Below are 40564 nucleotides of genomic sequence, written 5' to 3' on the forward strand. Positions count from 1 at the left end.
GACTCGTCAATCTCCGCTGGCAACGCCGACTCTACCTATCCACACACTAAATTTAGGGCTAAGCCAGCGGGGCGACGGTTCCCGTCGCCCCGCTCCCCCTTCGGCTACTGCGCAACAGGTCTTCAATCCTCAGCCCACCCGAAGGCGGGCTGTGACCCTGGCCTGGACCCCTTTTTCGCGCCACCCGGGAGTTTCAATCCTCAGCCCACCCGAAGGCGGGCTGTGACGAAGCCAAAACCGCCGCCGAGGCCGGGAATTTCAAGGTTTCAATCCTCAGCCCACCCGAAGGCGGGCTGTGACGGGCGCGGCGCGTTCCAGATGGGGCGGATCCGGATGTTTCAATCCTCAGCCCACCCGAAGGCGGGCTGTGACCAGAGGGGACGACCTGAAAGCCGCGCTGGTTGCTGTTTCAATCCTCAGCCCACCCGAAGGCGGGCTGTGACCACCGTGGGGGGCGAAGCCAGATCCTGAATCTGAGTTTCAATCCTCAGCCCACCCGAAGGCGGGCTGTGACGTCAACCTGGGCCAGGGCCACGTTGCCCAGCAGCAGTTTCAATCCTCAGCCCACCCGAAGGCGGGCTGTGACCCCCCGTGGCCCAGAGCCTGGCCGACGTGGATGCCGTTTCAATCCTCAGCCCACCCGAAGGCGGGCTGTGACGATGATGCCCGGGGTCAGCCCCCAGCCCACCGCAGAGTTTCAATCCTCAGCCCACCCGAAGGCGGGCTGTGACCTGCCGTTCAAGCCGGGGGTGACCCCCAGCAATCCAGTTTCAATCCTCAGCCCACCCGAAGGCGGGCTGTGACGGGATGTTGTCGCTGTCACGGGCCACCGTCCAGCTGTTTCAATCCTCAGCCCACCCGAAGGCGGGCTGTGACAGCACCGTCAGCAGACCGCTGGCGAGCAGGTGTTTCAATCCTCAGCCCACCCGAAGGCGGGCTGTGACCCGGAGACACCGGACGGACCCCGAGCCCAGGAGTTTCAATCCTCAGCCCACCCGAAGGCGGGCTGTGACGGCGGCCATGGGGTCTATGCCCTGGCCCTTGAGTTTCAATCCTCAGCCCACCCGAAGGCGGGCTGTGACGAAGCACGTCCGGGCCGTGTGGCTGAACCCCACTGTTTCAATCCTCAGCCCACCCGAAGGCGGGCTGTGACCCCAATTTGCCTTGAGCGGTGAGCGCAATAAAGAGTTTCAATCCTCAGCCCACCCGAAGGCGGGCTGTGACTGACGCGGCCAGTCAGGCCGTGCAGAAGTGGACGTTTCAATCCTCAGCCCACCCGAAGGCGGGCTGTGACCAGGTGGTCCCGTCAGCAGCCCCTCTTTGGTGACGTTTCAATCCTCAGCCCACCCGAAGGCGGGCTGTGACCTCCTGCACATACAGCCGCTCAGGCACCACCAGAGGTTTCAATCCTCAGCCCACCCGAAGGCGGGCTGTGACGCGTTTGAGCTGCTGGAAGGCGCACTCGGCCACCGGTTTCAATCCTCAGCCCACCCGAAGGCGGGCTGTGACCCCGATACGCCGTACATCACCGTGTATGCCGCAAGTTTCAATCCTCAGCCCACCCGAAGGCGGGCTGTGACTCTCGCCGGTGCAGGCCCTGGACGCGGGTGAGATGTTTCAATCCTCAGCCCACCCGAAGGCGGGCTGTGACCGCGGCGGCCAGTTGCCTGGTCCGGGCCTGCACCTGTTTCAATCCTCAGCCCACCCGAAGGCGGGCTGTGACCGTTCAGTCAGGTTGCTCATGTGGTCATCCTTTGAGTTTCAATCCTCAGCCCACCCGAAGGCGGGCTGTGACGTAGAGGTCGGGTTTTTCATCTTTGTGCAGCATGGGTTTCAATCCTCAGCCCACCCGAAGGCGGGCTGTGACCACCGTCACCGCCCAGATCGACGGGCAGACCGCCGTTTCAATCCTCAGCCCACCCGAAGGCGGGCTGTGACCGCACCCGGGGTCAGCGCCCCCATGCCCCACGTCCAGTTTCAATCCTCAGCCCACCCGAAGGCGGGCTGTGACCCGGGCCACCACGCGCCGCCTCAAAACCTTCCAAGTTTCAATCCTCAGCCCACCCGAAGGCGGGCTGTGACGTCTGCTGCCCTGAGATTGCCCAGCCGCACCGTGGTTTCAATCCTCAGCCCACCCGAAGGCGGGCTGTGACCAGGGCATTAAATTTCGCCTAAAACGAATTTTAGTTTCAATCCTCAGCCCACCCGAAGGCGGGCTGTGACCGCAGCTCTGCGCCCAGGTGCGGGCGCTGGGGGGTGTTTCAATCCTCAGCCCACCCGAAGGCGGGCTGTGACCTGCGCCGCGTGCCCGGCTGCAGCCTGCGCCCAGATGTTTCAATCCTCAGCCCACCCGAAGGCGGGCTGTGACTGGGGCGGGTCACGTCCAGCACCCCCCGCCCGTGGTTTCAATCCTCAGCCCACCCGAAGGCGGGCTGTGACCAGCGTGCAGGGCGGGCCCACGGCCGCTGACATGTTTCAATCCTCAGCCCACCCGAAGGCGGGCTGTGACTGCGCGCCCATCGTGGCCGCCCTGGTGGACCTGAGTTTCAATCCTCAGCCCACCCGAAGGCGGGCTGTGACGGCGGGGGGGGCACGCGCCCCCCATTTTCCACTAGTTTCAATCCTCAGCCCACCCGAAGGCGGGCTGTGACCCAGCAGGCCACGGGCCGCATCGACCACCGTCATGGGGTTTCAATCCTCAGCCCACCCGAAGGCGGGCTGTGACCGGGGGGGACAGTCACGCACTCGACACCGCCACCCGGTTTCAATCCTCAGCCCACCCGAAGGCGGGCTGTGACATAGTGCAACGTCCAAACTCCGCACCATCCGCCGCGTTTCAATCCTCAGCCCACCCGAAGGCGGGCTGTGACTTTGCTGACGGTACCCGCCGCCGCACCAAAAACCTGTTTCAATCCTCAGCCCACCCGAAGGCGGGCTGTGACCCCCCCCGCCGTCAGCGCCCGCAGGAACTCCGGCAGTTTCAATCCTCAGCCCACCCGAAGGCGGGCTGTGACGCTGCTGGCCGAATTTTCCCGGGTTATGGCCGATGTTTCAATCCTCAGCCCACCCGAAGGCGGGCTGTGACATCAACGAGCTGAGTATTGGCTATAGCCCCGTGTTTCAATCCTCAGCCCACCCGAAGGCGGGCTGTGACGTGCTGGCATCGACGCGCCACTCATACCCGCCGATGTTTCAATCCTCAGCCCACCCGAAGGCGGGCTGTGACCCGGTGCTGGGCGAGGTGGACGTGACAGCCACGCAGTTTCAATCCTCAGCCCACCCGAAGGCGGGCTGTGACCCATCACACAAGACGTGGCCCTGGTGTTGCTGGAGTTTCAATCCTCAGCCCACCCGAAGGCGGGCTGTGACTCGATACGGGCCGGCTGCGCCAGTCGATCGGCGTGTTTCAATCCTCAGCCCACCCGAAGGCGGGCTGTGACCACCGCTGCCCCCGCCACCACCTACACCCTGAACGTTTCAATCCTCAGCCCACCCGAAGGCGGGCTGTGACTGGCAGACAGCAACCTGCCCGGCGCCACCCGAGAGGTTTCAATCCTCAGCCCACCCGAAGGCGGGCTGTGACGCGGTGCTCGACCTGCAAACCAAGGCCATGACCGAGTTTCAATCCTCAGCCCACCCGAAGGCGGGCTGTGACCTGCTGGGCATCGAGCTGGGCGCCCAGATCCGGCAGTTTCAATCCTCAGCCCACCCGAAGGCGGGCTGTGACAGGGCTTGAGGACCGCAGGCAGCTCTGCGGGGGTGTTTCAATCCTCAGCCCACCCGAAGGCGGGCTGTGACCCCGCCCCGGGGGTGCAGTGGCTGCGCCTGAGTGTTTCAATCCTCAGCCCACCCGAAGGCGGGCTGTGACCCGATGGGGACTACTGATGCACCGCAGACAACAGTTTCAATCCTCAGCCCACCCGAAGGCGGGCTGTGACCCAACGGGCAGGTAATCGGTGCCTATCGTCCATCCGTTTCAATCCTCAGCCCACCCGAAGGCGGGCTGTGACGTGGGCGACGCGCAGGCCCGCGTGTTCGAGAAAGTTTCAATCCTCAGCCCACCCGAAGGCGGGCTGTGACGCCGGCCGGAAAAACGGGGGCGTGTACTACGCGGCGTTTCAATCCTCAGCCCACCCGAAGGCGGGCTGTGACCGGGGCATCGTGCTGGCTGCGCCACTCTTGAGGGGAAACAGTTTCAATCCTCAGCCCACCCGAAGGCGGGCTGTGACGCTGGAACAGAGGGTGCTGAACGATCTGCGCGAAGTTTCAATCCTCAGCCCACCCGAAGGCGGGCTGTGACTGGCCGCCAGCCTGCGCGCGGAGGGCCAGATCGAGTTTCAATCCTCAGCCCACCCGAAGGCGGGCTGTGACGCGCGGTCTTGTCCGCGTTCAGGGGGCTGTACGTGTTTCAATCCTCAGCCCACCCGAAGGCGGGCTGTGACGACGCCGCCCTTTTCGGTGACCGGAAAGCATGCGTTTCAATCCTCAGCCCACCCGAAGGCGGGCTGTGACGGACCACCTTACCCACCACGGCGTCAAAACGCTTGCTGTTTCAATCCTCAGCCCACCCGAAGGCGGGCTGTGACCGGCGGCCCGGGCAGCACCGCCACGGGCCCCACTGTTTCAATCCTCAGCCCACCCGAAGGCGGGCTGTGACCCCACAAGGCCCTTGGCTTCCAGGGCCTGCGCGTTGTTTCAATCCTCAGCCCACCCGAAGGCGGGCTGTGACGCCCAGGGCGCCCAGGATCACGTACACCTCTTCGGGTTTCAATCCTCAGCCCACCCGAAGGCGGGCTGTGACGCGTTTGAATCCGGCGACATGAGCGAGTTTGCCGAGTTTCAATCCTCAGCCCACCCGAAGGCGGGCTGTGACGACGGTGGGGCTGAGCACCTCGCGCTCGACCACCAGTTTCAATCCTCAGCCCACCCGAAGGCGGGCTGTGACCGCGCCGCACCCTGTACGGGCTTACCGAGACAGGGTTTCAATCCTCAGCCCACCCGAAGGCGGGCTGTGACCGCCCGGGGTGGACGCTGCCGCTTATAAGGAACTGTTTCAATCCTCAGCCCACCCGAAGGCGGGCTGTGACCCGGAGCTTACCCGGCACAATGCCCTGATTGTGGTGGTTTCAATCCTCAGCCCACCCGAAGGCGGGCTGTGACCAGATCAACCGCGACGTGGTGCGCTGCTTCGAGGTTTCAATCCTCAGCCCACCCGAAGGCGGGCTGTGACTGGCGGCCAGGGTGATGACCATCACGTTAAAGTTTCAATCCTCAGCCCACCCGAAGGCGGGCTGTGACAAGCGGTCTGTGAGGGTTTGGGCGTAGTCATCGCTGTTTCAATCCTCAGCCCACCCGAAGGCGGGCTGTGACAGTAGTTTGCCTTTTACACGTCCAGAAGGCAACTTTCCAGGCGATTTGCGCGAACCGTGCGCACAAGGAGCACAGGCCGCCGCTTCCTTCCGCGCATTTTTCTGAACCCTGCTCGCCCGGGCGACTTTTTTGGGGTCGCGCGAACCCCCCAGGGGTGAAGCCGCCGCACCAGGTTCGCGCGGCCAGCGTGGTACGCCACGGGCACCTCAAACGTCACTCGACATGACGTGTCGGGCCAGAGTTTCAAGCTCCTGCACACGAATCCAGACGGATTCGTACACGCGGACGACGGCGAAGGCCGTTGCCGCCACGGGAGTGAACCATGAACGCAATTGTCTTGATGCTGGCTCTGGTCTGGGGTGTTGGTGCTCATGCGGTGAAGGTTCCGCCTCCCACGGTGCCGGGCGAGACCCAGCCGTTACCGCGGCCGCAGGATGAAGGCACCTATCCTGTGGGCGGCTAAGCAGCGGGGAGCACGGGGCGAGGGCATACCACCCTCGCCTCTACACTGGGGTGGTGCCGGTCTTTGACGAAGTGACAGAGCAGCTTGGCCATCTGGTCCAGCAGGGCGACTGGGAACGGGTCAGACTCCACGCCGATTGGGCGCTGCGCCACCTGCAAACTCGCGCGGATGGACTGGCCCTGGCCGAAGCCCTTCACGGTGTTCCCGCCCACTTTCACCAGGACCGTGGATGGGCCGAGGTTCTGGGCAGCGTGGCGTACCGCACTGGAAACCTGCAGGCCCTGAAGGAGGTCCTGGCCAGCTGGCCGCCTGCCACCTTTCCGGCCCTGGAAGCCTACGCCGCACTGCTGGGCGGCCATGTCCAGCAGGCCCTGACCCTGAGCGCGGCCTGCCCTCCAGACGACGCCATTGCCGCGCGCGTCTGGCCCCGGGCGACCTATGAAGCCAGGGGCGACTGGCGCGCGGCGTACGGCGCCGTGCTGGGCCGCCTGAGGGGGCGGGACCGGGCGCTGGTCCGCACCGAGTACGCCCTCTCGCTGGCAAACTCGGGCGACGACCTCGCGGCCCGCACGGCATACACCACCGCCGCCGCCGAATACGGAGCCGACGCCTGGGGCCGCGCCTCTGCCCTGGCCAACCGGGGCATGACCTGTGTGCGGCTGGACGACCTGCGGACAGCCGAGCGGGCCCTCACCGAGGCGCTGCGCCTGACACGCCGGCCCGAAGCCGCTGAACACCGCGCCCTGGTCTGGCGCGGACTGGGGGCCGTCTGGCGGCGCCACGGCGAGTACGCACGCGCCCTGGTGGCCTTTCAGCAGGCGGGGCAACAGCTCAAGGACCTGCGCGCCGAATTACCGCTGGCTGTCCGAGGGGCGGCCCTGTGCCTGATGCTGCGCGCTGAGGTGGACGCCGCCCTGGACGCCCTGTCCACCGCCCTGGTGGACCTGGGGGTGGACAGCGGCGCCCCCCACCGCCTGCACCTGGATCTGGCAATGGGCATGGCCCTGAACGGGGACATAACGGGCGCGGCGCAGGCCCTGAGCCTGGCCCAGCTGACCACGGCCGATGACCGGCTGGCCGCCGCCGTGGTGACCGCCGACCTGCAGCGTCAGCGTGGGAAGGCGGTGCCCCCTGGACCCCCACCTGGCCGCGCCGCCTGGACCGAGGAACTCGCCTGTCTGTTTCCCGAGCTGTTCATGGCGTGGGGAAGGTCCGTTCGGCGGCCTGAATGGCGGGTGCAGGTTCAGGCCGCTGGCCCGGTTGAGGTGCGGATGCACGGCGAGAAGCTGCCGCTGCGGCCCGACAGTGACGCGGCGGCCCTGCTGGTGTTGCTGCTGCTGCACGGCGGCACCCTTAACCGTGAGCGGGTGACAGAGGAGCTGTTTGGGGGGGCTTCCCTGGACCGTCAACGGCGGCGGCTGGCCGAGGCCGTGCGGCAGCTGCGCCTGGCCTTCGGGTGGCCAGAGGCCGTGTGCGCTGACGGCCATGTGCTGGCCCTCTCGACAGAGCCGACCTGGCTGCCCCTGACCGTGCCGCCCCCGGCCCAGGCCAGCCTGTTCTGTGCCGGCCGGTACGACAACTGGGTTCAGGAGTGGCGCGAAGTCCAGGATGGGGCGCATGTTATTTGAGTAAGTGGAGCTCACTTTATTTAAGTCCATTTTTGGCCTTTAATCTTTCCCGCCACCCCTGACATGGCCACTTGTCATGCTGCTGGCATGGACCTCGAAACGCTTGGACAGGCGCAGCGGCTGTTCCTGCTGGCCGGCTTGCTCCGGGCCCGGCCGATGACCATCAAGCAACTGGTCCTGCACTTTGCCCCTGACCTGTGCCTGGACAGCCAAGAATGGCGGCGCGCTGAACGCATGATGCAGCGTGACGTGCAGACGCTCGCCGAGTTGGGCGAGCAGGTCGTTTCGACCAAAACCCGTCCACCCCGGCACCACATCAAACACGCGCAGCAATCGCTCACAGCCACCGAACTGCTGATTTTTCACGCGGCCCTGCGCCTCACCTACCACCGGGCGACGGGCGAAGGCGAGGCCCACAAACGCGCCATGCAGCGCATTATCGGCTGGCTGCCCGAGCATCTGCGGGAGGTGACCACCCGCAGCCTGGGCGATATGGGCAAGCGCCGGCGCACCCCCGAAGACCTGAACCTGCGCCACGCCGCTGACGCCTGGACCGGCGGGCATCCGCTGCGGTTTCTGTACAAGAAGCCCGGGGGCAGCGGTCAGCTTCGCCCCAACATCATTGAGCCGTACTTGATCGAGCCTCACCCGCAGAACCTCGACCTGTACGTGATTGGCCGGGAGACCACGTTTCACAACGCCGTTCGCACCTTCAAGCTGGCGCGCATGCAGCAGCCAGAGGTGCTGAGGGGCGAGCAGTACCGCATCCCTGCCGATTTTCAGCCGCGCGAGTTTCTCGAATCGGCCTGGGGCATTGTGGGGGCGCAGGGCGGCCGGAAAGACACCATTCACCTGCGGTTTCGCGCCGATGCCCGCTACCGCATCGAGGAGGGCGGTTACCCGCACCTGAAACACGCCCGCGACCCCAACCCCGACGGTTCACTGAATGCCACCCTGCAGGCCCCACCCGACAGCAGCGGTCTGCCGCGTGAAGCCCTGGCCTGGATTTTCAGTTTTGGGCCACGGGTGGAGGTGTTGGGCCCGGCCCATCTCCGCGCCCACTGGCTGAACGAGCTGCGGGAGGCCGCTGCACAAGGAGACCACGCATGAGCACCTACATGGGCCACAGCCCCAGCCAGGAAAACCCGGAGTGGCAGACCATCAAGGACGTTTCGGCATGACCTGGGCCGGTAACTACTGGGCGCACACGCCAAGTGAAGGGAGTGGCGGGAAGCCCCACGACCTGAAAACGCATCTGCTTGACACTGCTCAACGTGCCAGAAACTACGCAGAAGTGTTTGGGGCGGGCAATCTGGCGTATCTGCTGGGGATTTGGCACGACCTGGGCAAATACAACCCAGAGTTTCAGCAGTATTTGCGCGACGCCCAGGCTGCTGAGGCGAAAGGAGAAGATTTGGGCCGCAAAGGGCCTTCCCATGCTATATGGGGCGCGACCTTACTTTTGTCCAGATTGGCTGAGCATCCGCAACGCACGACGTTCATGCTGCCCGTGCTTGGCCACCATGCCGGGCTGGAGAATGCGGGGGAAGGCGAGGAAAAAATTGCCGCCGAGCCTGATTTTGACGAGCGGATGGACGCCATGGCGCAGGCCATCAAAACCTTCGGCCTCTACCCAGCAGGCGCGCCGGAAAAGGTGCCAGAAGCGCCATTGAAACAGGAACTGTTCACGCGCATGGTGACTTCAGCCCTCGTAGACGCCGACTTTCTCGACACGGAATTTCACTTTGGAGAGGAGCGGCCGAAGGCCAGACAGCATGACCTCGACATCCATGCTCTCTGGGAACGCTTCGAGGTGGGACGGAAGCGACTGCTAGAGAAGCAGCGCATTTCGGGGAAAGAGACCGCTGCCGAAGTGCAGGCAGTGAGAGACGAGGTGTACGCCGAGTGTTTGAAGGCGGCGACAGGTAAGCCGGGGATCTACCGACTGACTGTCCCGACAGGCGGTGGCAAGACGCTCAGTGGGCTGGCTTTCGCACTGAAGCACGCCCTGCGCAATGAATTACGGCGCGTTATCGTCGCCATTCCCTTTACGAGCATCATTGACCAGAACGCGGAGGTCTACCGCGATGTGCTGGGCGCGGATGCCGTGCTGGAGCACCACAGCGCCGTGCAACCGGCTGACAACAAGGCTGAGAAGCAAGATGCCCACACGCTACGCCTGCAACTGGCTGCAGAAAACTGGGACGTACCCCTTGTTTGCACGACTTTTGTGCAACTGTTCGAGTCGCTGTTTGCCCGTAAGACCAGCAAGCTCCGCAAGTTGCACCGCGTCGCCCGCAGTGTGCTGGTGCTGGATGAGGTGCAGACCCTCCCGCCGGAACTGCGCGGGCCAACCCTGGACGTGCTGCGAACGCTGGTGGACGACTATGGCGTGAGCGTGGTGCTCTGCACCGCGACGCAGCCGGCGTTTGAGGCCGACGCGCTAACCGATGCTTTCAGTGACTTGCCGCAGACAGAGATTGTGCCGCAGTACGCTGAGCATTTCGAAGAGCTGAAGCGGGTGCAGTACAGCCTTCACCGGCAGTATCCGCAGCCCGTTCCTTGGAAAGCCCTAGCCCTGGAACTGAAGGCTGAGCCGCAAATCCTGACCATCCTGAACACCCGGCGGGACGCCTTGAGCCTGCTGCACTCTCTTCAGGAGGAAAAGGCCAAACACCTCTTTCACCTCAGCACGCTGATGTGCGGTGCACACCGCAAGGACGTCCTTAATACCATCAATGAACGCCTGAAGCGGAAGGCTGAAGTTCGGCTGGTAAGCACGCAGGTGGTCGAGGCCGGCGTAGACCTCGATTTTCCTGTGGTCTACCGCGCCCTCGCGCCACTTGACCGCATTATCCAGGCGGCGGGCCGCTGCAATCGCAACGGCAACGGCCCGCGCAAGGGCCGCGTCGTCATCTTCCAGACGGTAAGCGGCAAGGCCCCGCGCGGTCCCTACCAGCAGGGCATCGAGAAAGCCCGAACCATCTTGGAAACCGTGAAGGACATAGACCACGATCTGAACGGCACGGATATTCTCCGGCGTTACTTCAGCGATCTCTATGCGGACGTTCTGCCTGACAAACCGGGGGTGCAATCACTCCGCAGACAGCAGGAGTTCAGGAAAGTGGCCCAGGCTTACCGCCTGATTGAGAACGACACTGTGAGCATCATCGTCCCGTATCGCGATTTCCAGCGCGCGCTGGAACAGTGGCAGCGTTTCCCCAGCCGCAAGAGCTGGCGTGCCCTGCAACCGTATGTGGTCAGTATTTACACCCACGAGGCCCGTCAATTGGAAAAGGCGCACGCCATTCGTGAACTGGAGGAAAACATCTACCTGCTTGAGGCGATAGGAGGATACGACTCCCTGGTGGGGCTGCCCATAGATCGTGACCCCGCCGACCTGATTTACATGACGGGCGGAAGCAATGTGCTCTGACAGAGGAGGTCAATATGCATGATCTGTCGGTTTGCCTGCGCGTGCGGGGCGATTACGCCCTGTTCAGCAGGCCGGAATTCAAGGTGGAGCGCGTTTCTTACCCGGTGATCACCCCCAGCGCAGCGCGGGGGGCGCTAGAGGCGGTGTACTGGAAACCGGAGTTCAAGTACCGTATCCGGCGCATCGGTGTGGTGAAGATCGGTTCCACGGCTACTGTCCTGCGAAATGAACTGGGCACGCGCCAGGGCAAGACGCCTGTGTTCATTGAGGATGACCGGCAGCAGCGTTCTAGCCTGCTGCTCAAGGACGTGGAGTACCTGATTCACGCGGACATCGTATTGCAGCCACACGCCTATGCGCAGGCGAACGGCGTCAATCTGCTGATGAAGCACACAGAATGTTTCAAACGTCGGGCGCAGAGCGGTCAATGCCGCCATCAGCCCTACCTGGGCACCCGCGAGTTCAGCGCCGAGTTCGAGGCCGCCACCTCGGATGAACAGCCGGACAGAGGCCTCAATCAGCGCTTGGGGAATATGCTGCTGGACATCGCCTTTGTGCCGAGCAAGACCCGCAAGGAAATGCAGTTCAAGCGCCATGACGGCAAAAAGTGGGACGTGGCCGACGGGTATATGGAGGCCGTTTACTTCAACGCGGACCTCAAGGACGGCTGGGTGGACGTCGTGACAAATACGGCAAATCCCTACGCTCGCTTGGACGCCCTGGAGGGCCGCCATGCTTGATGCCCTGGTGAAGCACGCCCGAGACGAGGAGTTCAGTAAATCGTTGCCCCCGACGGGCTTCTATAACTACTCCCAGCCGATTCGCTGGGTGGTACAGATCAGCGAGAGCGGCGCGCGCCTGGAGGAGGCTGACCTGTCAGGCCTTCTATTCGCGCGGCCCTACACGGGACGAACGAGTGGCATAGACCCGCATCCACTGGCCGATGAGGCGTGTTACGCGCTGGGCGTCAGCGTGGATGACAAAGGCAAGGTGGATGATCGCGCCGCTGAGAAGCACACCAAGTTTTTGACCCTCCTCGACAAGATGGAGGATGCCCCACAACTGGACGCCGACATCAGGCAAGCCATTGCCCAGGTGAAGAAGGCAGTGGCAGGCGAATGGCTGGCGGACGACGCCCGCTGGGCCGAGGTGAAATCGAAGGACTGGGTGGCCTTCCAGGTGCAGAGCGGCCCACTGGCCGGAAAGAAGCTCTTTCAGTTGCCTGCCGTACAAGCTTTCTGGGTGGCAGAGGCACAGGAGCGTATCGCTGTCAGAGACGACAAGAAAGAAATGATCACGGGTGAATGCGCTGTTTGTGGCGAGGTCAAACCACTTATCAGCCGCATTCCGGTTGGCGTGAAGCTTATCAGCAAGCCAGGGCCACTGCACTCGCTGAATAGCAATGCCTTTGTATCGGGCCGCACTGATACGGGCGGGCACAACAACCTTTGCTACGAGTGCGCCGATACAGCTTCGCGCGTCTTCAATGCCCTGGCAAGCGACAAGCAACACCGCCGCATCATCGTCATGGACAAGGTGGGCAAGCAGGTCAAATTGGATACCCTGCGCAATCAGGTTGCGCTTTTCTGGGTGGAGAAGGGAAGGCCCCTGCACTCAGCAGAGGACTTCAGTTTTCAAGGCGCTCTCGGCAGTTCATACGGCGAAGGCGCAACAGAAACCAAGGCGTCAGAATCATTTGATTTTGAGAGCGCGCTGGGCGACCTGATGCGTCCGCCTGTGGCCGATGACAGCGACTCGGACAGCGACAATGACGAACAGCCCAAGCCGAAGGTCAAGAAAGGCACGAAAGCAGCAGCCAGCGCCCCTGCGCCACCTAAACCGGAGGCGCGGCTCAGTCAGCTCTCCAGTCTCTTGAACATCCAGAACGCCGCTGGGCAGCACCTCACCTTCCTGGATGGCAGCAAATTCGCCCTGGCAATTTTCAGTCCGAATGTGGGGCGCACAGCCCTACGGGAATGGCTCTACCTCGACCTGGGCCGAATGCTGCCGCATGTGCGGGCCTATCTGAACGCCACCACGATCAACGACGCATGGGGGAAGCCCGGCGACCCACATCACATCAACGCGCTGATGGAGGCGCTGGGCAGCAAGAACGCCAACCTGACCCGCGACCTGATCCGCACAGCTTATGAGGGGGTAAAGCCGCCGCTAGAGATGCTGGCGCAGGCGGTACAACGGTTCAGAACACTGACGGTGAAGGGGGCGCAGGACAGGAAGAAGGACGAATGGGAGCGTCAGCGGCACCTGAAGACGCTGGCAGCAGCCCTGAAATTTTCGCTGTATTACGCCAAGACGGCGGCAGAAGGAGGAGCGAAGTTCATGACCGGACTGGAAAGACTGGAATCTGACCCCGCATATCTGTGCGGGCGGCTGCTGGCCGTGCTGGAGGAAGCCCAGCAGGTGTACAGCTACCGCCAGAACAGGAAGCGCCTCAAAACCACGGGCGTACAACGGAGCTTCGGCGCGGCGTCGGCATCCCCGGCGGGGATCTTCCCAAAACTGGTGAAGCTGGCGACTGTGGCACACCTGCCCAAAGCGGGCCGTTACCTGAATGAGGAAATGGAGGGGCTGGTGCGGACGCTGGTGGAGCGGGGGGGCTACCCCATGTCCCTGAATGTGGAGGGTCAGGGCCGCTTTGGGCTGGGTTACTGGCACCAGCGCGGCGATATCCGTGCCAATTGGACGCCCGAACAGAAGACCGCCGACGAGCAGGCCGAGAACGCTCCCGAAGGAGATGAAGCATGACGACCGAAGTGAAGACCGCTGCCATCAGTGACCCCACCGTCCGCCACGAATTTGTCCTGCTGTTCGACGTGACCAACGGCAACCCCAACGGCGATCCGGACGCCGCAAATGCACCGCGCACCGATCCGGAAACGCAACTGGGCTTCGTGACGGATGTGGCCCTTAAGCGCAAAGTCCGTGATTACCTGCTGCTCTCAAACTCACAGCGCAGCAACCCTATTGAGGTCTTCATCCAGAGTAAAACGGCATTGAACTCGGCCATTGAGGCGACATCCAAAACGCTCACCCCGGAATTGTCCAGCGATGAGAAGAGCGGCAAAAAGTCCATCCCGCGCCTGCGCGACGCCATGTGCGCGCAGTTCTACGACATCCGCATGTTCGGCGCGGTACTGTCCACCGGCAAGCTGAATGCCGGGCAGGTGCGCGGCCCCGTGCAGATCACCTTCGCCCGCAGTATTGACCGCGTCCTGCCCATTGACGTCACCATCACCCGGCAGGCCCGCACCACCGAGGAACGCATGGAGACGGGCAGCACCGAGATAGGTCGGAAAAGTGTGCTGCCGTACGGGCTTTACCGGGCGCATGGGTTTTTCAACCCTCTTTTGGGCCGCGCCGTGACCGAAGGTGGCACAGGCGTAACGACAGACGATCTCAACCTGTTCTGGGAAGCGCTGACCAACCTGTTTAATCTGGACCGCAGCGCCAGCCGGGGCGAAATGGCTGTACGGGGTTTATACGTTTTCAGCCACGAAAACGCTCTGGGCAAGGCACCGGCGCACAAGCTGTTCAAGCTCATTGAAGTGCCCTCGTTGGGGGACGGTGCAGCACCGCGCCGCTTTGAGGAATACAGCGTTGCTCGGCCAGCCGAAGGACCTCTGGACGCTTACCCCGGTGTCATGCTGACTGTCTTGGCGGAAGGCTAACTCTTGAGGCCGGGCGATCAACCCGGCCTGCTTCCCTTGCCGGAGGGGCCTATGGAAGAGGTGATGCTCTCGGCGCTGCAGCATTTCGTGTTCTGCCCGCGCCAGTGCGCCCTGATTCATGTCGAGCAGGTGTGGGCCGAAAACGAGTTCACGGCGCGCGGCCAGCAGCACCACGACCGGGCGCACGGCGGCGGCACCGAGGAACGCGGCGGCGTGCGCACCCTGCGCGCCCTGCCGCTCGTCTCGCGCCAGCACGGTCTGGCGGGCGTGGGTGATGTGGTCGAACTCTTACCCGACGGCTCGCCGCGTCCAGTCGAATACAAATCAGGCCGTGCCAGGCCCCGCCTGGCCGATGAGGTGCAGCTGTGCGCCCAGGCCCTGTGCCTGGAAGAGATGTTCGGCGTGTCCATTCCCGAGGGCTTCATCTACCACGCCGCCAGTCACAAACGCCGGGTGGTGGCGTTCACGCCTGCCCTGCGTCAGGCGGTGCTGGACGCCCGCGACGGGGTGCGCGACCTGCTGCGCCGTCAGACCCTGCCCCCGCCCGCCGCTGATGACCGCTGCCTGCACTGCAGCCTGCTGGAGAGCTGCGAACCCTTTGCCGCCCGCGAGTTCCCGCGCGGCTTTGACCCGTTCAGCACCACCCTGGAGGACCCATGAGGCAGCTACTCAACACCCTCTACATCCAGACCCAGGGCACCTACCTGCACCTGGACACCGACAACATCCGCGTAGAGGTGGAGCGCGAGCGCAAGGCCATGATTCCGCTGCACCACGTGGAGAGCGTGGTGGTCTTTGGCAACGTCCTGCTCTCGCCCTTCCTGATTCACCGCTTGGCACGCGAGCACAAACCAGTGACGTGGCTAACCGAACATGGTCGCTTCATGGCCCGCACCGAAACGCCGGTCAGCGGCAATGTGCTGCTGCGGGTGGCCCAGCACGGCTGCGCGTGCGACAGGGCACGCACGCTGGCGGTGGCGCGCTTTATCGCGGCGGGTAAGCTGCAGAACCAGAAGACCACCCTGCTGCGCTCGGCCCGCGAGGCGCTGGGCAACGACCCCGAACTGCTGCGGCAGGCCGCCCGCGACATTAACGGCCAGATTGGCTGCCTGCCGCTGGCAGAGACAGTGGACGAGGTGCGCGGCATTGAGGGTACGGCGGCGCGCGCCTACTGGGAGGTCTTCCCACTGATGCTGCGCGCCAATCGCGACTTCTTCTGGCTGACCGAGCGCACCCGCCGCCCGGCCCGCGACGCCATCAACGCCACCCTCAACTTCGTGTACACCGTGCTGGCCAACGACTGCGCCAGCGCCTGCCAGGCAGTGGGCCTGGACCCGCAGGTGGGCTTTCTGCACGCCCTGCGCCCGGGGCGCAGCAGCCTCGCGCTGGATCTGATGGAAGAACTGCGGGCGGTGGTGGCGGACCGGGCCATCATCACCCTGATCAACCGCCAGCAGCTCACGCCGCGCGACTTCGTTCTCCACGAGGGCAACACTGTGACGATTAAAGATGAGGCCCGCAAACTCATCCTGGCCCACCTGACCGAACGGCGCAAGGAGGAGGTGACGCATCCGCTGACGGCCCGCAAAACGCCGCTGGGCCTGGTGCCGCATGTGCAGGCGCGTCTGCTGGCCCAGCACCTGCGCGGCGACCGGGCCCACTATCCGCCCTACCTGCACCGCTGATGCTGGACTTTCTGGTGTGCTACGACGTGAATACGGAAACGTCCGCCGGGCGCCGCCGCTTGCGCCGGGTGGGGAAAGTCTGCACCTCGCACGGGCAGCGGGTGCAGAACAGCGTCTTTGAGGTCAGCGTGACCGATGTGCAGTTGCTGACCCTGCGTGAGCGCCTGCTGGCTGAGATGGACCCCACCGAGGACAGCATTCGCCTGTACCGCCTGCGCCAGCCGCGCGACAAATTTGTCGAGGCATACGGACGGGACCGGTACGTGAACTTCTCTGACTCCCTGATTCTGTAACTTTGCCCTGCGCGAACCCCCCGCGACGGAAAACCGCCGGGGGGTTCGCGTTGTTCCTGACTCGCGTCTGGGACGGGTTGCATGACAACTTGGAAAGGCATTAAAACCTGAGGCTGGAAGCGTAAAAGAGGGTTCGCGCAGGAGAGCCGTTTTGTGATGTCCTGGCGCGGGCCGAGGATTGAAACGCGGGGGTCATGTACATCCTGCTGGGCCTGCGCCAGTCACGGCCCGCCTTCGGGTGGGCCGAGGATTGAAACTCTTCGGGAACGGCTGGACGCTGCCAGGTACTCAGTCACGGCCCGCCTTCGGGTGGGCCGAGGATTGAAACTGGCCACCCTCGGTGTAGAACACCACGTCACCCGGGTCACGGCCCGCCTTCGGGTGGGCCGAGGATTGAAACGATGGTCAGGCCGGCATTCACGGCCACCGGACCCGTCACGGCCCGCCTTCGGGTGGGCCGAGGATTGAAACGAGCGGTACGGCATCCGAACGCCCCTGCAGCAGGGTCACGGCCCGCCTTCGGGTGGGCCGAGGATTGAAACTGGCCGCACTGGCTGTCGGGCGCGTGCCGCCCTGTCACGGCCCGCCTTCGGGTGGGCCGAGGATTGAAACCGGCGGCCTTTTGCCTATGAGCGTAGCCGCAGGTCACGGCCCGCCTTCGGGTGGGCCGAGGATTGAAACCCAGGCGCCCTGGTCCACGTCGCGGCTGCCGATCGTCACGGCCCGCCTTCGGGTGGGCCGAGGATTGAAACCGGGCAGCTTTGGGTGATCTGATGGGCCCCCAGTGTCACGGCCCGCCTTCGGGTGGGCCGAGGATTGAAACCAAGGGTTGCCAGCCGAACGCCTGCGAGTTGGGTCACGGCCCGCCTTCGGGTGGGCCGAGGATTGAAACACCCCCCAGCGCCCGCACCTGGGCGCAGAGCTGCGGTCACGGCCCGCCTTCGGGTGGGCCGAGGATTGAAACATTTGATGCTCACGCGCCAGCTGGTCTATTCGGGTCACGGCCCGCCTTCGGGTGGGCCGAGGATTGAAACTGGTGGTGCTGATCGCGCTGCGCTTTTTCGCCGGGTCACGGCCCGCCTTCGGGTGGGCCGAGGATTGAAACTACATGCGCGACACGCTCGTCGAAACCGACCAGGTCACGGCCCGCCTTCGGGTGGGCCGAGGATTGAAACTACGAGGTGCCCGACCTCACGCAGTACCAGATGCCGTCACGGCCCGCCTTCGGGTGGGCCGAGGATTGAAACCCGCCGAGGGGGCCGCCCCGGCTGAAAAACCGGGTCACGGCCCGCCTTCGGGTGGGCCGAGGATTGAAACTGGTGGGCCCCCAGGTGCAGAAACAGCCCCAGGTCACGGCCCGCCTTCGGGTGGGCCGAGGATTGAAACCTTCACAGACACCTCAGCAGCCCGCACGGGGCGAGTCACGGCCCGCCTTCGGGTGGGCCGAGGATTGAAACGCCGGGGGGGTCGGCGCCGTGTCCAGCACAGCGTGTCACGGCCCGCCTTCGGGTGGGCCGAGGATTGAAACGTGGAACGCTACGGCATCGGCATCGAGCCGCCTTGTCACGGCCCGCCTTCGGGTGGGCCGAGGATTGAAACTCGTACATGGGGCCGCTGACGAAGAGGCCCACATGTCACGGCCCGCCTTCGGGTGGGCCGAGGATTGAAACCGGGGCAGCCTGTATGACACGGCCGCGCCCCTGGGTCACGGCCCGCCTTCGGGTGGGCCGAGGATTGAAACACCCGGCACGCCCCAGACTTCGGTGCCGACCTCCGGTGTCACGGCCCGCCTTCGGGTGGGCCGAGGATTGAAACCGCACCAGGGCGACGGGCTTCATCGTGGGGTGCAGGTCACGGCCCGCCTTCGGGTGGGCCGAGGATTGAAACAGGCTGATGTGCGTGGTGGTGTTGCCCCCGAGTCACGGCCCGCCTTCGGGTGGGCCGAGGATTGAAACAGCCGCTTGACCTGCAGCGGCGCTTGCGCCCCGTCACGGCCCGCCTTCGGGTGGGCCGAGGATTGAAACGGGAGGCGGGCAACTGCCCCCTGACAATCAGCTGGTCACGGCCCGCCTTCGGGTGGGCCGAGGATTGAAACCTGCACCATGAGGACAAACTCCCCGGCTCTATCGTCACGGCCCGCCTTCGGGTGGGCCGAGGATTGAAACCTCGCCCTGGAAGCCATGTTCCGGCAGGTGGAGTGTCACGGCCCGCCTTCGGGTGGGCCGAGGATTGAAACCCGAACTGACGCAGGCCGTGCACCGTCATCAGCCCGTCACGGCCCGCCTTCGGGTGGGCCGAGGATTGAAACCAGGTACTGCAGCCGGTGCTCACGCACCATCAGCGTCACGGCCCGCCTTCGGGTGGGCCGAGGATTGAAACGCTAGAGTGAGCTGGGCAGTGGCCGTTTCGGTGGCGTCACGGCCCGCCTTCGGGTGGGCCGAGGATTGAAACCCGGAGGTGAAAGGTATGGCAGAGGAAGGCAGAGGTCACGGCCCGCCTTCGGGTGGGCCGAGGATTGAAACATCCGGGCCGTCTTGAGCAGTTCGTTGTAGCTGGCGTCACGGCCCGCCTTCGGGTGGGCCGAGGATTGAAACACTGCCCCTCGCCTCCCAGCAGGGCCTGTGCCTGGTCACGGCCCGCCTTCGGGTGGGCCGAGGATTGAAACCGCAGTGAGTACGGCCCAGACGGCGTAAAAGCCCTGGTCACGGCCCGCCTTCGGGTGGGCCGAGGATTGAAACGTAGGGCGCTGCTGGTAGAGCGCGGCAAACTCAAAGTCACGGCCCGCCTTCGGGTGGGCCGAGGATTGAAACATGGACGACATAAACGCGCCGTTGGCATCGGTGTGTCACGGCCCGCCTTCGGGTGGGCCGAGGATTGAAACCAGCGACACGAACTGCTTGCCCTGGCCCTTGGCGTCACGGCCCGCCTTCGGGTGGGCCGAGGATTGAAACAGGGGGCTGCCAGCCGGCAGGGCGGCCAGCTGCACGTCACGGCCCGCCTTCGGGTGGGCCGAGGATTGAAACTGCAGCGTGGTCAACGCAGACCCCACAGCGCCGGCGTCACGGCCCGCCTTCGGGTGGGCCGAGGATTGAAACATGAGCAATCCCGTGATGCTCCTGAACCACGACGTCACGGCCCGCCTTCGGGTGGGCTGAGAATTGAAACTGTCAACGGTTGAGCCGCTTGCCGATGTCCACGTCTGTTACAGCCCGCCCTCGGATGCGCTGAGGGAAACGTGGCTATGCCGCAGGCAGAGATTCAGGTTCTGGGTCTCAGCCCGCTTCCGAGTAGGTCTCACCTCATCGAGTTTCACCAGCAACGGTTAGAATCTCCCGTCTCTCATCTGGTCGTCACGTGACGAGCGACATCCTGCTGAATGAAAAAGCCCTGCGCAACGCCATTCAGCGCTCTTCGCTGGCGAAGGCCAAGTAAAGCCGGGCGAGCAGCGCTGGTTGATTCAGGGATTCACCCAGCACCTCCTCTGCCCGCCGCAAGCGGGCGCGGACCGTGTTAAGGTGGACACCTTCGGCCTGTGCCAGTTTCGCCAGGTGGCCGGGCTGCTGGACGTAGCGGCGCAGCGTTTGTTCCACCCGGCCCCCATCATTCAGGGCGGCCAGCTGAGTCATCACCTGCTCGCGCAGGGTCTTGAGGGCGCCGCTGTCCAGCAGGGCATGAAAAGGATCACTGGTGTGGAACAGGGCGGCGCCGCCCTCCACCGCGGCTGCCCGGAGGGCCTGCCGGGCCTGCCCAAAGGCATGCGTTACGGCCTCACTATGCGGTGGCTGGTGACTGCGGGCGCTCACGCCCAGCCTCACCCCACGACTGGTGGACGCCGCCAGGGCACGGTGAAGTTCGTGGGCTTCTCGTCCCAGATCCAGGCTGCGCCACAGCCAGACGGCGCGGCCCCCCTGCACTGTGGAATGCCCCAGGAGCCGACGCTGCTGAAAATAGCCCTCGCCGGCACCGGCCAGTATGTCCAGCGCCTGTTCGTCCGTCTCCAGCGTATCGGTGAAGGTGCCCACTGCCAGGGCGAAGGGCCCGTCCAGCCCCGGCAGTTGGGCGTCCCGGCTGGCCAGCAGGGCGTCCAGCGCCCGCTCGCCCACCCGGCGCCGCGCGGCGCCCGCTGCGGCGGCCTGCAGCCGGGCCAGCACAGCGTAGGCCCGCAGCACCGGCAGGAGCGGCGCCCAGGCGGGGTCAACCGCGGTGACCAGCAGGCCCACGTGCCGCCCACCATGGTCCAGCCGCAGGGTCACAGGCGGTCCAGCGGCGCGGCCAGCACTGGCAATGACATCGCCCCAGCTGGCACGTAGCTCGGCGTGGCCGCCTGTGGTCCGGGCAGCCAGTTGCACCAGGGCTTCTTCTGGGTGGGGCTCGGCCAGGGCTGCCTGCAAGCTGTCCATCAGGGTCGCTACCTGGGGAAGGTCGGTCAGCGGCGCGGCCGCTGCCTGCCGGGCACGTGTGGTCATTGTCCTAACGTACACCGCCCCAGCTGCATGCTGTCATTCTGAACAATGGTTCGGTCCATCGGTCCCCCTATGCTGATGGGAAGCCCATTTTCGCCGCCTGCCCCACGCAGCGGCCACAGGAGTCTGCCCGTGAAATACGCCCGTTTTATCGCCGGGGGCCGCGCCCTCAATGGCCATCTTCAGGAAGGTCAGCTGATTGACGCCGCCGGCGTGGCCCATGATCCCGCCCGCGTGCAATTCCGCCTGCCCGTGGACCCGCCCAAGGTCATTGCCCTGGCCCTGAACTACAACGACCACGCCGGGGAACTGGGGCTGACCCAGCCCAAGGAACCCGCGCTGTTCTGGAAGCCCAACACCACCCTACTGCCCCACGGCGGCACCGTGATTTACCCGCGCGGCGCCCAGTTCATGCACTACGAGGTGGAACTGGGCGTGATTATCGGGCGCGACGCCCGGCGGGTAAAGGCCAGAGACGCGCTGGATTACGTGGGCGGCTACACCATCGGCAACGATCTGGTGGTGCGCGACTACGTGACGAACACCTTCCGGCCCCCCATGCGTGGCAAGGGCTGGGACACTTTCGGACCGCTGGGCCCCTACTACGTGACCGCCGATGAAATTGCCGATCCCCACAACCTGCGCCTGACCGCCCACGTGAACGGCGAACTGCGCCAGGAAGGCAGCACGGCCGACATGATCTTCTCGATTCCCGAACTGATCGAGCACATCAGCCGTTTCATGACCCTGCAAAAAGACGATGTCATCCTGACAGGCACCCCCAAGGGCATCTCGCACGTGCGCCCCGGCGACGTGATGACCCTGGAAGTTGAGGGCCTGGGCACGCTGCAAAACGACATTCAGGAAGAGGATGAAGGCGCCGAGCCCATCACCGGACAGGAAAGCAAGGAAGGCGAGTGGGACGGCCGCTGAGCGTCTAAATAGCCCTGCCTCACCTTTCCGGAGGCCACTCCCCGCATGAGACCCGTACTGATCAGCTTGCTTGCTGCCTCTACCCTCACCGCTGCCGCCCAGGCGCCGAGGGGGTTTGAGATGCGGTCGTACGTTCATGTGGGCGGTCAGATGCGCCCCGCCCTGGCGTGGTGCGACGCTCAGCAAGGCGTGTTCGCCCTGACCCAGCCGCAGGGACAGGGCCGGCAGGCCCAGCTGCTGGAATGGCAGGTGCAGCGGGGTAGCCTCAACCAGCAGCCACCCTCCGCCGTGACGCTGCAAGACACCGATGCGGGAGCGGGGCAGGTGTACCAGCCCTTTGCCGTGACGGCCGGGCTGCGCCGAGGCCAGCCGGGGGTGGTGCGGTCCAGCAATGTGGAGAATGTGCAGGACCCCGCCTACCGCATGACGCGGATCAGCGCGTTCAGCCTGGGTACTGCCGAGCACCGCTGCCGCTACGTGGCCCAGGCGGCCTTCCTGGGTGTGACGGCCAAGCGCACGGTGATCGTCTGGGAAAACGGCGGAAAGGCCACGTATGCCACGCGCACTTTCGATGGAACGCCCGGCGTCTTTGTCCAGGGTGGGGTGTCGCCCGCCAACGTCCGGTTGAACAGCCCGCAGGGATTCACTGGCCTCTACACCTGGACCGTGGCGGGCGGCATCACCTACCACCTTGATTTGCGTCGGAACGAACTTGCTGTACGCCAAAGGGGCCGCACTGTCCTGCGTGAATCCTTTCTGGCTTACTCGGTCTCAACCCGTGTGCCCATGAACGTCACCCCCACGACCAAGGAGACCCCATGACCCAGACCCTCAGTCCCAACCACGAACTCGCCGCGCAGCTGCGTGACAGCCGCCTGAAAGCTGGCCTTAAGCACTGGATTGGCGGCCAGTGGGTGGACGCCCAGAGCGGCCAGACCTTTGAGGCCCACTCCCCGGTGGACAACAGCCTGCTGACCACGGTGGCCAGCGGTGACGCCGCCGACATAGACCGCGCCGCCCGCGCGGCCCACGACGCCTTTCAGACCTGGAAGGCGGTGAGTGGGGCCGAGCGCCGCAAAATTCTGCACCGCATTGCCGACTTGATTGAAAAGCGCGCGCAGGAAATTGCCGTGCTAGAGAGCGTGGACACGGGGCAGGCCATCCGCTTCATGAAGTCGGCAGCCACGCGCGGGGCCGAGAACTTCCGCTTCTACGCCGACCGGGCGCCCGGCGCGCAGGACGGCCAGAGCCTGCCGGCCCCCGGCTTTATCAACTACACGCTGCGCCAGCCCATTGGCCCGGTGGGCGTGATTACGCCGTGGAACACGCCCTTCATGCTGTCCACCTGGAAGATTGCCCCGGCGCTGGCGGCGGGCTGCACAGTGGTCCACAAGCCCGCCGAATGGAGCCCGGTGACGGCCACCCTGCTGGCCGAAATCATGGACGAGGCGGGGTTGCCAAAAGGAGTTCACAACCTTGTGCACGGGTTTGGCGAGAGTGCGGGCAAGGCGCTCACTGAGCACCCGCTCATTCACGCCATCGCCTTCGTGGGTGAAACCACGACCGGCAGCCACATCATGCGGCAGGGGGCCGAAACCCTCAAGCGCGTGCATTTCGAGCTGGGCGGCAAAAACCCAGTCGTGGTCTTTGACGACGCCGACCTGGATAAGGCCCTGGACGCCGTGGTGTTCATGATTTACAGCCTGAACGGCGAGCGCTGCACTTCGTCCAGTCGTGTGCTGGTGCAAGAAGGCATCTACGACGAGTTCACGGCTCGCATTGCCGAGCGTGCCCGCAACATTCGCGTGGGCGACCCGCTGGACCCAGAGACGGAGGTGGGGCCGCTGGTTCACCCGCGCCACTTTGACAAGGTGATGGGCTACTTCGGCAAGGCGCGAGAAGAAGGCGCGACCATCGCCGCTGGGGGCCAGCGCGTGGGCGACAGCGGCAACTACGTCTCCCCCACCCTGTTCACGGGCGCGCGCAACGACATGGCGATTGCCCAGGAAGAAATCTTCGGGCCAGTGCTGACCGCCATTCCCTTTACCGATGAGGCCGAGGCTCTGGCCCTGGCCAACGGCGTGCGCTACGGCCTGGCCGGCTACCTGTGGACGAACGACCTGACGCGCGCCCACCGCTTTGCCCAGGGTCTGGAAGCAGGCATGATCTGGGTGAACAGCGAGAACGTGCGGCACCTGCCCACGCCCTTTGGCGGCGTGAAAAGCAGCGGCATTGGGCGCGACGGCGGTGACTATTCCTTCGAGTTCTATATGGAAACGAAGAACATCGCCGTCAGCCTGGGCACGCACAAAACGGCGCGGTTGGGCGTGGGACAGGCGGCACCCATCGCCAAAGAGACGGCGGAAGGATGAGTGCCGTGGTGGGGCAAGCGGTGCTTGCCACCCCCCTCCCCCCCTCCCCCGCAAGGGGGGAGGAGTTAGAGCGCTCCGCTAATTTGTGCCAAGACACCTTCCAAGTTCTGGGCCACCTCGTTGTTCCAGAAGCGCAGAACACGGAAACCACGTGCACGCAATTCGGAATCTCGCACAGCGTCGTATCTGCTGCCAGCATGCTGACCGCCATCCAGCTCAATCACCAATCGCTTCTCAAAGCATACGAAGTCCGCGAAATAGAAGCCCAGCGCCTGCTGCCTGCGAAAGGCCACGCCCAGCTGGTTCCCTCGCAACCGCTGCCACAGCATTTTTTCTTCCGGCGTCATGTTGCGCCGCAACTCTCGCGCCCGTCTGTTCTGTTCGTCGCGAGGAAACCTCTCCATCCAGGCACTCTAAAGCCCCTCCCCCCTTGCGGGGGAGGTTGGGAGGGGGGTGGCAAGCACCGCTTGCCTAACATCAGGGGGCCGCTATGACCACCATCCTCATCACCGGTGCCGCTGGCGAGGTCGGCAGTGCCCTGCGCCAGCACCTGCGCGACTTTCTGCCTGCGGGCGAGTACACGCTGCGCCTCTCGGACAACCGCGATCTGGGAGAGGCGGCGCCCGGCGAGGAACTGGTCCAGGCCGACCTGACAGATTTCGAGCAGGTGCGTGCGGCGATGGACGGCGTGAACGCTGTCATTCACCTGGGCGGCATTGCCAACGAGCACACTTACGAGCGCATCCGCGACGTGAACATCGACGGCACCTATCACGTGCTGGAAGCCGCGCAGCAGGCGGGGGTGCGGCGGGTGGCCTTCGCCTCCTCCATTCACACGGTGGGCTTTTACCCGCGCAGCGAGGTCATTTCCCCTGATGTGCCGGTGCGCCCCGACACCTATTACGGCGTCAGCAAGGTCCTGGGTGAGGCGCTGGGCCGCATGTACTTTGACCGGTACGGCCTAGAATTTGTCAGCGTGCGCATTTGCTCGTTTCAGCCGCAGCCCAAGGATGCCCGGCACCTCAGCACGTGGCTCTCGCCGCGTGACGCCGCGCAACTGTTTGCCCGCGCCGTCACTGCGCCGGATGTGGGTTATCTCGTCGTGGCAGGCATCAGTGGCAACACCCGGCGCTGGATGAGCCCCGAAGGCTGGGACGTGCTGGGCTACGTGCCCCAAGACGACGCCGAAGCCTACGCAGCAGAGGTGGAGCATCTGCACGGCGACCCCAGTGACATCACCGAGCAGCGCCAGGGCGGCATTTTCGTAGATTCACACTACACCGGCCTGGCCGGAAAGGAAGGTTAAACCATATGGGCGCCATCACCGGCCAGCAGTTCCTCGACCGTCTGCGGCAGAACCCGCCGACCCTGTACATCGACGGCGAACGGGTTACCGACCCCACCAGCCACCCCGCCACGCGGAACATGGCGCGCAGCCTCGCGGGCCTGTACGACCTTCAGCACCAGCCAGAGCTGCGGGACCTGCTCACCTTTGAGGAGGGGGGCCAACGCTACGCCACCTCATTCATGGTGCCGCGCACAAGGGAAGACCTGGCCAGAATTGGCGAGGCCCACCGGGTGCGCGCCAATTACGCCCTGGGATTCCTGGGCCGCGCGCCGGACTACATGAACGCGAACGTGATGGCCGCTGGCGTGGGCGCCGACTACTTCGGGGCGTGCAGCGCCAGCGTGGCAGGCGACCCCAAGCGCGACTTCGCCGCCAACATGCGCCGTTACTTTGAATTCGTGCGCGAGAACGACCTGTGCCTGACCCACGCCCTGACCAACCCCCAGGTCAACCGCGCCAAGCAGGCCAGCGAGATGCCCGACCCCTACATTGCGCTGGGCGTGGTGGAAGAAACCGAGGAAGGCGTCGTGGTGCGCGGCGCGCGCATGATGGCCACGCTGCCCATTGCCGACGAGATTCTGGTGTTTCCCAGCACGGTGCTGAAGGAAAACGCCGACAAGAGTCGGTATGCGATGGGCTTTGCGCTGCCGTGCAACGCCCCCGGCCTGTCGTTCCAGTGCCGCGAGCCCTTCGACATCGGCCGCGACCCCGAAGACCACCCGCTGGGTAGCCGCTTTGACGAGCAGGACGCCTTTGTCATCTTTGATGATGTGCTGGTGCCGTGGGAACGCGTCTTTTTGCTGTACGACGTGGAACTGGCCAACAAGGCGTATGCCGGCACCGACGCCGTGCTGCACATGGCCTACCAGGTGGTCAACCTGAAAGTGGCCAAGACCGAGGCCTTCCTGGGCACCGCGCAGGCTATCGTGAACGCGATTGGCAGCGGGCAGTTCCAGCACGTGCAGAGCAAGGTCGCAGAAATCATCGTAATGCTGGAAATCATGAAGGCGCTGGAGGTGGCGGCCGTCGCAGGCGCCACGCCCAATGCCCACGGCGTGATGACCCCAGCGCGTGGGCCGCTGGACGCCGCGCGCAACTACTACCCCGCTGTGTACGCCCGCCTCCCCGAACTGCTGCAACTGCTGGGCGCCAGCGGCATCATCATGATGCCCAGCAAGGCCGACCGTGAGGGACCGCTGGGGCCGCAGATTCAGAAGTACCTGCAAGCCGGGGCCGCCAGCGCCGACGAGCGCCTGAAGCTCTTCCGCCTGGCCTGGGATATGTCCATGAGCTCCTTCGGCGGGCGCCAGAGCCTGTACGAGAAGTTCTTCTTCGGCGACCCTGTGCGGATGCACTCTGCGTTGTACGAGGTTTACAACAAGCAGCCCTATGTGGACCGCATTCAGGCTTTCCTGAACCGGGCCGGGGCGCCCGAGGCGGTGGCCGCCGATGACTGACCTCTCCCCCATTCGCCCGAACGTGATTCGCATTGCCCACGCCGTCCTGACCGTGAAAAGTCTGGAGGCCAGCCGCGAGTTCTACGTGGACCTGCTGGGCATGCACGTGCTGCACGAGGAAGCGGGCGCCCTGTACCTGCGCGGCGTGGAAGACCGCGAGTGGACGCTGAAGCTGGTGCAGGAAAGCAGCGCCCGCGTGCGGCACCTGGCCTACCGTGTGGGCGGCGAGGCCGACCTGGACGCGCTGGTGGCCCTGGCCGAGCAGGAAGGGCTCCCCTACCGCTGGGAAGAGGAGCTGGACCGCCCGCGCCTGCTGCGGCTGCAAGACCCGTTTGGCATTCCGGTGGCCTTTTACCACCAGAGCGTCAAGCATCCCTGGATGCTGCAGGAGTACCACCTGCACCGGGGGCCGGGTCTGCAACGCGTGGACCACGTAAACGTGATGGTGCCGGACGTGGAACGCACCATGCGCTGGTACATGGACACGTTGGGCTTCCGCCTGTCCGAATACACCGTGGACGAGCAGGAGCGCTACTGGGCCGCCTGGATTCAGCGCCGGGGGGGTGTGCACGACCTGGCCCTCACGAACGGCCCTGGCCCCCGGCTGCACCACTGGGCGTACTGGATGCCCGACATCACGGCCATCATCCGCACCTGCGACATTCTGGCCGGGGCGCGCCAGCCCGAGCGCATTGAGCGTGGGCCAGGACGCCACGGCGTCTCCAACGCTTTTTTCCTGTACATCCGCGACCCGGACGGCCACCGCATCGAGCTGTATACCAGCGACTACATCACCGTGGACCCGGACTTTGAACCCATTCGCTGGCTGCGCGACGACCCCCGCCGCCAGACGCTGTGGGGCGCCAAGACCCCGCGCAGCTGGTTCGAGGAAGCCTCGGACCTAGAAGCCTTTGACGGCGGCGTGGTCACCGCTGAAGCGGGCGACCTGACTGGCATTCCGGTGCACGTCATCTGAACATGAAGCATGGGTGCGGCGAGACGGTGGGCGAAGTTATTTCTGCCCTGCCTCTCGCCGCACACTTATTTTGGCTTCAGCAGGACGGTGCGAACGGCCTTCTGCCCGGTCTGGGTGGCCTGGGCCAGCACCCAGCCCTGGTCGTTCAGGGCGAGGACCACCTGAAGCTTCCAGCCCGTGACGCGAATGGGCCGGTAGGTGCGCGTGGCGTGGGTGTAGACAAACTGGTCGTCCAGATACCCCACCAGCGCCTGCCCCTTCTCGTTCAGGTCCTGCGGAAACACGGCTTCGGTACCGGCTGGCCGCTGCACCTGCGTGGGCTGCTTCTCCCCTGCCGGCCACAGGTACAGGGTCGCGCCGTCGCCCGCCACGTCCTCACCCAGCACCAGCCCGGCTTCATTGATGAACTTCGGCTGCCACTGCTTCCGGTCCACGGTGAAGGTGCCTTCGGCACGCTGAAGGGCGATGTCAGCCACAAACTGGCCCGCGCGGTTGATGTCGTTCACGCCTTCAAAGGTGCCCTGCCGAACCTCGCCTGTGGTGGGTGTCCAGAGGTAGCTCTGGGCGGTGTTCAGATCGCTGGCCACCGCGCTCAGGTCTGGCGCGCAGTTCTGAATAAAGATGTCGAGGTTGGGAAAGGCAATTGGCGTGAAGCGTCCGCCGCTGTAGAACAGCGCCCCTTGCCCCAAGAACGTGTTCATAGCGATGCGGCCGTCGTCGGCCAGGCAGGAGCGGCCCACCGAGGAAGCCAATTCGCCTGTTTTGAAGCCTCTGGGCAGCGGCAGAGCCCTGGGTGTATCGCCGGTCCACAGATGCAGCACGTCGCCATCATCGGCCCGCGCCTGGGCGCCCTTGTGGGCCACGAACAGCACATGGCCCTTGTTATTCAGGGCCAGGGCAAAGGCATGCCGAAAGCCGCTGGGCAGTGGCACCCCCTGCACCGTAAACGTGGCGCCACTGCCCGGCACGGTGGTGGCCCTCGCACTCTGGGCCCGGGGCGCCGGGATTGGCGCACTGTTCTGGGCGTGCGTGGACCCCAGCGCCGCACCCAGCAGGGCTGCGCCCATCGTCAGCAGCAGCAACCGCGTGGACGGAGCAGGATAGATTCGGCGCAGATCGGAAGACATACAGCCAGCCTAGACACAGGCCGGGACACTTGGCAGGACAGTTGCCGCGTCCCCTCCGTCACCCCACAAGGAACCCCATGACCCAAGACCAGCGCGTGATTCCCGATGACCAATTGACGACCCTCGCCGCCGAATTGGAGGCGGCCGAGGCCACCGGCACGCCCCTCTCTCCCTTCAGTGAGCGATTTGCGGGCATGACCATTGCCGACGCCTACGCGGTGCAGCGCGCCTGGGTGGCACACAAGGTGGCGGGTGGGCGGCGCGTGACTGGGCACAAAATCGGCCTGACCTCGCGCGCCATGCAGATGGCCTCGCAAATTACCGAGCCGGATTACGGTGCCCTGCTGGACGATATGTTCTTCGAGCCCAATGGGGACATTCCGCTGTCACGCTTTGTGGCCCCAAAGGTCGAGGTGGAGCTGGCCTTCCTCCTCAAAGCTGATCTGCAAGGTCCAAACGTGACGGTGTTTGACGTCCTGCGCGCCACCGAATATGTGACCCCTGCCGCCGAGATTATTGACGCGCGTATCCAGCGGGTCAGCCGTGCCACAGGTAAGCCCCGCAAAGTCACCGATACCATCAGCGACAATGCGGCGAATGCGGGGGTGATCGTGGGCGGCCGCGCCATGCGCCCCGACGATCTGGACCTGCGCTGGGCGGCGGCCCTGTGCATTCGCAACGGCGTAATAGAAGAAACGGGTGTGGCCGCTGGCGTGCTGGGCCACCCGGCGGCCGGCATTGCGTGGTTGGCCAACCGCCTTGCCCCGCACGGGGAAGGATTGAAGGCCGGGGAACTGGTGCTCGCCGGGTCCTTTACCCGCCCGGTGGACATTGCCAGCGGGGACGTGTTTACCTTTGACTACGGCCCGCTGGGCGCCTTTTCCTGCCGCTTTGCCGGCGAGGCCCGTGGGGGCGCCCGTGGCTGAGAATGCCTTCAAATCGGCCCTGCGGCGCGGCGACACCCTGATTGGCCTGTGGTTGGCCCTGGCCGATCCTTACAGCGCCGAACTGTGTGCAGGGGCAGGCTTTGACTGGGTGCTCATTGACGGCGAACACGCACCCAATGACGTGCGCTCTACGCTGGCGGCCCTGCAAGCGGTGGCGCCCTACCCCACCCACGCCCTGGTGCGCCCGCCGATTGGCAGTGCGGTGCTCATCAAGCAGCTGCTGGACATAGGCGCGCAGACGCTGGTGGTGCCCATGGTGGACACCGCCGAGCAGGCGCGCGATCTGGTGCTGGCCACCCGCTATCCGCCGCGCGGAGTGCGGGGGGTGGGCGCGGCGCTGGCGCGGGCCAGCCGCTTTGGCCGCGACGCCGCCTATCTGCAGGCCGCCGACGAGGGCGTGTGTCTGATCGTGCAGGTGGAATCGGCGGCGGGCCTGGAAGCGCTGGACGAGATTGCAGCGGTGGACGGCGTGGACGGCGTGTTTATCGGGCCGGCTGATCTGGCGGCCAGTCTGGGGCATCTGGGGCACCCTGGCCACCCGGAGGTGCAGGCCGCGATTCAGCAGGCGGCGGCCCGCATTCGGCGCGCGGGCAAGGCGGCAGGCATCCTTTCCACCGATGAAGCGGTGGCCCACACCTACCTGGACTGGGGCTACACCTTCGTGGCCGTGGGCACCGACGTGACCCTGCTGTCGCGCGCTTCCTCAGCGCTGGCGCAGCGATTCCAGGCCGGCGGCCCTCCGGGCACCTGACGGTTCCGGCAACTGAACGCCGAGAGTCTGTTGAGCCAGTGCTGCGCGCCCACGCCGCCAGTCGGGGTCGGGCCCTGAGCGCATGAAGCCCAAGCCTCGTGGGCAGCAAAAGCGGGAACCTGACTCCGGTCATGGACAGCAGAGGTGGCCCTGAGCGGCCACCTCTAGCCGTGAATGCGGTTGCGCCCCGCAGCCTTGGCGGCGTAGAGCTGGGCATCGGCCGCTACCAGCGGCGCGGGGCCACGCGCCGCCACCAGGCCACCCGAAACGGTGACCGGCATGGGCACCGCCGCCAGGGTCGCCAGCTGGCCTTCAATGTTGGCACGCACCCGCTCGGCCACCACTGGCGCGGCCTCCGGCTGGCACTCATGCAGCAGCACCGCGAATTCCTCGCCGCCCAGCCGGTACACCCGGTCCGACGGGCGCACGCTGCGCCGGACCACCCCGGCCATGGCCGCGAGCACCCGGTCCCCCGCTTCATGGCCGTGGACATCGTTCACCCGCTTGAAGTGGTCCAGGTCCAGCAGCAGCAGGTATGACGCCGGGCCCGCCTGCGGCAGGTCCAGGTCAAATTGCCGGCGATTCAGGGCGCCGGTCAGGCCATCGGTAAAGGCCAGCTGGCCCAGGGTGGCGGCGCTGTCCAGGGCCTTGAGGCGGGTCTGCACCACGAGGTGCCCGGCAATCATGCCCACGGTGCTCAGCAGCGTGTAAATGGTGTACACCCCCAGGGCCTCCACCACCGATCTGCCGGCCAGGGTAAAGGCCACGAAAGTCATGACGTTGGCCAGAGCAAAAATTTGCAGGGCTTCCCACCAGCGGGCGTAGAGGGGCGCGCTGCGCGTTTCGGGGGCGCGGGTGAAGGCCGGGCGGCCCCAGCCGGCCAGCAGGGCCACCAGCACGAGGTTGATGCAGGCCGGGATTTTCCCCGGGCCCCCCAGCAGCCAGCGGTATGCCCCAAGGGGCAGCGCCACCAGCAGCCCGGCGAGCCAGCCGTTGCGGCGACTGGCCAGCGCCACCGGCACGGTGCGGAAGTCGTACAGCAGTCCCGGCGCCAGGGGAATGGTGTTCACGATCAGGATGAAGCCGGTGGCCACGGCCATCAGGTATCGCGCGGCGAGCCAGGCCCAGCCCTCGGTCACGCGCACCTGCACGTAGGTCAGGCTGACGACGAACAGCCCCGCCACCAGCAGCGCAAGATTGATCAGCAGGGCGTTGATCGGCATAGCTAGGGCCAACGTACTGGCCCTTCCCTCACCACCCCCTGACAGTCGGCGCAATCAAGATGCGCTGACCGGGCTGGCTGGTGAGACCTGCCCTGGCCAGCCCGGTCAGCGTGGGCCACTCGGGCAGGAGCATGCCCCAGCTCTCAAAGCTACTCGTCACGTGACGAGCAACAGTGGAAGCCGGGGGGCAACTCCCGGGCTCTTTGCTCCTTTCGCGCTCCGGGCGGGCGTGTCTGGGGATCAGGCTGCCTGACTCCATTCACTTCTCGTGCCCTCCCAGCTGGCTTTCCAGGTGCGCTTTCAGGGCCGGCCACAGCTCGCGCACGCGCGGGCCTGAGCCTGTTGCTGGGCCCCGGCTTCTCGGCGCAGCAGCGCGTCGCGGTGGCCGGGCACCCAGTTCTCGGCGCGCAGTAGATCCTGCGCCACCTGGGCGTCTTGCAGGCGTCCCAGTTCTTCCAGCACGTCCAGCACGGCCTGGGGAGCGTCACCGGTCAATTCGGCGGTGAAGCGGTAGCGTTTGAGGTGCTTGCGCCACTCGTGCCAGGGCCCGGTGTCCTGGGCCTGATACGGCTTCCGAAAAATTCCGTCATGTGTTACGGAATTTTTTCGACCGGAGGGAGCAGGAACAAATGCGGATTTCCGGGAATTGGAGGAACATCAGGCTCTTTCCCGGATGGTACGGAAATGGACGGCAGTCCGTATGAAACACCTGTTCGGCTTCCCGCAGCAGGTGATGGGCGTCGCGGCGCAGCGTCTTGCGCACCCGGGCCTTCCATGCTCTGGGGCGTTTGACGGCCGGGGGCGGGTCCGGCCAGGAGACCGCCGCGAAGGTCCGCGAGCGGCGCCCGGCCCAGGTGCTCTGAAATTCGCTCAGCACCTGGGGCGGCACCTTCAGCTCCTTCAGGGCCTGCACCAGCTGCTCGCCCACAGCGTCACGGTCCCGCACGGCGGCCACCGCCCGGCGCAGGTCCCGCCACGCCCGCCGGGTGCGTTTGGGCGCGCGGGCCACGCGCAGCTGAGCCTGGGCCCGGCGCGTGAGCTTGCGCACCTCGTGCACTGCCCCGGGGTCGCCCGATTGCAGGGCAGACCAGAGCCGGCGCAGCGTCCTGGCGGTCTTGGAAAAGTGCGGCATGGCCTGAGCATGCGCGGGCCAGATGGGGCGCCGTGCCCGGGCCACCTGAGCGTCCGTTCATGCAGCGCGTGGCGCGGCGTTCGTGTCAGCTTGCGCCCAGCTTCACCCGGAACGACACACGGGCCTGTTGCCCCGCTGGCACCTCCACCCGGCGCTCCACCGTGACCTGCTGGCTGGGGGCTGCCTGGCCGTCCACCACCACAAAGCGGCCGTACAGCTGTTCGCGCACCTGCACCCGCACAGAGCGCGATTTGGTGCTGGTCAGCGTGAACGTGACCTGGAAGGTGGTGCTCAGGACCTTGCCTTCAGCGCTCTTTTCCACGGCCAGTTGTTGCACGCGCCGCACATACCGCAGCTCGTTGTCGGCGCCCAGGTCAAGGTCCACCGGGCGCCCCGCCTGCGCTGCGGGCAGGGCCACCGTGCCGATCAGGGCGCCGTCCTCGCGCACCGTCAGCGGGCCGGTGGGCAGCGACTGGTCCGGCGTGAACTTGTAGTGCCGCGCGGCCCGCCCGGCGCGTTCCTGCCGGTCAAAGTAGCTGTCAATGCGGGCGTAGCGCGCAAAGTCGCTCAGGCGCGGCTGCACGAACGGCACCGTCAGCAGTTCGCCCCGCCCCAGCTTCAGGCCGCCAGGCAGGGCGTAGCGCTGTAGCCCCCGCACCTCGCCCAAGCTGCTCACCGCCGGGGCAGACCCGGGCAACGAGGGCAGGGCCATACCGCCGGCGGCGTTGTCCAGCCCCGCCGTCCCCCGGCCCGCCTGAAACTCACTGGTCGGGAGGGCGGGTGCGGCGCGCACCTCACCCGCAAACAGCTCGACCTGCCGGGCTTCGTAAGTGTCTGTGCCCCGGTTGCGCAGCTCGGCCAGGGCTGCCAGCCGGGCCCCGGCGCTCGCCGCCGCCAGTTCATAGCGGGGCTGCCACGTCAGGGCCTGTGTGCGGTAGCTCACCACGCCCGCCACCCGACCCTGACCGGCCACCTCAAAGGCCACCGCCACCCCGCCCGCCACGCCGTGCAGCGGGGGCGGCGCGGCAAACGCCAGTTCCTCGCGCGTGGCGTGCAGATACTCGCCCGAGGACAGGCGCACCAGCAGGTCCAGCGCGCGTACCAGGACCCCGTCCAGCGGGGCCTGCCCGGCGCGCAGCACCCGCACCGGCCGCCCTTCTTGCGTGCTCAGCCAGTCCAGATCGGTGGGCCGCACCTCAATGCGCCGCAGCGGCGCCCCGGTGAAGCTCAGGCTGCCGGGCTGAATCAGGCTCCAGGCCGCGCGGGAAAAGCTCTGCCGGTGCGTGGCCACGCCCCCCGCCGCCTGCAGGGTCACGGGTGCCCGCACCTCGGCAAAGGCCGGATACACCCGCAGATCGGTCGCCCAGGCGGGCAGGCTCAGGGTCAGCAGCAGGGCCAGGGCGGTCAGGCGGCGCGTCATGGGGGCATGGTGCCACGAAGGGAACAGGCCAGGGGGCGCAGGTGCGCAGAGGGCAGAGGGTTCCCGCGCTCCTGGCCCCGGCTGGGTGCCAGCCTCCGCCAATATGCGCACGCATCCCGCCGGGTTTTGCGCCATGCTGGGGGCCGTCTCGTATTCAACCTGTTCGGCGCTGCCAGAAGCGGCGCCCTCCCTGACCGCCCCTTTCCCCTCAGGAGATGCCCCGGCATGACCATGACCCAGACCCCAGCCCTGCTTGACCCTGGCCTGTGTGCCGACGTGCTGCACCTGGCCCGCGCCGGCGGTGCCGATTTTGCCGAGCTGTTCGTGGAAGACAGCCACAACACCGGGTACCGCCTGCACCAGGGCGAGCTGCGCGACGCCAGCGGCGGCAATCTGTTCGGCGCGGGCCTGCGCCTGCTGTACGGCGCGCGCGTGGTCTACGCCTACACGAACGACGTGACGGCAGCGGGCCTGCGCCAGCTGGCGGGCGACGTGGCCCGCGCCCGCGCCGGGCAGGGCGAGGTGAGCCGACAGGGCACCGGCGGGCTGGATTTCCGCCGCTCAGATGTGCGCCCCCTGTACGTGGCCCGGCAGCACCCGCTGCAGGCCCGCGCCCAGGACAAGCTGGCCCTCATGCAGCGCGCCCACCACGCCGCCGCTGGCGTGGGTGACGTGAAAACCGTGGACGTGAACTACCTGGACCGGGTGCAGCGCGTGCTGATTGCCAACTCGGAGGGGCTGTGGGCCGAGGACGAGCGGGTGTGGACCCGGCTGATGGTGAATGCCATTGCCCAGGACGGCACCTGGCGCGAGAGTGGCTTTTACGGCCCGGGCGCGGGGCAGGGCCTGGAATTTTTCGAGACTGTGCCCCCCGAGACCATTGGTGCCGAGGCCGCCCGCATGGCGAACGCCATGCTGCGCGCGGGCCCGGCGCCCGCCGGAAAGCTGCCGGTGGTGATTGGCAATGCGTTCGGCGGCGTGATCTTCCACGAAGCCTGCGGCCACATTCTGGAAACGACCTCTGTGGAAAAGGACGCCAGCGTGTTTGGCGACAAGCTGGGGCAGGCCATAGCCCACCCCTGCGTGAGCGCCACCGACGACGGCACCATTCCGGGCGCCTGGGGCATGGTGAATGTGGATGACGAGGGGATGCCGGCCCAGCGCACCGCGCTGATCGAGAACGGCGTGCTGACCTCGTTCATGGTGGACCGGGTGGGCGAGCTGAAAACCGGCCACCGCCGCACGGGCAGCGGGCGGCGCCAGAACTACACCTTTGCGCCGGCCAGCCGCATGCGCTCCACCTTCATTGAGGCAGGCGAGCAGACCCCGGACGAGCTGATCGGGCAACTGGAGTACGGCCTCTATGCCCGGCGCATGGGCGGCGGCAGCGTGACCCCGGGCACTGGGGAATACAACTTCGCCGTCAAAGAGGCGTATATCATTCGCGGCGGCGAGATCGCCGAGCCGGTCAAGGGAGCTTCTCTGGTGGGCAACGGCGCGCAGGATCTGCGCAACATCGTGGGCGTGGCGGGCGATCTGGCGCTGGGGCAGGGCATGTGCGGCAGCGTGTCGGGCAGTCTTCCCACCGATGTGGGCCAGCCTCACATCCTGATCAGCGAGATCACCGTGGGGGGCCGGGCATGACCGGGGGCACCGACACGGCCCAGCTGGGCCTGGACGCCGCGCGCCGGTACCTGCTGGAGCGCGCCCGCGAGCAGGGCGTGGCGCTGGAGGTCTATGCCCAGCGCGAGGCCGCCACCGCCATCGAGGCCCACGGCGGCGAGGTCAGCGAATTCAAGCTCTCCACCCGGCAGGGCGTGGGCCTGCGCGCCCTGGTGGCGGGCGCCTGGGGCGCGGCCTTTACCGAGAACCTTTCGCGCCCGGCGCTGGACCGCGCCCTGGAGCGCGCCGTGGAACACGCCCGGCTGGTGGCCCCTGAGGCGGGCGCGGCCCTGATTGCCTGGGGCGAGCCGCCCAGCGTGGACCTGTACGGCGAGGGCCTGAGCGGCGTGACCCCCGAGCAGAAGGTGCAGGTGGCCCTCACGCTGGAACAGGCCGCGCGCGCGCACGACCCCCGGGTGGTGGGCGTGCCCTACCTGGCCTACGAGGACAGCGTGGCCGAACTGCTGGTGGGCAACACCGAGGGCCTGAGCCGCGAGCAGCGCTCGCTGCACGCCCTGACCTACGCCGCGCCACTGGCCCGCGACGGCGAGGAGAACCGCATGAGCAGCGACTGGCAGTTCACGCGGGAATTCACGGCGCTGGACCCCACGCAGACCGCCCTGCGCGCCGCCGAGAAGAGTCTGGCGCTGCTGGGTGCCCGCCCGGCTCCCACCGGCACCTTTCCGGTGGTCATCAGCGGTGAGTGCATGGCCTCGCTGCTGGCTCTGTTTGCTTCCATGTTCAGTGGCCGCGCCGCCGAGGAGGGCAGGAGCCCGCTCTCGGGCTGTCTGGGGCAGGCGGTGGGCAGCGCTCTGGTGACCCTGCGGGACGACCCCACGCTGCCCCACGGCCTGCGGTCGCGGGCGTTCGACGCCGAAGGCTGCCCCAGCGCCCCCCTGACCCTGATGGATGGGGGAGAGCTGCGCGCCCTGTTCCATAACGGCCAGACGGCCGCGCGTGCCGGGCAGGCCAGCACCGGCCACGCCACGCGCCAGGGCTACCAGGGAGTGGTGGGGGTGGGGCACAGCAACTTCTTCCTGGCCCCGGGTCAGACGCCTGACGACGAGGTGACGGCGGGGGTCACGGGCCTGCTGCTCACGAAAGTCTCGGGTGGGCACGCGGGGGCGCAGCCCATCACAGGTGACTTCAGCCTGCAGGCCGAGGGCTTCTGGTTGCAGGGCGGGGCACGCGCCTATCCGCTGGACGTGTTTACCGTGGCGGGTAACTTCACCGAGCTGCTGGCGCAGGTTGAGGCCGTGGGCCAGAGCCTGGAGTGGACCTGGTCGGGCACCGGGGCGCCGGCTGTGCGGGTGGCGGGGCTGGCCGTGGCGGGCGGCGCCCCCCGGGACTGATACGGCCGCCGACCCCACCGCTGACACAGGCGATCCGGCTCCGGGCAGCCCTGCCCAGCAGCGCTGCAGAGCGGGAGGCGAACCCAGGGCCTCGCACCGGAAACGGTTCAGTGCTCTTCTGAACCGTTGGAATGGCAGGGGCGAGGCCCTTAGCATGGCGCCATGCTGAGCGCCTTTCTCAATCCCCTGGGCACCCTCTTTGACCCTGCTGGTGAAAACCTCCCGGCGGCTGCGGACGGGCTGCTGCAGCTTCTGGCGGGCGCGGTGCTCGTGCCCGTCACCGGCCTGAACGAGGAAGAATTGCTGGCCGTGCCGGCGGCCTTTACCTCATGGCAGGTGCTGATGCACGGCGCGGTGGTCCTGACCCCCGACGGCGAGGAGGACCCGGCGTGGCGGCGCCTGACCCGCGAAACCCAGGCTGATACCGAGGGGGCCCTGGCGCTGGCGGCCCAGGCCGCACACCATCTGAATGCCCTTGGGCAACTGGGGCTGGAGGTGACCGTGACCCAGCGGGGTGGGCGCCCGCTGCAGGTGGGCCTGCGCCACCCCCACCGCCTCAAGCTGGCGCTGGATCAGGCGCAGGCCGGGCTGCTGGACTGGCTGGCCGACGCGCCCTTTCGCCAGGACCTGCGCGTGGTCCGCGACGCCCTGGGCCTGACGGTGCTGCCCAGCGCCATTCGCCCCGAGCGCGCCGTGAACTACGTGCTGTCCGAGTGGCCGGCGGGGGTGTTCACCCTGGGCGTAAGTGCCCAGCCGGACGACCGCGCCTTTTTGGCCCTGTGCGACATGGCGCTGATTCCCGGTCAGAGCCCGCTGCTGGCCGCCCCCGGGACCGACTGGGAGGAGTAGGGCTGGACGCCGGGCCCCAACCGGTGGGACGGCCATTCAAACCGAGCGAGGCAAACAGGGGAACAACGCCCCCTGGGCCTGGCGCTGGCGGGCCGGTGAGCCAGCGCCACAGACACCACCTGTCTGAGCTGAGGGGCCGACTGGAACCGTCCCCGAAAGTGAACGCCGGCGTTGGGCGCGCCTCTCCCCGTTCACTATGATGGGCGCCGGCCCCTGGAGGCGCCTGGGCCCGTGCGGCCACGGCCCCGCAGCGGCCTCGCCCAGGAGCCTGCCCATGACCCAGCCGCCCCCACCTGCCTCCCCCGGCACTGCGCCTGCCCAGGCGATTACGTGTCTCTCCACCGACCTGGGCCCCCTGCCTGCCCTGCTGGCCCAGAGTGCGGCGCTGCACCGCCATCTGTGCCCCCGGCAGGTGCTGGGGGCCCGCCTGGGTTTGCTGGCCGGGCGCCTGCTGGAGCTGCCTTTTCCCCGCACCGACAAGCGCGTGCTGGTGTTTGCCGAAACCGATGGCTGTTTTGCCGATGGCCTGTCGGTGGCCAGCGGCTGCTGGCTGGGGCGGCGCACCCTGCGCCTGGTGGATCACGGCAAGGTGGCGGCCACGGTGGTGGACACCCACACCGGGCAGGCCATCAGGATTGCCCCGCACCCCGATCTGCGCGCGCGGGTGCGCGCTGGCCGCCCGGCCGGGCAAAAGCGCTGGGACGCCTATATGGCCGCCTACCAGACTTGGCCGGACGAGGCCCTGTTTCAGGTGCAGCCCGTCACGCTCAGTGTGGACCTGGCCGCCCTGATCAGCGTGGCCGGAAAGCGCGCCGTCTGCGAAGGCTGCGGCGAAGAGATCATCAATGAGCGTGAGGTGCGGGGGCCCGCCGGGGTGCAGTGCCGCGCCTGTGCAGGCGACACCTACTGGCACCCGGTCTGATGCAGGTGCACGCCCCGAAAGGCGAGAAGAGCGGCTGCACCGCCCAGTCGCCGCAGAAGAGACAAGAGTTGACCCCCTCCACTGTTGAGAGGGGGTCTCTGATGCCTGACTACCAGTCAAAACTCCTGACAGCCAAGGAAAAGTCGGCGCCTGTAGGGTGTTTCTGCAATGAAAACCCGGGGCCGACACCCCCACGATACCTTGCAGACTGCGCTGCGGTCTGCTTTTCCCATCGATGCCCGGCGCCTGGAGGTGCTGGCAGCCTTGATCTTGGCCATGGTGCAAGCCCGCAGTGTCGTGCTGTACACCTTGAAGACCCATGTGCCGTTCCCCGGCTCACTCGACACGCGGTACCAGCGGTTGTGCCGGTTTGTCCGTTTCGAGTTCCCTGCCCAGCTCTTCGCACGGTTTGCGCTCTCATTCCTCCCGGACGGCGAGCTGCACCTGATCCTGGACCGCACCAATTGGAAGCTCGGCAAGCAGGATGTCAATATTCTCCTCCTGTCCGCCGTCTGGGACGGCTTCAGTCGGCCGCTGATGTGGGCCCTGCTCCCTCATGGGGGCAGCAGCTCGCAACAGGTGCGCGAAGCGCTCCTGACCCGATTCCTTCAGTGTTGCCCGGACCGGTCCATTGGGAGCCTGCTGGCAGACCGCGAGTTCATCGGCAAGACGTGGTTCACGTGTCTGGATCAGCATGGCATTGCGCCCTGTATTCGTCTCCCGGCCACAGCCACCATCGGAACCGGCAAACTGCCTATCTGGGCCTGCTTTAAGAAGCTTCAGACGGGCGAGATTCGCTGCTGGCACCGCTCTGTCGTCGTCTACGGCGTGTCCTTGCGCCTGTGTGCCACCAAGAATGCGGCCGGCGAAGTCCTGTACCTGGCCTACCGCGGCCACGCGTCCGTGAATCTGCGCAGATATGCGCAGCGCTGGCAGGCGGAAACGAGCCAACTCGATTACCCTTGTACATACGCACTCTCCTTTCGCTGACGGGTCTCCATCGCCGCTCGCTGCGCATTCCATCGGTCATGGGCGTGCTCTGCCGGGGGTTTTGCACGCCGTGCTC

29 protein-coding genes, 1 pseudogene and 2 CRISPR repeat arrays are annotated in these 40564 nt (G+C 66.2%); of the genes and pseudogenes, 23 read left to right on the plus strand and 7 right to left on the minus strand.

The window, feature by feature from the left end; translation table 11 throughout:
• The first annotated feature begins 119 nt into the window (after positions 1-119).
• A CRISPR array of direct repeats spans positions 120-5370; the repeat unit is 37 nt; unit sequence GTTTCAATCCTCAGCCCACCCGAAGGCGGGCTGTGAC.
• Between the two features lie 322 nt (positions 5371-5692).
• The 10 genes from C8263_RS19385 (at position 5693) to cas2 (ending at position 16564) form a co-directional block, all read left to right on the plus strand.
• Positions 5693-5833, plus strand: coding sequence for a hypothetical protein (locus tag C8263_RS19385; protein WP_158263842.1), 141 nt, complete (start codon positions 5693-5695; stop codon positions 5831-5833).
• Positions 5834-5886: 53 nt separating this feature from the next.
• The gene (locus C8263_RS16800) at positions 5887-7461 is read left to right on the plus strand and encodes a tetratricopeptide repeat protein (RefSeq protein WP_107139290.1); all 1575 of its coding nucleotides are present in this window, start codon (positions 5887-5889) and stop codon (positions 7459-7461) included.
• An 87-nt stretch (positions 7462-7548) separates the two neighbouring features.
• The gene (locus tag C8263_RS16805) at positions 7549-8571 is read left to right on the plus strand and encodes a helix-turn-helix transcriptional regulator (RefSeq protein ID WP_158263843.1); all 1023 of its coding nucleotides are present in this window, start codon (positions 7549-7551) and stop codon (positions 8569-8571) included.
• 67 nt (positions 8572-8638) lie between these two features.
• Positions 8639-10897 carry a CRISPR-associated helicase/endonuclease Cas3 gene (locus tag C8263_RS16810; RefSeq protein ID WP_107139292.1) on the plus strand — a complete coding sequence of 753 codons (2259 nt, stop codon included), beginning with the start codon at positions 8639-8641 and terminating at the stop codon, positions 10895-10897.
• 14 nt (positions 10898-10911) lie between these two features.
• Positions 10912-11637 (plus strand): type I-C CRISPR-associated protein Cas5c, encoded by a 726-nt coding sequence (gene cas5c, locus C8263_RS16815; RefSeq protein WP_107139293.1) that lies wholly within the window; start codon positions 10912-10914, stop codon positions 11635-11637.
• Positions 11630-13663 (plus strand): type I-C CRISPR-associated protein Cas8c/Csd1, encoded by a 2034-nt coding sequence (locus C8263_RS16820; protein ID WP_107139294.1) that lies wholly within the window; start codon positions 11630-11632, stop codon positions 13661-13663. Before cas5c ends, C8263_RS16820 begins: the two co-directional genes overlap by 8 nt.
• A complete protein-coding gene (gene cas7c, locus C8263_RS16825; protein WP_107139295.1) occupies positions 13660-14586 on the plus strand; it encodes a type I-C CRISPR-associated protein Cas7/Csd2 in 927 nt (308 codons plus the stop codon). Before C8263_RS16820 ends, cas7c begins: the two co-directional genes overlap by 4 nt.
• Before the next feature lie 51 nt (positions 14587-14637).
• A complete protein-coding gene (gene cas4 / locus C8263_RS16830; protein ID WP_107139296.1) occupies positions 14638-15246 on the plus strand; it encodes a CRISPR-associated protein Cas4 in 609 nt (202 codons plus the stop codon).
• The gene (cas1c, locus tag C8263_RS16835; RefSeq protein WP_107139297.1) at positions 15243-16271 is read left to right on the plus strand and encodes a type I-C CRISPR-associated endonuclease Cas1c; all 1029 of its coding nucleotides are present in this window, start codon (positions 15243-15245) and stop codon (positions 16269-16271) included. The genes cas4 and cas1c overlap by 4 nt, the downstream gene beginning before the upstream one ends.
• Positions 16271-16564: a CRISPR-associated endonuclease Cas2 gene (gene cas2, locus C8263_RS16840; RefSeq protein ID WP_199188439.1), complete on the plus strand. Its 294-nt coding sequence runs from the start codon at positions 16271-16273 to the stop codon at positions 16562-16564. Before cas1c ends, cas2 begins: the two co-directional genes overlap by 1 nt.
• Positions 16565-16784: 220 nt before the next feature.
• Positions 16785-19729: a CRISPR direct-repeat array (repeat unit 37 nt; unit sequence GTCACGGCCCGCCTTCGGGTGGGCCGAGGATTGAAAC).
• 236 nt (positions 19730-19965) lie between these two features.
• Here cas2 and C8263_RS16845 read toward each other — a convergent pair.
• Complete coding sequence (locus tag C8263_RS16845) at positions 19966-21030, minus strand: helix-turn-helix domain-containing protein (RefSeq protein WP_107139298.1); 1065 nt, start codon at positions 21028-21030, stop codon at positions 19966-19968.
• Between the two features lie 129 nt (positions 21031-21159).
• Here C8263_RS16845 and C8263_RS16850 point away from each other — a divergent pair, with 129 nt between their 5' ends.
• The 3 genes from C8263_RS16850 to hpaE all read left to right on the plus strand — a co-directional run bounded on the left by C8263_RS16850 (position 21160) and on the right by hpaE (position 24332).
• Positions 21160-21960 (plus strand): fumarylacetoacetate hydrolase family protein, encoded by an 801-nt coding sequence (locus C8263_RS16850; protein ID WP_107139299.1) that lies wholly within the window; start codon positions 21160-21162, stop codon positions 21958-21960.
• A gap of 120 nt (positions 21961-22080) precedes the next feature.
• The gene (locus tag C8263_RS16855) at positions 22081-22782 is read left to right on the plus strand and encodes a hypothetical protein (RefSeq protein ID WP_146160743.1); all 702 of its coding nucleotides are present in this window, start codon (positions 22081-22083) and stop codon (positions 22780-22782) included.
• Positions 22779-24332, plus strand: a complete 1554-nt coding sequence (gene hpaE, locus C8263_RS16860) for a 5-carboxymethyl-2-hydroxymuconate semialdehyde dehydrogenase (RefSeq protein WP_107139301.1) — start codon at positions 22779-22781, stop codon at positions 24330-24332. Before C8263_RS16855 ends, hpaE begins: the two co-directional genes overlap by 4 nt.
• Positions 24333-24397: 65 nt before the next feature.
• Here hpaE and C8263_RS16865 read toward each other — a convergent pair whose 3' ends face one another.
• Positions 24398-24736 (minus strand): endonuclease domain-containing protein, encoded by a 339-nt coding sequence (locus tag C8263_RS16865; protein WP_107139302.1) that lies wholly within the window; start codon positions 24734-24736, stop codon positions 24398-24400.
• A gap of 86 nt (positions 24737-24822) precedes the next feature.
• Here C8263_RS16865 and C8263_RS16870 point away from each other — a divergent pair, with 86 nt between their 5' ends.
• Genes C8263_RS16870 through hpaD form a run of 3 tightly spaced genes read left to right on the plus strand, consistent with a single transcriptional unit; the run spans position 24823 to position 28113 of the window.
• Positions 24823-25638, plus strand: coding sequence for an NAD-dependent epimerase/dehydratase family protein (locus tag C8263_RS16870; RefSeq protein ID WP_107139303.1), 816 nt, complete (start codon positions 24823-24825; stop codon positions 25636-25638).
• Between the two features lie 5 nt (positions 25639-25643).
• The gene (gene hpaB / locus C8263_RS16875) at positions 25644-27137 is read left to right on the plus strand and encodes a 4-hydroxyphenylacetate 3-monooxygenase, oxygenase component (RefSeq protein WP_107139304.1); all 1494 of its coding nucleotides are present in this window, start codon (positions 25644-25646) and stop codon (positions 27135-27137) included.
• A complete protein-coding gene (hpaD, locus tag C8263_RS16880) occupies positions 27130-28113 on the plus strand; it encodes a 3,4-dihydroxyphenylacetate 2,3-dioxygenase (RefSeq protein WP_107139305.1) in 984 nt (327 codons plus the stop codon). The genes hpaB and hpaD overlap by 8 nt, the downstream gene beginning before the upstream one ends.
• 65 nt (positions 28114-28178) lie before the next feature.
• Here the strand turns inward: hpaD and C8263_RS16885 are convergent, their stop codons facing one another.
• Positions 28179-29240: a hypothetical protein gene (locus C8263_RS16885; protein ID WP_146160744.1), complete on the minus strand. Its 1062-nt coding sequence runs from the start codon at positions 29238-29240 to the stop codon at positions 28179-28181.
• Positions 29241-29317: 77 nt separating this feature from the next.
• Here C8263_RS16885 and hpaH point away from each other — a divergent pair, with 77 nt between their 5' ends.
• Complete coding sequence (gene hpaH / locus C8263_RS16890; protein WP_107139307.1) at positions 29318-30166, plus strand: 2-oxo-hept-4-ene-1,7-dioate hydratase; 849 nt, start codon at positions 29318-29320, stop codon at positions 30164-30166.
• Positions 30159-30938 (plus strand): 4-hydroxy-2-oxoheptanedioate aldolase, encoded by a 780-nt coding sequence (hpaI, locus tag C8263_RS16895; RefSeq protein ID WP_107139316.1) that lies wholly within the window; start codon positions 30159-30161, stop codon positions 30936-30938. Before hpaH ends, hpaI begins: the two co-directional genes overlap by 8 nt.
• A 164-nt stretch (positions 30939-31102) precedes the next feature.
• On the opposite strand, the gene C8263_RS16900 is transcribed toward hpaI, so the two are convergent.
• The 4 genes from C8263_RS16900 to C8263_RS16915 all read right to left on the minus strand — a co-directional run bounded on the left by C8263_RS16900 (position 31103) and on the right by C8263_RS16915 (position 34713).
• The gene (locus C8263_RS16900) at positions 31103-32161 is read right to left on the minus strand and encodes a diguanylate cyclase (RefSeq protein WP_107139308.1); all 1059 of its coding nucleotides are present in this window, start codon (positions 32159-32161) and stop codon (positions 31103-31105) included.
• Between the two features lie 300 nt (positions 32162-32461).
• Positions 32462-32743: a CHAD domain-containing protein gene (locus tag C8263_RS16905; RefSeq protein WP_107139309.1), complete on the minus strand. Its 282-nt coding sequence runs from the start codon at positions 32741-32743 to the stop codon at positions 32462-32464.
• 4 nt (positions 32744-32747) lie between these two features.
• Positions 32748-33293, minus strand: a complete 546-nt coding sequence (locus C8263_RS16910; protein WP_107139310.1) for a CHAD domain-containing protein — start codon at positions 33291-33293, stop codon at positions 32748-32750.
• An 85-nt stretch (positions 33294-33378) separates the two neighbouring features.
• A complete protein-coding gene (locus C8263_RS16915) occupies positions 33379-34713 on the minus strand; it encodes a hypothetical protein (RefSeq protein WP_107139311.1) in 1335 nt (444 codons plus the stop codon).
• Positions 34714-34938: 225 nt separating this feature from the next.
• Between C8263_RS16915 and C8263_RS16920 the strand changes: the two genes are divergently transcribed.
• From C8263_RS16920 to C8263_RS16940, 5 genes and pseudogenes are all read left to right on the plus strand, one after another.
• Positions 34939-36357 (plus strand): TldD/PmbA family protein, encoded by a 1419-nt coding sequence (locus C8263_RS16920; RefSeq protein ID WP_233218886.1) that lies wholly within the window; start codon positions 34939-34941, stop codon positions 36355-36357.
• Positions 36354-37727 carry a TldD/PmbA family protein gene (locus tag C8263_RS16925; RefSeq protein ID WP_107139312.1) on the plus strand — a complete coding sequence of 458 codons (1374 nt, stop codon included), beginning with the start codon at positions 36354-36356 and terminating at the stop codon, positions 37725-37727. The genes C8263_RS16920 and C8263_RS16925 overlap by 4 nt, the downstream gene beginning before the upstream one ends.
• Positions 37728-37889: 162 nt before the next feature.
• Positions 37890-38576: an HAD family hydrolase gene (locus C8263_RS16930; RefSeq protein WP_107139313.1), complete on the plus strand. Its 687-nt coding sequence runs from the start codon at positions 37890-37892 to the stop codon at positions 38574-38576.
• A 274-nt stretch (positions 38577-38850) separates the two neighbouring features.
• Positions 38851-39498 (plus strand): FmdE family protein, encoded by a 648-nt coding sequence (locus C8263_RS16935; RefSeq protein WP_107139314.1) that lies wholly within the window; start codon positions 38851-38853, stop codon positions 39496-39498.
• Between the two features lie 168 nt (positions 39499-39666).
• A pseudogene (locus tag C8263_RS16940) lies at positions 39667-40440 on the plus strand (IS4 family transposase); the annotation flags it as partial.
• Positions 40441-40564 lie beyond the last annotated feature (124 nt).

It is taken from the genome of Deinococcus arcticus (assembly GCF_003028415.1).
In the GTDB taxonomy this organism is placed as follows: Bacteria; Deinococcota; Deinococci; order Deinococcales; family Deinococcaceae; genus Deinococcus; species Deinococcus arcticus.

Coding starts and splice junctions, on each gene's coding strand:
- C8263_RS19385 (WP_158263842.1), top strand. CDS start 5,693: ATGAACGCAATTGTCTTGATGCTGGCTCTGGTCTGGGGTGTTGGTGCT.
- C8263_RS16805 (WP_158263843.1), top strand. CDS start 7,549: ATGGACCTCGAAACGCTTGGACAGGCGCAGCGGCTGTTCCTGCTGGCC.
- C8263_RS16810 (WP_107139292.1), top strand. CDS start 8,639: ATGACCTGGGCCGGTAACTACTGGGCGCACACGCCAAGTGAAGGGAGT.
- cas5c (WP_107139293.1), top strand. CDS start 10,912: ATGCATGATCTGTCGGTTTGCCTGCGCGTGCGGGGCGATTACGCCCTG.
- C8263_RS16820 (WP_107139294.1), top strand. CDS start 11,630: ATGCTTGATGCCCTGGTGAAGCACGCCCGAGACGAGGAGTTCAGTAAA.
- cas7c (WP_107139295.1), top strand. CDS start 13,660: ATGACGACCGAAGTGAAGACCGCTGCCATCAGTGACCCCACCGTCCGC.
- cas4 (WP_107139296.1), top strand. CDS start 14,638: ATGGAAGAGGTGATGCTCTCGGCGCTGCAGCATTTCGTGTTCTGCCCG.
- cas1c (WP_107139297.1), top strand. CDS start 15,243: ATGAGGCAGCTACTCAACACCCTCTACATCCAGACCCAGGGCACCTAC.
- cas2 (WP_199188439.1), top strand. CDS start 16,271: ATGCTGGACTTTCTGGTGTGCTACGACGTGAATACGGAAACGTCCGCC.
- C8263_RS16845 (WP_107139298.1), bottom strand. CDS start 21,030: ATGACCACACGTGCCCGGCAGGCAGCGGCCGCGCCGCTGACCGACCTT.
- C8263_RS16855 (WP_146160743.1), top strand. CDS start 22,081: ATGCGGTCGTACGTTCATGTGGGCGGTCAGATGCGCCCCGCCCTGGCG.
- hpaE (WP_107139301.1), top strand. CDS start 22,779: ATGACCCAGACCCTCAGTCCCAACCACGAACTCGCCGCGCAGCTGCGT.
- C8263_RS16865 (WP_107139302.1), bottom strand. CDS start 24,736: ATGGAGAGGTTTCCTCGCGACGAACAGAACAGACGGGCGCGAGAGTTG.
- C8263_RS16870 (WP_107139303.1), top strand. CDS start 24,823: ATGACCACCATCCTCATCACCGGTGCCGCTGGCGAGGTCGGCAGTGCC.
- hpaB (WP_107139304.1), top strand. CDS start 25,644: ATGGGCGCCATCACCGGCCAGCAGTTCCTCGACCGTCTGCGGCAGAAC.
- hpaD (WP_107139305.1), top strand. CDS start 27,130: ATGACTGACCTCTCCCCCATTCGCCCGAACGTGATTCGCATTGCCCAC.
- C8263_RS16885 (WP_146160744.1), bottom strand. CDS start 29,240: ATGTCTTCCGATCTGCGCCGAATCTATCCTGCTCCGTCCACGCGGTTG.
- hpaH (WP_107139307.1), top strand. CDS start 29,318: ATGACCCAAGACCAGCGCGTGATTCCCGATGACCAATTGACGACCCTC.
- C8263_RS16900 (WP_107139308.1), bottom strand. CDS start 32,161: ATGCCGATCAACGCCCTGCTGATCAATCTTGCGCTGCTGGTGGCGGGG.
- C8263_RS16910 (WP_107139310.1), bottom strand. CDS start 33,293: ATGCCGCACTTTTCCAAGACCGCCAGGACGCTGCGCCGGCTCTGGTCT.
- C8263_RS16915 (WP_107139311.1), bottom strand. CDS start 34,713: ATGACGCGCCGCCTGACCGCCCTGGCCCTGCTGCTGACCCTGAGCCTG.
- C8263_RS16920 (WP_233218886.1), top strand. CDS start 34,939: ATGACCATGACCCAGACCCCAGCCCTGCTTGACCCTGGCCTGTGTGCC.
- C8263_RS16925 (WP_107139312.1), top strand. CDS start 36,354: ATGACCGGGGGCACCGACACGGCCCAGCTGGGCCTGGACGCCGCGCGC.
- C8263_RS16930 (WP_107139313.1), top strand. CDS start 37,890: ATGCTGAGCGCCTTTCTCAATCCCCTGGGCACCCTCTTTGACCCTGCT.
- C8263_RS16935 (WP_107139314.1), top strand. CDS start 38,851: ATGACCCAGCCGCCCCCACCTGCCTCCCCCGGCACTGCGCCTGCCCAG.